The sequence below is a fragment of the Curtobacterium sp. ISL-83 genome (assembly GCF_018613895.1).
Classification (GTDB): Bacteria; Actinomycetota; Actinomycetes; order Actinomycetales; family Microbacteriaceae; genus Curtobacterium.
Map to the genome: position 1 here is coordinate 621,023 of NZ_JAGGPH010000007.1, position 57,671 is coordinate 678,693.

The following is a 57,671-nucleotide window of genomic DNA, read 5'->3' on the forward strand; positions in this document are numbered from 1 at the left end:
GTAGCCATTGCCACCAATCGCGGAGAAGTGAGCGAAGACGTCAGCGCTGCCGTCGTCCGGGGCGATGAACCCGAAGCCCTTTTCGTTGTTGAACCACTTCACGGTACCAGTTGCCATAACGGCGTTTCCTTACTTCAAATGCAGTCGAAATGCGCCACGCGGGACAGTGCCGGCGAGGCGGGTGCAGGGCCATCCAGCCCGAAGACCAACGACCAAGTGGGTTCCCAACGCGCTGATCGGCGCAGAGAACGTGGACTCCCGCCGAAGCGGTTGACACCACCGTAGCGTGGATCGCGGCCGTTGGGGAACCCCATGTCGCTGATCGGCCAAGAATCTGGTGGACTAGGGGTGATGGCATACAAGGAACAGCGCTTCCGGAGCGAGCAGCTCGAGGAAGCGCTCGCGCAGCAGGACGTCGCCGCGGTCGCGTACGCACTGCGGAACGACATCGTGATCGTGCCCCGGCTCGTGACGGGCAAGAAGGACATGCAGGTGCGGGTGTTCGGCCGGGAGGGGACGGAGCAGCGCATCCTGCTCCTGTTCTCCTCTGCCGACACGTACACCGCGATGGTGCCCGACGAGAAGATCCGTCAGGTGATGGTCTACGACGGGCCGAGGCTCGAGGAGTTCCTCGCCGCACACCTGGAGACGCTCGAGGCGGTGTTCTTCGACATCGCGGGACCCCACACCATGCAGTCGACGCCCCAGGACCTGCTCGCCGCGCTCCGCGCCTGAGCGCGGAAGCGCGTCAGAACGCGTTGTCGAGTTCGCGTTCCCGGGGCGACTTCGCCAGCGAGAACGCGACACGCAGGGCTTCGCGGAGGTGCTCCGAGTCCGACCCCAACACGGTCGTGAACCCGAGTCGAGCGGCTTCGCTCCGGCGTTGCTTGGTCCCGGTCGCGGGTCGGATCTCGCCGGCCAGGCTGATCTCGCCCACCGCCGCCAACGTGTGGGGGTACGGGCGATCGCGAGCGGCGCTGGCGAGTGCGAGCGCGATCGCCAGGTCGGCCCCGGGCTCGGTGAGCTTCATGCCGCCGACCGTGGAGACGTAGACGTCGGCGTCGGACAGCTTCAAGCCCGCGCGTCGTTCGAGCACCGCGAGGAGCATCGCCACGCGGGAGGCGTCGACCCCGTTCACGACCCGGCGCGGTTGCGGTGCCGAACTCGGCACGACGAGGGCCTGCACCTCGACCGGGAGGGCCCGCCGGCCCTCGAGCGCGACCGTCACGCACGTGCCGGAGACCGGCGTGCTGTTGCGGGACATGAACAGGCCACTCGGATCGGGGACTTCGCGGATGCCGTCGCCGGTCATGTCGAAGCACCCGACCTCGTCCGTCGGGCCGAAGCGGTTCTTGAGCGCCCGCACGAAGCGGAGCGCCGTCTGCCGGTCGCCCTCGAAGTGGCAGACGACGTCGACGAGGTGCTCGAGCAGCCGTGGACCGGCGATCGTGCCGTCCTTCGTGACGTGTCCGACGATCAGGACGGGCAGCGCGCGGTCCTTCGCGACGCGGATCAGGGTCGACGCGACCTCGCGCACCTGGGACGTGCCGCCGGCGATGCCGTCGATCGTGCTCGACGAGATCGTCTGCACCGAGTCGGCGATGAGCAGGTCCGGCTTGACCTGGTCGATCTGCCCGAGGATGACGCCGAGGTCGACCTCGCTCGCCAGGTACAGGTCGTCGTGCATGGCGCCGGTCCGCTCGGCGCGGAGACGGACCTGGTCCACGGATTCCTCGGCGCTGACGTACAGGACCCGCTTGCCCTCTGCGGCAGCGCGGGAGGCGACCTCGAGCAACAGGGTCGACTTGCCCACGCCCGGCTCGCCGGACAGGAGCACGGCTGCGCCGGGGACGATCCCGCCGCCGAGCACGCGGTCGAACTCGCCGATGCCGGACCGCCACCGCTGGACGGACGTGCCACGGGCCTCCGTGATCGGACGCGCGATGCGGGCGCCGGTGACGGCGACCGCCGTCGTGCCGCGGGAACTGGCGGACGCGGCGGAGGTGTCCTCCACCGAACCCCACGTCTGGCACTCGCCACAGCGGCCGACCCACTTCACGCTGGTCCAGCCGCACTCGGTGCAACGGTAGAGGGATTGCGGGCGGGCCATGGCTCGAGGTTAGGCGGCTCCGCCGACATCCCCGGCGTCAGGAGCGGCGTGGTCCGGCAGCGAGACCGACCCCGTCACGCGCTGCCGCAGCCGTTCGACGGCACCGGGACGGCCGAGGTGCTCGATGCCGTCCGCGCCGTCGAGGTCCTGCTCGGCGCGGGCCGTCGCCACCGACCCGGCTTCGCTCCCGAGCTCTTCCGCTTCGCGCGCGGACAGGTAGTGCCGGATCGCGGCGACGGTGTCCACCCGGGCGTCGACCGCCGGCTCGAACGCGCTCGCCCAGATCTCGTACCCGCGGTCGTTCGGGTGGAACAGGTCCCCGTAGCTGTTGAAGAAGGTGCGCCGGACGCCGACCCGCTTCGTGATGACGTGCAGTGGCGCGACCGTGAGGCCGAGTTCGTCCGCAACGCGGTGCACGATCTCGTTCGCGACCGCGACCTTGCGCTCGCGATCCGGCACGAACATGCACGGCAGCTCCGCCACGATTGCGTGCGACGGCACCGCGCTGTAGATCTCGCGGAGGTTGCGCTCGAACTTGTCCGGGTCGAAGTCGGCGATGTCGTTCGCACCGATCGACACCGTGCAGATGTCGGGCGTGTAGTTGCGGAGCTTCGGGAGCTGGTCCTTCTTCGCGCCCCACGTCGTCGAGCCCGAGACGCTCAGGTTCACCACCCGCACGGACATCTGCGACCGGTGCCGGATCCGTCGGGCCAGCAGCCCAACGTAGCCGCGAGCGGGTGCCGTCGCGCCGACCCCCTGGGCAGCGGAGTCACCGATCGCCAGGTAGGTGATCTGCCCCTCGTGCTGCAGGTGCTCACGCCACCAGTCGGCGTGCACGGGGAGCATGTCGACCACGCGCTGCGATGCCGCTCGTTGCCCGCGGATGCCGGCACGTGCGCCGAACAGGCCGGCACCGACGACGGCGAGGCTGCCGGCGATCGATGTGGTCAGGGCGACGATGGTGCGGGTTCTCATGCAGCCGACGGTACGCGCGCCAGATCGTGCCGACCTCACGCTCCGCTGGGCTGTGGATGAAGGGTTCCGAGGCCCCTCCTGTGGAGGGTGGGCCGAGGTCGGGCGGTGCGTCGGGCCTCCTGGATCGTGTAAACTCTCTCCCGGTACCGTGTCCGAGCGGCCGAAGGATCATGTCTCGAAAACATGTGTGGGGGCAACTCCACCGTGGGTTCAAATCCCACCGGTACCGCCACGGGGTAGGTCGTGGATCGTCTCGCCACGATGCATGACCACCTCGAGAAGAAGAGCCCCTGACCTCGGTCGGGGGCTCTTCTCGTTTACGGGTACGGGTGCGGGTTCGCGGCTCCATGGAGGTTGATCGGGGCTCCCAGCCTTCCGTCGGTGCCGGACTCTGGATCGCGTGGTGTCCGTCTTCGAGTGCGTCGTCACATGGTGGACGGACCGCGGTGTGCGTGGGCGGAGCGCTTTGAAGCGTCGGTGCGACGAGCTATCAGGAGAGGGTTCGGGGGGCCCTTGGGCCTGGCGCTCGCGTCGCGGTAAACGACCGTCCCGCTTGACGTGCCCCAGATCTTGAGCGCTGACGCACCGACCCGTGCGCGACGAGACGGGAAGAGCCCCAGGCATGGGCCCGGGGCTCTTCCCGTGGGTGTGTCAGAAGCCCCCGGTGAGGTTGCCGCTCGACGAAAGGTTGGTCATCTGCGTGCTGGAGACGATGCCCGGGAACACGACTGGGTCGAGGACCTGACCGGCGAAGAGATCCCCGGTTTCGCCGTTGACCATTGCGGAGCCGACCATGAACGGTCCCGTCGGTGCAGTGTCCGACGTCGGGAGGCTGAAGGGGGCCACCGCGTTGGAGTTCGTTCCCGTCGCGAGGGCGCCGTTCACGTACAGGCGGAGTTGATGGTTCACGGCGTCCCATTGGAGGGCGACGTAGTTCCAGTTCTCTCCGGGTCCATCGCTGAGTGCGAACGAAGACGTTGCGCATGCCGATGAGGAGGCAGTCTGCGCTTTGATGCATCCTTCGAGGAGCGTTCCGTCGACCTTGATCAGGAACGTGTACGTCGAATCGCTGTTCTGTGACACGGCGGTGTAGGCGTGGTGAGCTGCGCTCGCTTCGGCAGGGTCGATCCACGCCGCCGCCGTGAAGCTCTTCGTCGTGTCGACAACGGGGCCCGTTGTGGCCGTGACGGTTTGCTCGGCGAAGTAACCGAGCAGCGATTCAACGGTTCGGCCTTCACAGTTCGCCGAGTGGGAGTCGAAATGGTCCGCGCCGCTGTAGCAGCGGTACACGGCCACAGGCTTCAGGGGTGCGGGGACGGCGCTGGCGGTCTTCCACGCGTAGCCGAGCGCGGAACCAGTTGCACCGGTGCCTTCGCAGGTGCTGGAGCTGGACGTCATGTTGCCGTTCGAGACAGCGCACGAATACAGCGCCGTCAGCCCGGTCCCCGTCTGTCCGGGGGAGAGGAGGTCTCCGAGACTCATCTCGAAGTGCGACCCGGAGGGCGCGCTGCCGTTGATGACTGCGGAGTGGTAGTCGCCGTTGAACCGGTTGATGCTGACCAGTGGAACGGACGAGTTGAAGTCCAACCCTCGTGTGGCGTGCGGTCCGTTGAACGTTCCCCCCGGAAGCCCGGTCGTGGTGTTCCCACCGACGGTGAGAGGTACGGGTGAGACGGTGTTGCCGTCGTCGAGGGTGGTCGGTGCCGTCTGGCTGCCCACAGTCCACGCGTGACCGGTGTCGATCGCTACTGCTGGGTCGTTGGCAGCATTGTCGAACTCGAGTCCCGTCGATGCCGAGTGTCCTGCTGCATCGACGGACACGTTGCCGGCCTTGTCGTAGGTGGCCACCCAAAGTGTCGACGTGGTATCGGTGGGCGCGAGGGTCAATGTCGCAGAGGTGCTCGACGTGGCGCAGATGCCGGTGACCGGGCCGTTGGCGAAGGTGCAGGTCGTGTCCGACTGTGGCGTGATGGTGGCCGGCGGTAGCGGTGCAGGTGACGTCAGGGCAGTTGAGGTCCACCAGTAGGCCACGGTCCTGATCGCATCGGTGGCAGCGTAATTGATCGTGACGCTGACGGGCTTCCCGATCGTGGAGGAGGACAGATCGGGGCTCGTCACCTGAGGCAGCGATGGGCCGGCGTTCTTCACCGTGAAGTAGCACCACGGCGACCAAGGGCTGGAGTCGTGCCCGTCGTTGCTCATCGCACGGTAGGCAAGGGCCGTGGGCGTGTTCGAATCGAACGTTCCCTTCGGAAGTACTGCGGACTGTGTCCCTTGCGCAGCAGACTGCACGGTGAGGGCCTTCAGGCGGGTGCTGAGGGCGTTCGTTGCAGCGATTTCGAACGTCGACGTCAACGTTCCGGGGTCCGGGTCGGACGCGTTCATCTGCAATGTGATCGACTGCGCATGGTTGTTCACAAAGGACGGCGCGCTTGGGCTGGTGGCGCAGCTCCGCTCCGGCGACGTCATCTGCAGTGCGGTGGGAGTCCGCGGCGGGTTGTTGTAGGTGACGGTGAGGCGGGCGTTGTTGTTGAAATGCTTCCGAGAGATGCTTCCCTCGTCGGTCGATCGCAGGCCGATCTGGAAGGTGGAGCTCTTCGCGGCGGCGATGTCGGTCATACCGTTTGTGACGTCCCAGCCGACGCTCGTCGGGGAGATCCCGCACCCGCCGGTGGAGGTGAAGTTCTGGGTGTCGAGCTTCTCGCGCCAGAGGTTCGGGTCGCCGTTCCAGGTGAACCCTGCCGTTCCGGGCCCGTAGCGCCACGCTTCGACGGGGACCGCGCTGCAGCTGTACGTTGCGACTGCGCCGAATTGTGCGGTGAGGATGTGCTTGCCGGCGAGTGCCGCCGTGTTGAACTCCCAGAAGGCACGGGACAGGTAGGTCGTGCCGTCCTGCTGGGCGTAGCCGACGCTCTGGTAGCCCGCGGGGGAGCCGTCAAGGTAGGACTGGGTCGGGTAAGCGCGGTCGGTGAACCAGAAGTGCTGCTGTCCTGCGGACCAGTCCGGGTCGATGTAGAGGGGGTAGTCAGCGTTCGCAGTCGGCGCCTGTGCAACGTCGAGCGTGATCGAGTCGCCGCTGGCGGTGTGGGGAAGCGGCTTCGGGATCGCGGCGCCTCCCGGCCCGTCCTCGTCGCCAGCGTGGGAGGAGTCCCACCAGGTCGGCTTGGACGCGGTCAGCGCGGAGCCGTCCGCTGCGGTTGCCGTTGCCGCTGTGGAGGATTCCTTCACGTCGGCCCCGTGCAGGGCCAGCTCGACCGCCTGCAAGTCCGGGTTCGCCGCCGCTTGTTCGTCCTTGACGACGAAGACCTCGCTCATCCCCGTCGCGGTTGCCTCCAGGCGGAGGTCGACGCCAGGCAGGACATCACCGTACGTCGCGTCGGCGCCGTCGAGCGTCGGCGTCGGAAGGTCTCCGCCGTCCGGCCAGGCTTCGGAAACCCATTGGCCGGTAGGAGTCTGTACGCGGGCGAGGACGTCGCTTCCGCCATCGGAGAACTGGACGGGTGAGAGCGTCGCGGCGGGCTCGACCCAGTCACCGTTCTGCTGCAGATCAGTGTCGATCTTTACCCACTCGCCGTCCTGCTGCACCCGCGTGGGCTCGGTGGTCTGTGTGAGCTGCAGCGTGCCATCGGGTTCAGCGGTGACCTGTGAGGTCGGTGTTGTGGTGCCTTCAACGACAACCTCGTTGCCAGAGGCTTGCGCATCAGCGGAGGCCGCCTGCTCCGGTGTTTCGGAGGCCGAAGAGGCAGCGGTGGTGGCCGTTTCTGTTTCCGCGTGCGCTGCTAGCGGTTGTACGGCGAATGCGATCGCAGCGATCGCGGTGATGACGGATACGGAAAGCGAACGCCGCAAGAGGACCCCAACCTTTAAAACGGTGGTCCGGAAGTTTCCGGACGTCGAAACCGTAGCGATTCCAGGGAAATCTCCGTGGCCCACTTACGGGGGGTCTACGGAGTGCTTGCAGCCGCACTTCCGCGTCAGTTCGCCTCACGCCGTCTGGAAAGTTTGAATATGAACGTGCTTAAAGGATTGTTGGGTGGAGCGGCGGAATCCTGCGGAATCCGGCAGGTCCACCCCTGTTTGGGGGGTGGATTCCTGTGACGAGTCTCTCGCTAACATTCAACTGCGCTGAACACGCGTTTTTGCGCACAGATGGAAAAAGGGGAAGCTGTGCGAACTCGTCGCGTGCGCAAGTATTCACATCGGAGCGCGGTCGGGCGGGGAGCTTGGTTCAAGCTTCCCGCGATTCCCGCAATCGCGATCGCAGCGCTCGCGGGCTCGCTGCTGACGCCCGTGGCGAGCGATGCTGCAACATTCCCGCTCATCGCCGATCTCGGGAAGCCCGTTCCCGGGCATACAGCGGCCGCGGTTCCTTCCTCCAGCAGGGGCGCGTCCTCGACCTCGCCAGCGACAGTCGAATCGAATGTTCCCGCTGTCGCGCCTGTGACAGTGACCACTCCGCCAACGCGGGTGGAGTCGCTTCGACTCCACGCGTTGACCGGGAAGACTGAGACGGTCGGCCGAGGCCGGTGGATCGACGTCGACGATTCCGGTATCAAGGTGGCTTCTGCGCAGTCGGAACGGACCGCCGACAAGCCTTCGAAGGTGACCGTCGGGGTGCTCGGCAAGACAGAGCTTCGGAAGCAGCACCTGAGCGGTCTCGTCGTGAGCGTCAAGCGAGCCGATTCACGGTCCGGAAATGGCTCGGTCGCAGTGCAGATCCCGCGGAAGCTGCTGGTCGAGGCGGGTGGCGCCGACTTCGCGAGCCGGGCACACTTCGTCGAACTACCGGCGGACGGCAAGAAGACCGTCACCGCCGTTCCCATGACGACGTCATCAACGTCAGCGACTCTCGCGCCCACCGTGAGCAACCGAACCATGTTGCTCGCCGCGACTGGAAGCGCGACATCCTCGAGTGGCACCGGGTCCTTTGCTGCGACCCCGCTCAAGGCATCCAGCACCTGGGACGTTTCGGCGCAGACCGGGGACTTCTCGTGGCAGTATCCGCTCGCCGCCCCACCAGCAGCAGCGGGGCCGGCACCAGATCTCGCGCTCTCCTACGACTCGCAGGCAATCGACGGGGAAACCGGATCGACGAACAACCAGCCGTCCGCGGTCGGTGACGGATGGGACCTCGCCGGCGGCGGGTTCATCGAACGCCAGTACGTCTCCTGCTCCCAGGACGACGGAGCTTCAGGCGCGATCGCCACCTCTGGCGACCTGTGCTGGAAGGTCGACAACGCGACGCTCTCGCTCGGCGGTCACAGTGCACCGCTCGTGCGTGACAAGAGCACCGGTACCTGGAAGCTGCTCTCCGATGACGGGTCCCGCATCGAACACCTCGTCGGGACAGCGCAGGGCTGCCAAGCGAACGGCACCTACGACACGGACTGCTGGCGGGTGACCACCGGCGACGGCACTCAGTACTACTTCGGCCTCAACCGGCTTCCTGGCTGGGCGTCCGGCAACGCGACCACGAACTCAGCGTGGACTGTGCCGGTGTACGGCAATGACGCCGGCGAACCGTGCCACTCAACCACCTTCGCAGCGTCCTCCTGCGTGCAGGCATGGCGATGGAACCTCGACTACGTCGTCGACGTCCACCAGAACGCTGAGGCTCTCTACTACAACGCAGAGACAAACAGCTACGGGCAGAACGGTGCCGGCGCGACCTCCTACGTCCGCGGAGGCCAGCTCAACCACATCGACTACGGACTCACCGCGTCGAACGTGTACGTGGCCAACGCCGCATCCGACCGAGTGACCTTCGGGTACGACGCATACGGCCGATGCGACGACACCACCCACACAAACTGCACCAAGGAGACTGTCACCGGCGCCGCCGTGAAGCCGGCCACACCAGCCGCCTACCCGGACGTCCCGTTCGATCAGCTCTGCGCCTCGAGCTGCACCGCGAACCCGGTCCCCACGTTCTGGACCGACGCGATGCTCGACACCGTCACCACGGCAGCACGCACCGCTACGTCCACTTACACGACAGTCGACAGCTGGACGCTCTCACACTCGTTCCCGGCGCCTGGCGACGGCACAAATGCAGCACTCTGGCTCACCCAAGTGCAGCACACCGGTTCCGGCGGGCAGACCGCGATCACGGAACCGGCCACGAAGTTCTCAGGTGTCACCATGCAGAACCGTGTGTGGGCCGTCGACGGCCTGGCACCGCTCGACAAGTGGCGGATCTCCTCGATCGTCGACACCACCGGCTCCGTCACGACAGTCAACTACTCCGCCCAGGACTGCCAACCTTCCGAGGCCGCAGCAATCGAAGCAGGCGCAGCGACGAACACCAGGCGTTGCTTCCCACAATGGTGGACTCCGCAGATCACCCCCGCGGTCGCGCCGAAGATCGACCTGTTCCACAAGTACGTCGTGACCAGCGTCGTCGCGGACCCGAAGACGGGCGGCGGTGCAGACCGGCCGCAGGTCACCTCGTACCTGTACACCGGAACGCCCGCCTGGCGGTACAACACGTCCCCGTTCACCCCGGACAAGAACCGCACCTGGTCGGTCTACGCCGGGTACAACACCGTCGAAGTCCGAGAAGGTGATACCAGCAAGCCCGCCACCGAGAAGACGACTGACTACGTCTTCTACCAAGGCATGGACGGCGACCGTGCGTCCACAAGTGGGGGCACCAAGACGGTGACGGTCACCGGCGACGCCTCCACCCCCGACTCGGCATGGCTGGCAGGCAGCACCCGCGAGACGAAAACCCTCAACGGGGTGGGCGGGGCCGTCATCGACGACGCCGTCAACACGCCATGGGCATCCGCCCCGACAGCAAACGACGGCACCAACAGTGCCCGGCAGCTGGGCGACGGCAGCAGCGTCGACACACAGCCGACCAGCAGCGGCGTGACCCGCAGCGAGCGGATCACCACCACCCATGACAGCGACGGCAATCCCATCACCGTCAGTACCGTCTCCTCCGACGCCGGCAGCACCTGCGAGACCACCGACTACGCCCCCGACAACACCACCGCATGGATTCGAGGACTTCCGCAAGAACAACGCACCGTCTCCGTCCCCTGCGACCAAACACCGTCGCTCCCCGATGACGCCGTGTCAGACGTCCGAACCAGCTACGACGGCAACACCTTCGGCGCCACGCCCACCAAGGGCGACGAGACCAGCACTCAAGAGGTCGACAAGTACGCCGGGTCGACTCCGCATTGGGTCACCAGCGCCTCATCGGGCTATGACGCGCTCGGCCGCGTCACGTCGACCACGGACGCGCTCGGCCGGACCGCCACCACCGCGTACACGCCGGCGACCTCCGGACCGCTGACGAAAACCGTCACCACGAACCCGTCCCCGTTCAACTGGGCGTCGACGACCACGATCGACCCGACCCGCGGATCGGTCCTGTCCGAAACCGCGGCCGACGGCAGCGTCACGACCGCGACCTACGACGGGCTCGGCCGGCGGAGCAACGTGTGGCTCCCGCAGCGACCACAGGCGTCGAATACAACATCTCCGTCCATCGCCTACGCCTACTCGGAGACCCAGGCGGCTCCGCTTTCCGTCGCCACGACGACGGTCATGGCGCACACCACCGCCACCACCTACCAGCTGTACGACGGGCTCGGACGTCCCGTCCAGACGCAGTCGTCGTCGCCGTCCGGCGGGACCGTCGTCACCGACACGCAGTACGACCCCGCCGGGAACGTCTCGCTGACGAACAACCCGTACTGGACCGTCTCCGTGAACCCGTCTGGGAAGCTGTTCGTCCCCGAGAGCCAGCAACAGATCGGCTCGAGCACACAGAACATCTACGACGGTGCCGGTAGGCAGACCGCAACCGTGACGAACTCGCTCGGAAACGAGCGGTTCCGAACCTCAACCGCGTACCAGGGTGTCGACGAAACGGACATCACCCCGCCGTCCGGCGGGACGCCGACGAGCACGTGGACGAACTCCCTCGGTCAGAAGACCAAACTCGTGCAGTACCTCGCGTCAACCCCCAGCAGCAGCGCCGTCAAGCAGGCGACGACGTACGGGTACGACAACCGAGGGAACATGACCTCGACCGTCGACCCTGCCGGCAACACTTGGACGTGGACGTATGACCTCCTCGGGAACAAGGTCCAGTCGGTCGACCCCGACACCGGCACCACGACGTCGACCTACGACCTGGCCGGTCGGCAGCTGACGACCACCGACGCGCGCGGGCAGACGACGGCGTTCGTCTATGACGCGCTCGACCGGAAGACCGCCGAGTACGCCGACGCCACAACCGTCGGGGCGCTCCTCGACAGTTGGACCTGGGACACCGTCAAGAAGGGACAGCTGACCTCCTCCAGCAGCTACACCGGTTCCATCGCCGGGACTCCCGGCGCCGCCTACACAGAGGCCGTCACCGGCTATGACGCCGGCAACCAACCGACCGGCGCGACGACAACGCTGCCCGCGTCCACTCCTGGCTTCGGCGCGTACAGCTACAACGTCACGTACACCTACAACCAAGACGAATCCCTCAACAACGAGAACCACCCCGCGGTCGGCGGTCTCGACGCCGAACGCGTCGGCTACAGCTACGACGGACTGGGCAACATGTCCAGCGTCACCGGTACCGCCGCCTACGCCTCCGCGATCTACACCAGCCTCGGACAGCTCGCGCAGATCAACCGCGGCGGGAACCTCACGAACTCCTCCGCCTATGGCTACGACCCCGCGACCGGCGCTGTGACTGAGATCAAGGACATCTCCGGAACCGGATCCGCAACCGCCGTGCAAGCCGATCGCACCTACACGCGGAACAACGCTGGCACGATCACCTCAGCTGCCGTCACCGGAGCGGCCGGCACGGAGACGCAGTGCTACTCCTACGACCAACTCCAGGAGCTCACCGAAGCGTGGACACCGAACACGAGTAGCTGCGCGACTGCCCCGTCCAAGGCGGCGCTCGGCGGACCCGCCGCTTACTGGAACAGCTACACGTACGACACCGCAACCGGCAACCGCGCCGCCGTCACACAGCACGGGGTCGGCACTGCTGCGGACCAGAGCAGCACGTACTCGTACGCAGCCGCTGGATCGACGAATCCCCATGGGGTGCAATCGGTAGCGGATGGCGCGTCCGGAACAGTCGACGCCTACGGTTACGACGCCGCCGGGGACACGACGACGATGCCTGGCCAGACGTTGACGTACGACGCTGACGGGCGAATCGCCACCATCACAAACAACGGTAAGACCCAATCCGACGTATACGACGCCAACGGCACGCTCCTCGTGCAGACCGACCCGGACGCAGGGACGACGCTGTACCTCGGGAACACCGAAGTGCACAAAGCAGCCGATGGCACCGTCACCGCCACCCGCACCTACTCCCTCGGCAGCACCGCCGTCGACGAACGCACCACCGAAGGTGGCAGCAACAAAGTCTTCTCGCTCGACACCGACATCGACGGAACCGCGGACCTCGAAGTCGGGGCCAGCGACCAGTCGATCACTCGACGATGGGTCGACCCGTTCGGCAACGAACGCGGCACCGCAACGGCATGGTCGTCACCGCACGGGTTCCTCAACAAGAGCGAATCCGCACTGACTGGACTCGCGCAGCTCGGAGCACGCGCCTACGACGCGACCCTCGGCCGGTTCCTCTCCGTCGACCCAATCTTCGCGCCAGACAATCCCCAGCAAGACAACGGATACAGCTATAGCGCGAACAACCCCATCACCAACGCGGATCCCAGCGGCGCGTGCTACCAGGCCGGCTCCGACTCCATCGACTTCCACACCAACTGCTCCACCGGGCCCGGCCACAAGACAACGCACGGCAACATCGCGGCGCCTGGAACGTCAGGCGGCCACTACCACGCGCCGGCAGCAGGGTGGGCTTCCCGCCCCCGACCGACCCCGTCACACTCCGGCGGGGGATGCTCGTACGACGGCGGGACGCTCTACTGCGCGCCGACGCACAAGCACAATGCGCTCGCGCCCTACAGCCAGGCGAGCAACGCGGCGAAGGATGCCGAGGAGAAGCGCCAACAGCGGATGGCCGACATCCAGCTTGCAATGAGCCTCGACTTCACGGCGACGGCTTCGGACGACTTCTTTGCAGCCTGTATGGGCATCGATTCTGATGACCCATACTGCGGTTTCTTTACATCCACAGAAGCCGGCGCGGAGGCAGCGTCGCTCGCACTCCGCGATGCTGCCGAGGCCAAGCGCATTGTGATCGACTCGAGTAAGTATCCGGAGAGTGCGGCCCACGTCAGAGCTGCCCAGGAATCTGGACACGCGAAGACGCTTACAATTGACCGCGGCGGCGCAAAGGTTCGCAGGCAGGCCGCTCTCAGAGGAACCCCGACCAAGTCCGGTTACGATCGCGATGAATATCCGCCGGCGATGTTTGCAGAGGGAGGGTCCGGAGCGAGTGTGCGATATGTGGACCCAGCGGACAACCGGGGAGCCGGTTCGAGCATGGGGCGCCAATGCACCGGCTTGCCAGATGGGAGCGTCGTCTCCGTCACGGTCTGCTAGGTTACCTTCATGTCGACCTGGGTAGAACAGCTGGCTTCCATTGGTGGTCCGGAGATAGGATCGCGGGAGTCAATACCGGTAGGGCATCCTGTATTGCTCGCGAAAGACGGATTCGTAGCATTCGAGTCGGCCTTGCGGGTGTTCCCGAGCGCGATGCTGGCAGGCTGGAACTCTGAAGAAGGTTGGCGCGCACGCTATCCTTCTATCCCGTCCGACGCGGTCTGCTTCGCCTCAGATCTGTTCGGGAATCAGTTCGCAACCGCGCCGAACGGCGTGCTTCGAATCGATGTCGAATCTGCTGAGGTGGAAGTATTCGCGGACTCTCTCGAGGAGTGGGCTCAGATCCTCCTTGAGGACTATTCGGTACATACCGGGTACGCGCTGGCGCACGCTTGGCAGGCGACGGAGCGTCCCCTGAAGCCCGGAGAGCGGCTGGCACCGCTGCTCCCCTTCGTTCTCGGCGGCGAGTACAGCACAGCCAACCTCTCCGCCCTCGACGAGGCTGCGGTCATGGAACGATTTGGTCGCTTCGCTCAGTCGCTCGAGGAACTCCCGGATGGGGCCGAGGTCACCTTTGACGAATCGCTGTACATCGTTCGTGCGCTTTGAGAGAGAGCGCTAATTGAAAGTAAGCATGTTTTGCGGGATAGCTGCCGTGGGCCGTATAGGCGAGTAGGAGAGTTCACAGTTGTTGGCTGATGCCCGTTCGGAGGAGCGTCTCTAGGCGGGCAGTGGTGCCGACACGGTGCTACGTGTCTGACGCGGCTCCTCGCCCCGGAAATGGAACGACCGAGCCGCGCCCCCTCTGTGTCAGGGGCGGCGATACCCGCCTTCGTCGACTGATCGTCTCGATCTGATCCCGACAGGCGCAGACTTGGAACCGGGACCCCACTCGCCGGCGCCGCCGGCCACGACCTGAAGTGATTGCTGCCATGAGCACGAAAGCGCTTCCCCCCGGAGCCGCGACTAACAAGTTCGCTGACCTAGCAGGATGCTGGGCAGACCTCCGTCTCACGACCGCGCTACTCACTGCCGCACGAGACGTCGACCGTGCAGCAGACGATGCCGCGACCGTCATCTCGGGCCTGGGCGAAGCGGCGATCATGAGCTACGCCCGATGCTTCGGCAAGGGCCGTCGAGTGCACCTCACCGAGCGGGTGGTGCCCGAGGAGTCCCGGATCGTCCACCGGATCGTTCTCGCGCTGCGGGACAAGTTCACTGGCCACGCCGTCAACGCAATGAGCCAAGCAGTGGTCACCGGGCAGACAGAGAACTGGCCCGACCGTACAAGTATTCGAGGCCTCGCCTTCCGGGCCCACGTGCAACGCAGCCTCGTGATCGACATGATGCTGCTTGTAGCCACCGTGCGAGACGCACTGGCCGATGAGATCGAGGCGGCGAGACTCGAGGTGCAAATCGCCCACGAGCAGATCGCAACATCAGACCTTCTCCGGCTAGGCGACATCCGTGTGCTCGCCACGGCTGCACCAGGCTTCGACTTCGTGGCAGCCCGACGGGCAGGGCAATCCAGTGGGCAGATTCAGATCCCCGTGATCGACACCGGGCAACAGGGAGGAGAACCTGCCGCGACCATCACCATCGTCTAGCACGGAGAAGCTCAGATGGATCCGCGACGGCCCCCGCTGCCACCGCCGACCTCCTCAAACGCACGATCCGAGGTTTGGGCGCACGCCAGTGCCGACGAAGCCGTCGAGGTGCTCCTTCAACGGGGCAACCCCACCCCGTCGCAACGGGGCGTCGAGGGAGCAGAGGAACCCTCCCCTGAGCAGGGCTTTCTGCGGAAAGGGGAAAATGGGGGCGGACCCAGGGGGGAACCCAGGGCACAAGCTCGATAGCCGGCCCTCCGATCGGCATGACAGCAGGGGCCACCGAGACCTGCAAATGACCCGCCACGGGGTAGGTCGTGGATCGTCTCGCCACGATGGATGACCGCCTCGAGAAGAAGAGCCCCTGACCTCGGTCGGGGGCTCTTCTCGTTTACGGGTACGGGTGCGGCATTATCAGATCGAAGACCCATCCAGTAACCGTAGTCACCGATATGAGGCACCCCATTGATTGACGAAGTAGGCAAGCTTGAGCGAACGCCGTTGCATGACGCCGCGTTGCAGAACAATTCAACGGGTGCTCTCCAGCTCATTGCGGCTGGAGCCGTCGTTGACGCTCCCGACTATCTACAATTCACGCCTCTTCACTTTGCTGCGCAGGAATTCTCTGTAGAGGTCGCAACGATCCTGCTCGATGCCGGGGCGCAAGTGAACGCGCGCAACGTATATGGGAACAACCCGCTGTTCACCGCCGTGTTCAACTCTCGAGGCCGCGGTGAGCTAGTGCAGCTGCTTTTGAGCCGCGGAGCGGATGCGGCCGCGGTTAATAATGCCGGACAGTCACCTATCGGTCTTGCGCGTCTAATTGGCAACTACGACGTCTTGCAGTTTTTTGAGGATGAACGCTAAACGACCGCGTTCGCCGGGTCAGTGCGGTCACGAGTATTCGTCGCCGATAACGGCTCAACGCGCGGTGCGCCACGCTCCGCCGCCATCGCGTATACGTAAAAGCACCCCGCCGGTGGCGAGACCGTCGGGTTCACGGCCACGGGGCTTCGAGAAGCTTCGCGACCAGATCAAGAATACGCGATCAACCCGTACCTCGAAAAGGCAACGACGCGAGGGCGCCGTGTCGGGGTCGACGAACAGACGCTCGTCGTCATCATGCCCGTCGTCGCAGCGACGCGTCGGAGGTGGCTTTTGGGACCACGTGGCCGCACCGACGTGCACCCGACCTCCGTTACGACACACGTCCCGTCGTCGTAACGCTCCGGCTGGGTACCGGGCGGACGCGCTAACCGGGTGCGAGGTTTCGATGGGTGCGGCCGCTGTGGCAGTTAGGGCGCCTGCCGGGGCACGCGTTCCGCTTCGTCATACGGGGCGATGGAGCGCCATTGCCGTTCCTGATCCATCCATGCGGTGCGTCGTAGGCGGCGGACGTGGAACGCGAGCGTCCTGGCGAGGAGGAGCGCGATCGCAGCGCCGTATGCCACCCGCGTTCCGACGGCCCTCGACCCCAACAACGCCGACCGGTACGCGTACCCTGGCGACGACCCGATCAACTCGAGCGATCCCGCCGGACGCAGCGTCGGATCCGATTCGGTCGACCTCGGATACCAAGCGTTCGACGCCTTCGGGATCGGCCACGCGGCCGCTCAAGGCGACGGTGAAGGCGTCGCCAAAGGCGCCGCGGGACTCCTCGTCGGTACGCTAGTTGTGATGTCCAGGCAGGTTGTTGAGTCTGCTGATGGGTGGGCCTCCGATGGCGGAGTGGGTCCTGTGGTGATTGTAGAAGTGCAGCCAGCCCGGGAGCGCCCTTCGGCGTTCGGTCTCTGATCCGTAGAACCGCGCGTATGCCGAACCCTCACCGAGGGTGCGTTTGAACCGCTCGATCTTTCCGTTCGTCTGCGGCCGGTAAGGGCGGGTCTTCTTCGGTGTGATCCGGAGTCGATCGCAGGCGTCAGCCCAGGCGTCAGCCCAGGCGTCAGCCCAGGCGTGGGACTTGTAAGCGGAGCCGTTGTCGGAGAGCACGCGCTCGACTGTGACACCGCGATCGGCGAACCAGGCAACCGCTCGTTCCAGGACGCCGATCGCGGTGATCGCCTTCTCGTCGGCGTGGATCTCTGCCTAGGCGATGCGGGAGTCGTCATCGATGACGGTGTGCACGAATGCCAGACCCATCAGAGGGTCTCTGGTCGCCGATCGTGGTTTGTCTGGTGCCGCTGCCCGCTTCTTGTCGCCCTGCTGCTTCCCCACGAACCGCCAGCCACCACCGTCAGGAATGTTGCCGAACTTCGTCACGTCCACGTGGATCATCGCGCCGGGAGCGTTGTGTTCGTAACGCCGGATCGGTTCACCGGTGATCCGGTCGATGTGCGAGAGCCGGTTGATGCGACACCTCACCAGGACGGCGTGCACTGTTGACGCCGGCAGGCCGAGCTCGCCGCTGATTTGCACCGGCCCGAGGCGGCGCCGCCACCTCGCTTTCACGATCAGTTTCACCAGTTCAGGCGGCGCTCGGCTTAACGTATCGAACCCAGCAACGAGCAAGCGTCTATCAAGCGCTCGGCGCCTTCGCCGCTCGAGACCTTGCGCAGGCGAGAGATACCCTCGCCGCATTCGCCTCTCTGCCAAGACGGTTGCAGCGCCGCAGACAGGACCCAGCACGGCACAACGTCTTCGTTCTCCTATGGGCGGTAGAGCGGCTTTCGCTCATCCGCGGCGCAGCGAGCACAGCGCTTGCTACCCAAGAAACTGGCGCGCCCTCTACGCACACGTCGACTTGATCATCGCTACGGTGAACGCTGCGATGCTGTACTTAACTGGCAACTTCACCGATAGCGTCGACCGGGCAAAGGTGTGCTGGCATCTCTCCCCGATGCGAAGACGCCGTGGAACCGCGTGCATCGGCGGAAACCTGCCGCTCGTTCTCAGGCCTGAAATCACCGCCGCGGACAGAGTCCCAGGAACCGGCGCCGAAGTCTGCATAAGGGCGGGCGTACGATCGACATCAACATCCCGAACAAGCCCCCACAGAAAGTGCATATCAAATGAGCCTCGAAGCTACAGAGCTCTACATACTGCGGGAGGCGAAAGGGGACTGGATATACGCTCGATACTTTTATGGTCCTTTTGTCTCACTTCCGCTCGCGACTCGGCACCTTGCCGCGCTCGGACTCGCGCAGAGCATGCTCGCGAGGAGGCTCCTAAGCGTCGGAGACCTGAATGAGGCAGGCTTCAATGCTTGGCCCATTTCTGTCGATGCAAGTTTGTTCAGGCTTGCCCGCACGTGGCCCAATGGCGCGGCCCAAGAACCCGGGCTTGGGGAAATTGGGTGGTTCGACATCACACCTGAAGGTGCAGCGATGCTCGAGCGCGAGATGCTGGCAGGTTGACCTACCCAGTCTGGTACAACCCGAGCGCGTCGTCATCACCCCGCCCTCAAAGGGCAGCTTCACCTCCTATGACCCCAGGTGCGAACGAACTTTGCCTTCTTGCCGTCTTTCTGGGGTCGGGTGAGGCGCGCCGCTAGGACGGCGCCGCTCGTGCTCACCGAGTAGGGCGGTCACATGTCTAACGACTACGCCACCGCGTGGGACTTGCTCTTGGCAAGGCGATCGGCGCAGCACAGACTCGCTCTACCGGGAGCATTCACACATCGACCGCATGACGTTGACCAACGGCTGATGGCCGTCCAAATTACTGCGCTGCTGTCGATCGCGCAGGAGCTCTCCGACTTCCACCCTCAGAACGCCACGGTCATGGTCGACGGACAAGAGACGAACGGCTGGAGGCTGCCCGCAGTCTGAACGAGGGACGGGGTCGCGTCCAACGACAGCGTCAGTCAGGCGGAACCGCAGGTGGCGAGAGCGGCAACGCGACGACGACGTAGGCCGCCGCTATCACTCGCGGCACTTTGACCGCGGACGCGCAGTGTGTCCTGCGGTCTGACGAGCATCCCCCGGAACCGGGTCCGCAACCGCCGTGCAAGCCGATCGCACCTACACGCGGAACAACGCTGGCACGATCACCTCAGCTGCCGTCACCGGAGCGGCCGGCACGGAGACGCAGTGCTACTCCTACGACCAGCTTCAAGAGCTCACCGAAGCGTGGACACCGAACAGCAGCAGCTGCGCGACCGCCCCCTCCAAGACAGCGCTCGGCGGCCCCGCCGCTTACTGGAACAGCTACACGTACGACACCGCAACCGGCAACCGCGCCGCCGTCACACAGCACGGGGTCGGCACTGCTGCGGACCAGAGCAGCACGTACTCGTACCCAGCCGCTGCGTCCACGAACCCGCACGGCGTGCAATCGGTAACCGACAGCGCCTCCGGAACAGTCGACGCCTACGGGTACGACGCCGACGGAGACACGACCACGATGCCCGGCCAGACGTTGACCTATGACGCCGACGGACGAATCGCCACCGTCACGAAAAATGGCAAGACCCAGTCTGACGTGTACGACGCCGACGGCACGCTCCTCGTGCAGACCGACCCGGACGCAGGGACGACGCTGTACCTCGGGAACACCGAAGTGCACAAAGCAGCCGATGGCACCGTCACCGCCACCCGCACCTACTCCCTCGGCAGCACCGCCGTCGACGAACGCACCACCGAAGGTGGCAGCAACAAAGTCTTCTCGCTCGACACCGACATCGACGGAACCGCGGACCTCGAAGTCGGGGCCAGCGACCAGTCGATCACTCGACGATGGGTCGACCCGTTCGGCAGCGAACGCGGCACCGCAACGGCATGGTCGTCACCGCACGGGTTCCTCAACAAGAGCGAATCCGCACTGACTGGACTCGCGCAGCTCGGAGCACGCGCCTACGACGCGACCCTCGGCCGGTTCCTCTCCGTCGACCCAATCTTCGCGCCAGACAATCCCCAGCAAGACAACGGATACAGCTATAGCGCGAACAACCCGATCACGAACGCAGACCCGTCGGGCGCTTGCTATCTTGCAGTCGGGGACTCGATTGACTTCCACACCAACTGCTCCGGCGGTACGCAGCACATCACTTCGCACGGGAACATCTCCGCGCCTGGCGTGTATGGAGGTCCTCCTAAGGCAGCAGCATCAGGAGGTAAAGCACACAGCGCGCCGTGGGCATATGTTTCGCCGCATGTACGGATCGGCAAGGCCAATCCCTACTGGAAGCAACTTCGCTCACTATACAACAGTGAAGCAAAATATAACAACGAAGGCAAGGGTGGGGTCACTTCTTTCGAACAGGAACTTGCGACGCTGCAAGATGTGTGCGTCTCCCACCGAAAGCAATGCGGGGCACTGGCAGGCCAGCTCGGGGATGCAATGGTCCCTCTCAAGGAATTGAACCACGGGAACGAAATTGATGGCGCTCTTTCCGCCGGCGGCCTGTGGTACATCTACAAGAGCGGTGCAGCTCAGGTAGAGGCTGACAGGGAAGGCGTTACCAACATCTACCGAGTTGTGGACGACGGGGAGGCTGCTGATATCGCGAGGCAGAACGGTTTCCGGAATGACTATGAGAAGGGATCGGCGGAGTCGAAGTATTTCACAACCGCTGAGGGTGCTCAGAGCTACTTGGGCAAGGTTCAGCAGTGGAATGATGCTATGATCGTCAGGACAACGATCCCGAACTCGTTGTTGAGCCGAAGTGTAGGGCCCGCTGTTGACGGCGGAATTCCAACCATCATGGTAAGCGAAAGCGACCTATGGATGCTCGGCGCACCAGAATTCATGGAGCACGAATGAACGAGCCCGAAGTGTCTGCGGTTGCGCGAGTGCAAATCGCTTTCCGTCCTTTCCGAGGGACGAACCTGCCGCGGCCGACCGCACCCCGTGGGACAGAAGAACATCCGTGGGTGCGGTGCATCTATCGGTCCGAAGGGGGCGCGACCGATGTGCAGTTGATGACGGGGGCGGCTCAGCTTGATCCGTATGTGCTGTACGAGGTCGATGCGGTCTTTTTAAACTCGGAGTTCGCGCTTGCCCATATTCGCGAGGGTGAGAGCTTTGATGTTCCATCATCGGGATCCCCGCTTGGCCTCGGCAAAATGCTGCGTTGGGTGAGGGGCTATGCAACCGGGGTTCAGGCTGTCGGCGATGCCCGTGCGCTCTTCGGTGATCGCTGAGGGCCACAGGGGCATGCGTCGATTCCAAGCCATCAGCATCGCCGGCTGCGCGAATTGTCGCATTGGACACGCGGGCAGCGAGCGTCCTCGATCGGGTGCGTCCACTCTTCGGCCCACGGCGTCGCAGCAGGGCACTAGCGGTTCGGCAGCCATCATCGATAGCAACCCATGGATTTGACTACCATTTATTCATCCTCGACGGTGGCGCGACCGGGAATCTCCGGCAAACGTTTCTCGGGGCGTACAGCGCCACTGCGCGCGTCGCAAAGGTCGACGCCAAGACGCGACAGGCGACAGGCGACAATCCACTTCTCCGGCCACAACGCTTCAACAATCCAGTCCGCGACCCGCCCACCGATTATCGAGTGCACTCCGTTTTGGGAGCACTACATCGGTGAGCAGGTGAATGGTGTTTCCACAAGTGGTCCGCTGTCGGAAACGGATCAAACCTTCGAATGGGATGAGAAGGTGTCATATTGAAGCGGCGAGTTGCCGTGATGGCACTTCTTGCTGCGGCTGCACTAACACTGTCGGGGTGCTCGTCAAAGGTACAGCCGCCAAGCCTGTCGACCGTAACGGGGAAGTGGACCGGAGACGGTGGCGCTAGTTTACAAGTTGAATCGGACGGCACGATCAGTGCGGGGCGGCTCCCTCGCAATGTTGTTGACGCCTCTCAGCGCACTTCGAGAGGCACGGAAGAAGTGGAGGGCAAGCTCATCGTACCGAACGGCGACAACGCCTCGAGTTCGTACTATCCGACCGTCCTCGTGATCATCAACGAGGCTCCCAATCATCCGAGGGGCCTGTCTCTCAGTGCGGAATATCATCCAGGCAGTCCCGCAGGGCTCATTTTCCCGCAGGGAGATATTGAATCTGGCAGCACGTTCACCATGAAGAACGTGAACGGCTGATCCGGAGATCCCCCGATCCTTGGCGCGGGCACAACGATCGAAGGCAATGCGGGTGACTCGCTACAGCAAAAGAACTTTTACCGTAGCCCCGGGCCACTGAACGGAGCGTATCGTCGCCGCAAGATACTTACACGCGCGCGGTCTCCGGGTGCGTCGCCGGGGACCTACCCGCCGGCGTCACGACCACGTTCCCGCTTCGACGCAGGGGTTCGGCGCGACGACAGTACGACCGGCAACCGCACGGCGGTGACGGAGCACGGCATCGGCGGTGCTGACGACGTGACCTCGACCTCCTCGTACCCGGAAGCAGGGACACCGAACCCGCACGCCGTGCAGTCCGTCACCGACAGCGCCGTGGGGAGGGTCGGCGCCTTCGGGTACGACGCCGACGGGAACACCACGACCACGCCGGGGCGGACGCTCACCTACGACGCCCTGGGGAGGGTCGCGACCGTCACGAAGGACGGGGCGACGGAGACGGACGTCCACGACGCCGACGGCGCGCTCCTCGTGCAGGCGGACCCGAACACCGGCACCACCCTGTTCCTCGGGAACACCGAGGTCCACAAGGCCACGGACGGCACCGTCACCGCGACGCGCACGTACGTGCTCGACGGAATCGTCGTCGACGAGCGGACCACGACCGGTGGGAGCAACAAGGTGTTCGCGCTCGACACCGACGTGGACGGTACGGCGGACCTGGAGATCGGAGCGACCGACAAGTCGGTCACGCGTCGGTGGTTCGATCCGTTCGGGAACGCTCGGGGGACGGTGCCGGTCTGGTCGTCCCCGCACGGGTTCCGGAACGCCGGCGGGTCGGCGGGGACCGGGCTCGTGCAGCTCGGTGGGCGGGAGTACGACCCGACACTCGGTCGGTTCCTGTCCGCTGTGGCCTGTCCGGCTGGCGGCCCGCTGCTCGCCAACGGCTACAGCTTCCGCGCGAACGACCCCGTCACCGACACGGACCCGGAGGGCGCGTGCACCGACGGCCAGGTCGACCGCGCCACGACGCCGGACCACGAGGCGCCGCTCGGCAGCGTCTCAGCGGCTCAACCGTCAGGCGTCCCGCACCAGCCCCTTCCCTGAGCGGGACGGCGACGTCGTTCGGCTGGCGGGGAACGACGTCGCGAGCAGGTCGAACGCGGCGGAGATGCACGTGGAGAGGTCAGCGACCGGCGATGCGATCCACCGGCCGGCGGCGTGGTGGAACGCGGTCCAGCACACGGAGCCGATGAGGTCAGCTGCGTCCCGTGATTCCCCCCGCTCGTGGAGCGCGTTCGCCAGCGCGCTCGCCATGGCCGCGCCCTTGGCCAGGTCCCGCTCGAGCAGTGCGGGTGTGTGCGCGATGATCCGCAGCCGTGTCACTCCTGCGTCGCGGTTGTCCTCCAGGAGGTGAGCGGAGTCGAGGAACGCGTGCTGGAGCGCCTCCACCGGTGCGGTGCCGTCCGGCTGAGCCAGGACTGAGGCCACGAGCGCGTCGCGGAGGGTTTCCTGGCCGTCGAACAGCACTTCCCGCTTGTCGGGGAAGTGCCGGAAGAAGGTCCGGTCGTTCACCCCGGCCCGCTCCGCGATGTCCGCCGTGGTCGTCGCGTCGTACCCGCGCTCCGTGTAGAGCTCGAGCGCGGCCTGCTGTAATCGCTGCCGCGCTGCGGCTCCACTCCTCGGCACGTGCCCAGGGTACGGGTACCTCGCACTGTTGCGCCCGGATCTGGCACAACGTAGTGTCAGTTTCTGGCGCAACGGCGTCGGTCACCGAAGGAGCAACCTGTCATGCACGTGTTCGTCACCGGGGGGACCGGCCAGACTGGTCCCGCGATCATCCGCGAGCTGCTCGCCGCGGGCCACACCATCAGCGCACTGGCTCGATCCGACCGCGCGACAGGGACCCTGGAGGGCCTCGGTGCCGTCGCGGTACCCGGGTCGTTGGAGGACCTGGACGCGCTCGCCTCGGCCGCGCACGCGGCCGACGGTGTCGTGCACATGGCGTACGGCGGTGACTACGCCGACCCAGAGGGGATGATCCGCCGTGAGGTGAACGCGATCACCGCGATGGGTACGGCGCTCGAGGGCTCGCAGAAGCCGTTCGTGGTCACGTCGGGCACCCTGGTCCTGCCGCACGGTCGAACGGCGTCCGAGGACGGCGAACCGGACCGGGCCGGGCCGGCCGCCGCTCGACTCGCGGGTGAGGACGCCTGCCTCGCCTTCGCCGAACGGGGTGTGTGCGCCGTGGTCCTGCGCCTCGCACCGACCGTGCACGGCCCGCGCGACCACGGCTTCATCCCCATGCTCATCGCGACGGCGCGGGAGAAGGGCGTCTCGGCTTACGTCGGCGACGGCGCCAACCGATGGCCCGCGGTGCACCGCGACGACGCCGCACAGCTGTACCGGCTCGCCGTCGAGGGCGCGCCGGCCGGGAGCATCCTGCACGCGGTCGCCGAGAACGTCAGGTTCGTCGACATCGCCACGACCATCGCAGAGCGCCTCGGGGTCCGCACGACGTCCGTGACGCCGGAGCAGGCGTCGACGCACTTCGTGAGTCCGTTCATGGGACTGCTCTACGGCGCGGACGCCCCCGCGTCGAGCAACCGCACGCAGGGACTCCTGGGTTGGACCCCCACCCACAACGGGCTGCTCGACGACCTAGCGAACGGCGACTACCTCCGGTGACCGACCGTCGCCAGCTCGAGACGGTAGCGTGACCGCTCCGCTCATCCAGCCGCGGTCAGCGCCCCCTTGTCCGTCCCCAGCGCGAACACGTGCAGCAGCCCCTGATCGGCCCGGGTCGGGAGCGTCACCGACGCCACCGTCTTGCCGGCCTGCAGCGCGATCGTGGTCGTGTACAGGTGCGTCCCGAGCCCCTGCGACGACCCGCCCGTGCTGTTCCGGTACTGCGTGGAGGCGGCGACCCCGTTGCCGAGTGACGGGCTGCCGGCGGTCCAGTCGGTGAACCCGAGCGTGGCCTGCTGGGTGGTGCCGTCGGTGTAGGTGATCGTCATCGTCCCGCTGGACGGACCGTTCGTCGCCGACCCCATGACGCCGAGCTCGGTGGCTCCGGTGATCGCTGGGACGGCGAGCACCTGTCCGGCGGCCACCACGTTGTCCGCTTGCCCGGCGGCGCCCGACCAGCCGTACTGGACGCCGTCGCTCGTGACGGTCGCGCCCGGGGTGAGACCACTGGCGGCCAGGGCCTCGGCCGAGTAGCTGAACCCGTAGCCGTCCAGGTTCGCCGTCGCCTGGTTCGCGTCGTCGGAGATGCCGGTGTTGTCGAAGTACGGGGCGAGGTCACCCGGCCGGGCAACGAGGACCGAGGTGGTGACCGACGGAACCGCACCGGCCGTGCTCGAGAACGCGAAGGTGACCGGGAACGTGCCGTCGGTGGCGCTCCCGGTGATCGCGACCCGGGTGCTCGCCGAACCGCCAGCGCGGACGACGAGGGTGCCGGACGCCGGACGCACCGTCAGGCCGGCCGGGGCACTCGCCGTCCAGTGCACGATCTGCGTGCGGCCCTCGACGGACTGGACGCTGAGCGTTGTCGTGCCCGACGTGCCCGGTTGCACGGCCACCGAGGAGGGACTGGTCGATCCGGTGGCGGCGTAGACGGGCGCGCTCTTCGCGAGCAGTGCGTAGATCTCGACCATCGGCGCCGTCTGGTTCACCGGCGACTCCCCGCCCGAGGCGTCCGGGTCGTTGAACAGCCCGTTCGGTTGGCGGTCGGTCACCCAGGCGGTGTCGGCGTAGGCCGCCGCCATCCGCGCGTAGCTCGGGTCGTGGTTGATCGCGGCGAGCCCGAACAGGTTCCGGAAGAAGATCGCGTTGAACACGTCGGGCTGGTGGTACAGGTTGCCGCCGGTGCCGTAGTACCTGACCGAGGCGGTCGCTGTCTGCTCTGCCTGCTGCAGGTACGTGCGGTTGCCGGTGCTCCGGTAGAGCAGCGTGCCCGCGCCGATCATCGTCCCCTGGTTGTAGCTCCACAGGGTCTGGTCCACGCTGCCGTCGGGGTTGAGGTGGTCGTAGTACATCCCGTTCGCGTTCATCGTGCAGCTGCGGACCCAGTCGTACATCCGGGTCGCCCACGTCAGGTAGTACGGGTCACGGGTGACCTGGTAGATCTCGAGGCCGACCTCGGCGTTCGGGGCGTTCGAGATGGTGTTCCGCGACGAGTTCGCCGTGTCCTCCCAGAAGACCCCGCCGGAGCACGTGGCGGTGGAGTCCGTGTCCCACCCGTTGACCGCGAACCGGAAGGTGGCTTCCGCCTGCGCCAGGTCTGTCTTCCGGTGGTCGATCGCGTACTGCTGCAGGAAGTCCAGGCCGACCCAGGCGTTGTCGTCGTAGTAGGTGGGCTGGTCCGGTCCGAGGGGCGGCATCACGCCCGACGCGTAGGCCGGCGGCTGCGCCGCACCGGTGGGGCTGGTCTCGTGGGTGTTGTAGTAGTCCTGGATCCCACGGTCGCGGGCCTGGAGGTCGCGGTCGAAGTGGTGCCCGACGCCGGGGAGGGAGGCCACCGCGTTCGTCGCCGCGAATCCGTTGACGAAGTCCCAGAGGTACCCGTACGGCTCACGCGCATCGCTGCTCTTGTACAGCTCGTGCGCGGGGTCGTAGAGGTTGTCCTGCAGCGCCCGGTAGGTGTCGAGTGCGCGCTGCGTGTCGACGGGGTTCTGTCTGTTCGCGGCGACCGGTGGCTGTCGATGGTCGGCGGCGGCGGCCGCGGAGGCGGCCGGGGCCCCTCCCAGGAGGGCGAGGACTGCGACCGTGGCCGTGCCGGCCACCACCGCCCCTGCTCGAGTACGTGCGCTTCGCTTCACGATGGCTCCCTCGCTCCGGTCATCGTCGACACGGAGATCGTTCCAGACGCTAACCGCCTGCCCAGGGACACGTCAAGGACGAGACGCGACCAGATGGCGGACGGGAGGATCGTGGCACTGTGCCCCGCTCCTCCCGTCCAGCGCGCCGGACCGGGGGCACTGCCGCTCGGCAGGTGCTCGCCGATCAGCCCTTCACGGCACCCCCGAGCCCGGCGTTCCGCAGGAACATCCCCTGGAACGCCAGGAACAGCACGATCGGGATGAGCGTCGAGATGGCGAGTGCGGCCAGGTAGACGTCGAGCTGGATCGCGCTCTGCAGTTGAGGGAGGCGCACCGACAGCGGCTGCACACCGGGATCGCGGAGCACGAGCATCGGCCAGAGGTAGTCCTTCCAGGCGTTGATGACCGCGAAGACCGACACCACGCCGAGGATCGGCTTCGACATCGGGAGCACGATCGACCAGAACAGCCGGACCGGCCCGGCGCCGTCGGTCCGAGCCGCCTCGAACACCTCGCGCGGCAGGTTGTCGAAGAACCGCTTGACGAGCAGCACGTTGAACGCGTTCGCGCCGGCCGGCAACCACACCGCCCAGTACGTGTTCATCATCGAGGTGCCGATGACCGGCGGGTGCAGGATCGTCAGGTAGAGGGGGACGAGCAGCACCACGGCGGGGACGAACAGCGTGCCGAGGACGAGCGCGTTCAGGACGGGTGCGTACCTCGGGCGGAGGACGGACAGCACGTACCCTGCGGTCGTCGCGACGAGCAGCTGCACCGCCCACGACCCGAGCGCGACCCAGAGCGTGTTCGCGAACTGGGCCCCGATGCCGACCGTGCTCCACGCGGTGACGATGTTCTGCCAGTCGATGCCGTGCGGGAACAACGCCATCGGCGTGCGCAGGGTGTCCTGCGTGTCGGTGAGCGCCGCCTTCCCCAACCAGAGCAGCGGCAGCAGCCCCGCGATGACCACCGCGATCAGCAGGACGCCGTGCAGCGAGTTCGTCGTCCACCGGATGCGGCGGCGGGAGCGGTCCGCCCAGGACAGGATTCCGCGGTCGGTGGCGTCGTCACCGCGTTCGCGGCGGGTCGGACGGGAGGCTCGTGGTGCAGCCGTCCTGCCGGCTGCGGATCCGGACGGCGACAGTGGGGCAGCGCCCTCGGGCGAGCGGCTCGCGGTGTCGGACGGTGCGGTGGCGGTCAACTGTCGCTCCATGCCTTGGTGATGCGGAAGTACACGATCGAGAGCACGGCGAGGAACGCGGCGAGCATGATGCTGAGCGCGGTCGCCGCCCCGTAGTCGCCGCCGAGGGAGTTCTGGAACGCGTACTGGTAGATGAGCTGCAGGATCGTGATCGTCGAGTTCGCCGGGCCGCCGCCGGTGAACAGGAACGGCTCGAGGAACACCTGCGACGTGCCGATGATCTGCAGGATGAGCGTGACCAGCAGGACGCCGCGCAGCTGGGGGAGCGTGACGTGCCAGATCTTCCGCCAGATGCCGGCACCGTCCAGCTCGGCCGCGTCGTACAGCTCGGCGGGGACGCCGGACAGCGCGGCGAGGTAGATGATCATCGTCGCACCGGCCCCGGCCCAGGTGGCCTCGAGGACCAGGGACGGCATCGCGGACGACGCCGACTGGATCCACGGCTGCGGCGCGATGCCGACCCAGCCGAGGATCGTGTTGAAGACCCCGGTGGGCGAGGCGTCGTAGAAGAACTTCCAGAGCAGGACGGCGACGACCGGCGGGACCACGACGGGCAGGTAGGCCAGGGCGGTGAACAGCCCGCGGAAGCGCTTGACCTCGCTCATCAGGACGGCGAGCACGAGCGGCAGGGGGTACCCGAACAGGAGCGCGAGCAGGGCGAACCACCCGGTGTTCCGCACGGCCGTGAGGAAGAGCGGGTCCTGGAACACGGCGGTGAAGTTCGCCAGGCCGACCCAGGTCGCCGGCGTCACGAGGTTCGTGTGCTGGACGCTCATCACGATCGCCTGGACGATCGGCGACCAGGAGAACACCCCGAACACCACGAGCGTGGGCACCAGGAAGAGCAGGGTCGTGAGGCCGCCGCCGCGCACCCAGGTGCGGACGGAGCGGGGGCGGCGACCGGACGCCGAGCCGGGCCGGCCCGGGGACGCGGGGTGCGCCTCCAGACCGGCCCCACGGTGGGAGGTGACGGTCACTTCGCCGCGTCGACCTTCGCCTGGATCTTCGTGTCCACGTCGGTGAGGAGCGTGTCGATGTCCGCGTTCTCGTCGGTCAGGACGGACTGCACGACCGAGTCGAGCGCACCGTAGAGGTCCTGGGTGGCCTTGGCGGGCTCCGGGACGATGTCCTGGTCGAAGATCTTGTCCGTGAACGGCGCCACGTTCCGCAGTGGGATGTTCACCTTCGACTTGATCCAGGACTGCTGCTCGTCGTAGGTCTTCTTGTCGAAGACCGGCAGCGAGGGGACCCCGACCGGCTGCTTCGAATCAGCGAGGACCGTCGCATCGGCGAGCGCGTCCTTCTGGTTGGTCAGCTTGGAGACGTAGTAGAACGAGATCCACTTGACCGCCGCCGCCTTCTGCGCGGCATCGGCCTTCGGGCTCACCGCCGCCACGTTGCCGCCGGAGAGGACCCCGGCGTTCGCGCTGTCGGTGAGGGGGATCGTGGCGAGGCCGTAGTCCTTCGGGTCGAAGCCGTTCTGCTGGACCAGGCTGGTCAGCACGTCGGACCCCGACGGGTACATCGCGACCTGACCGGCGGCGAACGCCTGGTTGATGCCCGACCAGTCGTAGATGAAGTTGCTGCCCATCGAGTGGTCCTTCCACCGGAGGTCGTGCAGGTACTGCAGCGCTGCCTTCGTCTCGGGGTTCGCGGTCTTCACGACGGTCTTGCCGCCCTTCGGGACCTCGACTCGGCCGCCACGCGCGTAGGTGGTGGTGGTGAGTTCCCACCCGCCGGTGTTCCCCGAGGTCATCTGCATGTAGCCGGCGGTGCCTGGCACCTTCTCCGAGATGGTCTTCGCGTCGGCCCGCACCTCGTCCCACGTGGTCGGTGGCTTGTCCGGGTCGAGGCCGGCCTTGGTGAAGATCGCCCGGTTGTACGAGATGCCCATGCCGTACGGACCGTAGGGCACGCCGTACAGGTGTCCGCTGCTGTCCTTCGCGACGTCGAGCACCTTCGGGTTGAACTTGCTCGTGTAGTCCTGCTGCTTCAGTTCGGTCGTCAGGTCAGCCAGCTGGCCGTTCTGCAGCAGGGTCTTCGAGTCGGTGAACGGCACGTTGAAGACGTCCGGGAGCGTGCCACCAGCGAGCTGCGAGGCGAACGTCGCGCCCGTCCACTGGTACTCCTCGGTCTTCACCGTGATCTTCGGGTTCGCCTTCTCGAACGCCTTCACGCGGTCGTCGAAGGCCGTGAACGCAGCCTTCGTGCTGCCCGGGATGAGGCTCGCGACCGTGATGGTGGTCTTGCCGTTGGTGTCGGCGGCGGTGCCGGTGGACGAGCAGCCGGCGAGGAGGCCGACGCCGGCGATCGTGGCTGCGGCGAGGGCGAGTGCCCTGGAGGGTGACTTCATCGTCAGTTCCTTTGCTGGGTGGTGTGGACGGGCTGGTGCTGGGTGGGTCGATCGTGCTGGGCGGGTTGATCGTGCTGGTTCGGGGCGAGCCAGACCGCCGCGTCACTCGGGAGCGTGCCCCCGGACGTGTCGGCACTGGCGAGGAGGGTCGTGTGGTCTGCGGGGAGGGCGACGGGGTGTCGGCTCAGGTTCACGACGCAGACGAACCCGTCGCCGCGCGCGAAGGCGAGGACCTCCTCCTCGCTCGACAGCCACGCGAACGACTCGTCGTGGTGCAGGCGCTCGCGGCGGATCCGGATCGCTTCGCGGTACAGCGCGAGCATCGAGTCGGGGTCGTGCTCCTGCGCCTCGACCGTGTGGGTCGCCCAGTCCGCGGGTTGCGGGAGCCAGGTGCGGGCGGTCGCGCGCACCTGGGCGGTCGCGGTCGCGTCGCGCCGCGCGCCACCGCTGAAACCGTAGGGAGGCTCGGTGCCGGACCACGGGAGCGGCACCCGGCAGCCGTCGCGGCCGGGGTCCACCCCGCCGGATCGCCGGTGCATCGGGTCCTGCAGCGCGTCGAGGGGGAGCCCCTCGACCTCGGGCAGGCCGAGCTCGTCGCCCTGGTACAGGTAGAGGCTCCCGGGCAGCGCGGCGGTGAGCAGTGCAGCCGCGCGAGCACGGCGGGTGCCGAGCGCGAGGTCGGTCGGCGTCCCGAACCGCTTCGCGGCGAACGAGAACCCGCTCTCCGCGCGGCCGTAGCGCGTGACCGGGCGCGTGACGTCGTGGTTGCTGAGGACCCAGGTCGCGGGTGCGCCGACCGGGGCGTGCGCCGCGAGCGTGGTCGTGATCGATTCGCGGAACGCTGCCGCGTCCCAGGGGCGCGACATGAAGTCGAAGTTGAAGGCGGTGTGGAGCTCGTCCGGGCGCAGGTAGGCGGTGAACCGGTCGGTGTCCTCGAGCCAGATCTCCCCGACGAGCGCGCGGGTGCCCGGCGCCGCGGTGGTGCCCGCACGGCTGCCGTCGACCGCGCCGATCGCGCCCGAGTAGGCGTCGGCAACGCGGCGCCATCCGCGGTAGATCGCGTGGAGCTCGTCCCGGTCGGTGTTCGGGTGTTCGCCGGGGGCCGGGCGCTCCGGGACCTCGGGCAGCTCGCGGTCCTTCACGAGCAGGGCGGCGGAGTCGATTCGGACCCCCGCGACGCCGCGGTCCAGCCAGAACCGCAGGATGCTCTCGTGCTCGCGCCGGACGTCCGGGTGGTCCCAGTTCAGGTCGGGCTGCGCCTGGTCGAAGAGGTGGAGGTACCACTGGCCGTCGCCCGTCTGTGTCCAGGTCGGGCCGCCGAAGTTCGACGTCCAGTCCGTCGGGCGGCTGTCAGGGTGTGCCGGATCGACGTCACGGAACCAGAACCGTTCCCGCTCCGGACTGCCCGGGCCGGCGGCGATGGCCTGTCGGAACCACTCGTGGTCCCGGGAGACGTGGTTGGGGACGACGTCGACGATGGTCCGGATGCCGAGCGCGAGGGCGTTGGCGATGACCGACTCGGCGTCCTCGAGCGTGCCGAAGTCGGGGTGGACCCTGCGGTAGTCGGCGACGTCGTACCCGCCGTCGGCGAGCGGTGACGCGTACCACGGGGTGAACCAGATCGCGTCGACGCCGAGCGCGGCGAGGTACGGCAGACGCTGGCGCACGCCTTCGAGGTCACCGGTCCCGTCACCGTTGCCGTCGGCGAAGCTGCGCGGGTAGATCTCGTAGATCACCGCGTCCCGCCACCAGAGGGGGTCTGTGAGCCGGTCGGTCGAACGGGCGGTCCCCGTGTCGAGCAGGTCGGTCATCGTCGTCTCGTTCCCGCCGACCTCGGTGTCGGCGGGCATCAACGTACAGCGGACGACAGATTCACGCAAGAACTGAACAACATCGTCGGACAAACTCGTGCGCCGGGCAGGGAGTGCCCGTTCAGCGCTGGCGCGGGGCCGTGCTCGCGCGGACGACGAGCTCGGGCTCGAAGAGGTACTCGTCCGGAGCCGCGGCCGAGTCGCCCATCTGCGACACGAGGAGTTCGATGACCATCCGGGCCATCGGGTCGATCGGCTGGCGCACCGTGGTCAGCGGCGGGTCGACGGAGTTCATGAGTGCGGAGTCGTCGTACCCGATGACGGAGACGTCCTCCGGGACGCGGAGTCCCGCCCGCCGGACCGCCCGCACCGCGCCGAGGGCCATCAGGTCGCTCGCGCAGACGATCGCCGTCGCACCCGCTGCCACGACGCGGGTGGCGGCCGCCTGCCCCGCTTCGAGCGAGTAGTGCGCGTGGACGACCAGGTCCTCGTGAATCGGGACGCCGGTCCGGACCGCCGCCCGGGCTGCGCCCGCTGCCTTCCGTTGCGAGGGGATGTGCTCACCCGGGCCGAGCAGGAGGGCGATGCGCTCGTGTCCCAGCTGCGCCAGGTGGGCGTAGGCCTGTTCGGCAGCACTCTCGTCGTCGGAGGAGACGGTGGCGAAGCCCGAGGACGGGTACGCGCCGTTCACCAGGACGCCGGGGATGCCGAGACCGCGCAGGCGCTCGAAGTGCTCGTGGTCGGCGTTCGTCACCGCGTGGCTGCCGGACATGAACACGACGCCGGCGACCTGTTGCTGGAGGAGCAGGTCGACGTACTCCGCCTCGGAGATGCCCCCGGCGGTCTGCGTGCAGAGCACCGGCGTGAAGCCGTTCTGGGCGAGCGCCGCGGCGACGACCTCCCCGAACGCCGGGAAGATCGGGTTCTGCAGCTCCGGCAGGAAGAGCCCGACGAGTCGAGCACGGTCACCCCGCAGCTTCGTGGGTCGCTCGTACCCCAGGACGTCGAGCGCGCTGAGGATCGCCTGCCGGGTCTGGTCGGACACACCTGGTCGGCCGTTGAGGACACGGCTGACGGTGGCTTCGCTGACGCCCACCTTCTTGGCGACATCGGCGAGGCGGCGGGACATGGAGCAAGTCTAGGGAGTCGTTTCACGCAAGAACTTGACAGGGTATTGCAAATTGACACGCACTCGGTCTAGTTTGAGCGCGCCGTCCCCGATCGAGGGTGATCGGAGGGCTCCCGAACGGTCACGCACGGCGCTCGTCGTGCGTGCCGCACGTCGAAAGGAACAACGATGTTCAAAACGACCACGGCCCTTGCGCTCTGCGCAGCGGCAGCCGTGCTCTCCGCGTTCGGGGCCATCGCTCCCGTCCAGACCGCGGAGGCGGCGTCCACCGCCACCGGCGGTGCCGGGGCGTCGCTGCCGTACCAGGAGGTCCAGGCCGAGGCCGCGACCACCAACGGCACGGTCATCGGACCGAGCTACACCCAGGGGCAGCTCGCCGACGAGGCCTCCGGCCGCAAGGCGGTCACGCTCTCCGGCGTCGGGAAGTACGTGCAGCTCACCCTGCCGCAAGCCGCCAACTCGGTCGACGTCCGGTACTCGGTGCCGGACACAGCCGACGGGTCGGTGTACTCGGCTCCGCTCGGGCTGTCCGTCGGGGGGACGAAGCAGGCCGACCTGTCCCTGACGAACGCCTACTCCTGGTACTACGGCGGCTACCCGTTCTCGAACCAGCCGTCGCAGGGCAGCCCGCACCACTTCTACGACGAGGTGCACCGGCTGCTCGACAAGACCTACCCCGCGGGCACCACGATCACCCTGCAGGTCGATGCGGCGTCCGCAGCGTCGTCCATCACCGTCGACCTCGCCGACTTCGAGGCCGTGGCCCCGGCGTCGACGCAACCCAGCGGCTCGAAGTCGGTGACGGACTACGGCGCCGACGCGACCGGGGCGAAGGACTCGAGCGCCGCGTTCACCCAGGCGATCGCGGCGGCCGGTGCCGGCGGGACCGTGTGGATCCCGGCCGGGACCTTCCAGGTGAACCAGCACGTGATGGTGAACAACGTCACGGTGGCCGGCGCCGGGATCTGGCGGTCGACCGTGACCGGCAACGGGGTCGGGTTCTACGGGAACTCCGCGCCGAACCCGTCCACGAACGTCAAGCTCCACGACTTCGCCATCGTCGGCAACGTCCAGGAGCGGAACGACTCGGCGCAGGTCAACGGCGTCGGCGGCGCGATGTCGAACTCGACGGTGTCGAACCTGTGGATCGAGCACACCAAGGTGGGCGCGTGGATGGACGGCCCGATGGACGGGACGACGTTCTCCGGTCTGCGGATCCGTGACACCACGGCGGACGGGATCAACTTCCACGACGGCGTGACGAACTCGACCGTGACGAACTCGGACCTCCGGAACCTCGGTGACGACGGACTCGCGACGTGGGCGGACACGAACGCCGACGCGAACGACACGTTCTCGAACAACACCGTGCAGCTGCCCATCCTGGCGAACGGGATCGCGATCTACGGCGGTCACGACAACACGGTCTCGGGCAACCGGGTCGTGGACGCCGGCATCAACCAGGGCGGCGGCATCCACGTCGCGCAGCGGTTCAACTCGACGCCCCTCGGCAAGACGACCGTCTCCGGCAACACCATCGTCCGTTCGGGCGACCTCGACCCGAACTGGCAGTTCGGCGTCGGCGCGCTCTGGTTCGATGCCCGCGACGCGGCCGTCAACGCGCAGATCGCGGTCTCGAACCTCGTCATCCAGGACAGCCCGTACGAGGCAGTGCAGTTCGTCTCGGGGAGCTCGATCCAAGGGGTGAGCCTGTCGAACGTGACGATCCAGAACGTCGGGACCTTCGCCGTCCAGAAGCAGGTCGCGGGCGCGGCGACGTTCACGAACGTGACGGCAACCGGCATCGGCGGACCGGCGGGGACGTACGACTGCGGGGTCGGGTTCACGATCACCGACGGCGGCGGCAACTCCGGGTACGGCACCCAGTACTGCGGGCCGTGGCCGGCGTCGAACCTCGGCGGATCGGGCGGTGGCGGGTCGAACCCCGCGGCGCTCGCGCTGAGCCCGTCGTCGCTGTCCTTCGGTTCGACGAACGTCGGGTCGTCGTCGGCGGCGCAGACCATCACGGTCAAGAACACCGGTGGGGCGACCGCCTCGATCTCCGGTGTCTCGGCGAGTGGTGACTTCGCGCAGACGAACACCTGCGGTTCGTCGCTGCCCGCAGGGGCGTCCTGCTCCGTCTCGGTCACGTTCAAGCCGACCGCCGCCGGGTCCCGCACGGGCACCCTCGCGGTGAGCGGATCGGCCAGCACGAGCGCCGCGCTCTCGGGCGCCGGCGTCGCGACCTCCGGGACGAACCTGGCGCTCGGCAAGCCGGCCTCGGCGTCGTCCTCGACGGACGTCTACGGTGCGGGCAACGTGACCGACGGCAACACGTCGTCGTACTGGGAGTCGCAGAACAACGCGTTCCCGCAGTGGGTCCAGGTCGACCTCGGATCGGCACAGTCGGTGTCGACCGTGACCCTGAACCTGCCGCCGAGTTCAGCCTGGGGCGCCCGCACCGAGACGCTGAGCGTGCAGGGGTCGACGGACGGTTCGTCATTCTCGACGCTCAAGGCCTCGGCCGGGTACACCTTCGACCCGTCGACGGGCAACGCCGTCCGGATCTCGGTGCCCACGACGTCGGTGCGGTACGTGCGCATCGCGATCACGGGCAACACCGGCTGGGCAGCCGGTCAGGTGTCCGAGCTCGGCGTCTTCGGGTAGGCGTCGGGGACGGGAGGCGCGTTGCGGCCCCCGCAACGCGCCTCCCGTCCGCCCGTGGGAGGGATTCGGATCTCGACTTGCCCCAACAAGGTGAGTGAGTGTACAGTCACTGATATGCGCCACCACGGCGGCGGGCTCGCCGCCGGAGGAAGGCGGGGGTCGATCACCAAGTGAGTGAGTAATCACTCTCAACGAGAGGAAGCGCCATGAAGAACGACATCACGATGCGATGGGTCGCACTCATCCCGTTCGCCGTCCTGGTCGTCGGCCTGTTCTCCGCCTGGGACTGACCGGCCGGCGAGCACCACACCACCACCCGCACACCGAATCAACGAGGAGTACGCACATGAGCACCAACACCGCAGGAACCGCCATCTGGACCCGCAAGAAGATCGCCTGGTGGGTGACCTTCGGGGTCCTCTGCCTCAGTACCATCGCGATGCTCGGCGCCTGGGACTGATGCGTCGACCCAACGGGGCGGACTGGCGATCGCCAGTCCGCCCCGTTGTCGTTCCCGGACCGTCCGCTGTCGAGCCGGCCCGTTCGCGGGTGCGGACGGTCGGTGAGTACCCGGTCGGAAATCGATCGGGAAAAAGACTTGCGGGAGCGTGGAGAGTGACTGTACAGTCACTGCCATGAACACGAACACACTCTCCACCGCCGAGGTCCGGCGGCCGGTGGTTGCCGAAGCGGCGCTCCGCGAATTCGCTCCCGGCGGCTACCACGGGGCAACCGTCGCCGACGTGGCCCGGGAATCCCGGATCTCGCCGGCCTACGTCTTCAAGCTCTTCCCGAGCAAGGAGTCGCTGTTCGTCGCCGCACTCGAGACGTGCTTCGCGAAGGTGCTGGTGGCCCTCGCGGACGGCGCCGACCGGGCCGAGGGAGCCACACCGCAGGCAGTCCTGGACGAGATGGGGATCGCGTACGCGGAACTCATCCGAGACCGCACCCTGCTCATGCTGCAGGTGCACGCCCAGTCCGTCGCCGAGGTCCCCGAGATCGGCACGGCCCTCCGCGCCGGGCTCGCGTCCGTGACCGAGTTCGCCCAGCGTCGTTCCGGCGCCGACGACGTGGCCGTCCAGCGGTTCATGGCGTACGGGCAGCTCTGCCACCTCATCGTCACCGCACAGATCGACGACCTCCCCACGGAGTGGGCGCGGTTGCTCGCAACCGGTATCCGCCACCCCGCCTAACCATCCTCTTCTTTTTGCCCGCAAGTGAGTGATCAACCACTCTTCACCGTCAGGAGTTCATCATGAGTACGGCCACCCGCTCCACCGCCACGTCGCCCTCGACGTCCTCGTCCGCCGCCCCGTCCACGCAGCCCCGGAGTTCCCGCAAGTGGCTCGCCCTGACGGTCCTGGCGCTCGCCCAGTTCCTCGTCGTCCTCGACGCGTCGATCGTCAACATCGCGCTCCCCGTCCTCGGCGACAAGCTGCACATGACGACGGCGGCGCTCGCCTGGGTGATCACCGCCTACGTCCTGGCGTTCGGCGGGCTGCTGCTCCTGGGCGGCCGGCTCGCTGACCGGTACGGACACCGTCGCGTGTTCCTCATCGGTGTCGCCGGCTTCATCGGTGCCTCGGCGCTCGCCGGGTTCTCGGTCAGCAGCGGGATGCTCCTGACTGCCCGCGCCGTGCAGGGTGTGTCCGCCGCCCTGCTCGCCCCGGCCGCGCTCGCACTGCTCACCCACCTGTTCCCGGACAGCGGGGAGCGCACGAAGGCCCTCGGGGTCTGGGGCGGTGTCGCCGGCATCGGGTCGGCTGCCGGTGTGCTGCTCGGTGGTGTGCTGACCGCCGCGCTCGGATGGCAGTCGGTGTTCTTCGTCAACGTGCCGATCGGGCTGCTCGTCCTGATCGCCATCCCGTTCCTCATCACGCCGGACGTCGCCGGAGCCCGCACGAAGCTCGACATGCCGGGTGCTGCCACCATCACCGGGGCGCTCGTCGCAGCCGTCGGGGCGCTCAGCGCCGTCGACCAGGTCGGCTTCGTGCACCCGCTGACCATCGGCCTCGCGGTCGCCGCCGTCGTGCTCGGTGTCGCCTTCATCGTGATCGAGCGCCGGACCGCCGAGCCCCTCGTCCCGCTGTCCGTGTTCCGGAACCGCAACCTGTCCGTCGGCAACATCGTGATGCTGCTGGTCGGTGCCGCGATGGTCGCCCTGTTCTTCGCCCTCTCGGTCTACATGCAGGCCGTGCTCGGCTACGACGCCCTCACCACGGGGCTGACGCAGCTGCCGCTCGCCGGTGCCCTGGTCGTCGTCGCCGGTCTCGCTCCGGCCCTGATCGGCCGACTCGGCACGAAGGCCACGCTCGTCGGGTCCCTCGTCGTCCTGGCCGCCGGCCTGGTCTGGCTCTCGTTCGCACCGTCCGACGCCACGTTCGTGGGGCAGCTGCTCGGCCCGAGCCTGCTCATCGGGATCGGCATGGGCGGCGCGTTCGTCACGACGACCCAGCTGTCGGTGGACGGCGTCGAGGGTGGCGAGTCCGGCCTGGCCGGTGGCCTCGTCAACACCAGCCAGCAGATCGGCGGCGCGCTCGGTCTGGCGGTCCTGTCGACGGTCGCGACCGTCCGGACCGAGGCCCTGGCCCACGCCGGAGCTGCCGCTCCGGTAGCGCTGACCGGCGGGTTCTCCTGGCTCTTCCTCGGAGCGGCCGGCATCGCCCTCGCCGGTGCGGTCGTCGCCTCCTTCAGCGCGGGAGACCGGCGCTGACACCCCGATCGCGCTGACACCACACCCCGGAATGCCCGGACGAGCCTCGGCCGTCCGGGCATTCCGGCGTCCGGCGTCCCGCCGTCCGTCTTTCCGGCGTCTGACTTTCCGGCGCTCCGGCGCGGGTTCAGTGCGCGGTGGCCTCGGCTCGACGGCGCCGGTAGGCCGCAGCGTTCACCCGGTTGCCGCACTCCTCCATGCCGCACCACGCACGACGGCGGCCCCGCGACCGGTCCACGAAGACCCGGGTGCACTCGTCTCGTCCGCACTCCTTCACCAGCTCGAGCACGCCGGGGGAAACGACGTCGATGCCCGCCCGCGCGACCGTCGAGAGCACGGCGGACAGCTCACCGACGACCCGGATCCCGGTGCTGCCGACCACCGGCGTCAGCGGGGTGGCTGCGGCTGCCCGGTTCACGACGTCGAGGTCGTCCTGATCGCCCGGGGAACCGGCGGTGCGGGCCGTGACCAGGCGGTACAGCGCCTCCCGCAGGTCGAGTGCCGTGCGGAGGCCTGCGTCATCGACCGGGACGGGCTCGGCCGTCAGGTCCGCGGCGTCGATCCACTCCCGGAGGTCGTCGGCGGTCAGCAGGAGTTCCTCCGGCTCGGACCGGCGCCACTTCCGGGAGCCGAGGAGGTCGAGGGCGATGTTGCCGCTGACGAAGACGTGGTGCACGTCACCATCCTGAACAGTGACCCCCCGGAGCGCAACCGCCGTTCGTCCGCGACGTCACGTGCTTGACCGGTGACGCGGTGTCTGTCACGATCATCACCAGTTCAACCAGTGACGGGAATGGGAGCGACCGGATGATCGATCGAGATGACTACTGGTACTTCGTCGACCGGGCGCTCGGCGGGATGCGCACCATCGTCGCCGAGCTCGGTGACGACCTGGCGAACCGCCCGACGCCACTGCCCGGTGGCAACTCGCCGTACGCGTTGTTGCACCACTGCGTCGGTGTCGTCGACGCGTGGGTCGGCGGCTTCGTCTCCGGACGCCCGATCCAGCGGGACCGGGCGGCGGAGTTCACCGCGTCGGGAGCGGTGGGACCGTTGCTCGACCGGGTCGACGCGGCATCCGCCCGCTTCCGGGCGGACCTGGCCGTCGCCGATCCCAGTGCACCACTCGCACAGGAGCCCCCGGCCGACTTCGAGGGGCCGGAGCGCTCGTTGACCGTCGGCGGTGCCCTGCAGCACGTGTACGAGGAGCTCGCTCAGCACCACGGACAGATGGAGCAGATGCGCGACCTGATCGTCGCGGTCGATCGGCGGACGGTGGTGGTCGCATCATGAACGACATCGTGCGGGTGCAGCACGACCAGATCCGGGTGCAGCACGACCAGATCCGGGTGCAGCACGACCAGGTGCGGGTGCAGTCGGAGCACACGCTCCGGTCCGGCGGCGGCGTGAAGTGGGGCGCGGTGCCGGCCGGTGTCACGCCGTCCTGGGTGGCCGACATGGACTTCGGGATCCCGGAGGTCGTCCGCGAGGCGATGGAGCGCGTGATCCGCGACGGGCAGCTCGGCTACCCGTTCATGCCGGACGGCGACCCGCTCGCCCCCGCGTTCGAAGGACGGATGCGGGACCGGTACGGGTGGGCGCCGGCACCGGATCGGGTGCGGGTGTTCACCGACCTGATCCAGGTCCTGCAGGTCGTGATCGAGCACACGACCCGTCCCGGTGACGCCGTGGCGATCCACGTCCCGACCTACCCGCCGTTCGTCGCGACCATCCAGCGATCGGGTCGGGTGCTCGTGCCGCTCGGCGTCGAGGACGGGCCCGACGGGTGGGAGCTCGAGTCCGACGGCCTGGAGGAACGGCTCCGGGCCGCCGGTTGTCGGCTGATCGTCGTGGTGAACCCCCACAACCCGACGGGCCGGGTCCTCCGGCGGCCGGAACTCGAGCGTCTGGCGGAGGTCGCCCGTGCCCTCGACATCCCGGTGCTGAGCGACGAGATCCACGCCGACCTGACGTACGAGCCGCACACGCACATCCCGTTCGCCTCGCTGGACGACGACGCGGCGAACCGGACCATCACGGCGACGTCGGCGACGAAGGCGTTCAACATCGCGGGGCTCCGCTGCGCGGTGACGCACATCGGGTACGAGCCGCTCCGCCGAGCCCTCACCGCGGCGCCGCTCGACTACTTCGGGCAGCCGAGCACGCTGGGGCGGGTCGCGACCGTGGCGGCGTGGCGCGACGGTGACGCCTGGCTGGAGAACGTCCGCGCGGTGCTGGCGGACAACCGGGCCCGGGTCGCGGTGTGGGCGTCCGGGTACCCGGAGCTCGTGCACCACGCTCCGGAAGCGACCTACCTGTCGTGGATCGGCTTCGGGCAGACGGCGATCGCCGACCGTCCCGTTGAGGCCGTGCTCGAGCGTGGACGGGTCCTGCTGAGCAACGGCGCGGAGTTCGCCGCCGGCACGTCCGTGGACACCGGCGCGTTCGGTCGCATCAACTTCGCGACGTCACCAGCGCGACTCGAGCGCATCCTGGAGGGGGTGCACCGGGCGCTGTCGTGAGCAGCGTCGTGCTGGTCGGGCCGGCGGGCGACGGCGGGGCCGGTTCGGTCCCGAGACCGGACCCGAGGTCAGTCGGGGTGGCGGATGCCGTGGCTCAGGATCGCGGCCCAGTCGCCGGCCTGCTCGTCGATGCCGGCGGTCACGATGAGGTGGCAGAGCTGCCCGTAGGCCATGAAGCGCTGCACGGCGTCGTCGTCGGCGCCCGTCCGTCGCTTCGCGAACTGCGTCACCTCGGCCAGGCCGGCGCGGAGTGCCGCGCCGATGTCCGGGATCTCGGCGACGGACTGGGCGTGGACCTGCAGCATCAGCAGCGTGCGGTCGCGGACCAGCTCGGCGTACGCGCCGCCCATCGCGTCGAGCAGCCCGTCGGGCGAGCGGTCGGAGGCACCGTCCGCTCCGGCTGCGAGGGCCTCGACGATCTGCTCGAAGCACCGTTCGAGCGCCGTCACGAACAGGGCGTCCTTGCCCGGGAACAGCTTGAACACGTAGGCGGGGGAGATGCCCGCTGCCTGCGCGACGTCCGCGATGGTGGCTCCGTGGTAGCCGCCCTTCGCGAAGGTCTCGAGAGCGGCGGCGGTCACGAGGGGCCGTCGACGCTCGGCGGTCGACAGGACCGGTGTTTGCGAAGTCATGCGAGTGATCATACACTCACTACCCCCGGTGCGTTCACGGAGCGCGACCGAGCCGCCGCCTGAACGAACGGGGTCACCATGGGAGCACCACAGCACTTCGACGCGGTCGTGGTCGGCAGCGGGTTCGGCGGTGCCGTGACGGCGGCGCGCCTCGCCCAGGCCGGACTGTCGGTCGCCGTCCTCGAGCGCGGTCGGCGGTGGGAGCCGGGATCGTTCCCGCGCGACGACTCCAGCTTCGACCACGGGTGGCTCTGGTCCAAGAGCCGCGGGCTCTACGACGTCCGGTGGCTCGGCAAGATGATCGGGGTGCAGGCCGCCGGGTGGGGAGGCGGGTCGCTGGTGTACGCCAACGTGTTCGCCCGTCCGCCGCACGAGGTCTTCGACGCGTGGCCCGCGGGTTTCGACCGCGCGGCGCTCGATCCCTACTACGACCTGGTCGCGCACATGCTCGGCGTCAGCCCCGTCGGCACGGATCCCGTCACGGGTGACGTGCCGGCGCGCACGATCGCGATGGAGCAGGCCGCATCGCGGATGCACCGGCCCACAGGGACCGTGCGGCCGCTCCTCGCGGTGACCTTCGCGCAGGACGGCGCCGCGCCCACCGCGGGCACGTGCACCTTCGTCGGCGAGTGCATGTTCGGGTGCAACCAGGGTGCGAAGAACAGCGTCGACCGGAACTACCTGGGCGTCGCGGAGCGGTCCGGCGCCACGGCGTTCACGCTCACCGAGGTCGACCGCATCGAGCCCACGGGGACCGGGTACCGCGTGCACGCAACCGACCTCGCGGCGGGCGAGCACTCCGTGATCACGGCCGACAACGTGTTCCTGGCCGCGGGTGCCGTCGCGACCACGGAGCTGCTGCTGCGGAACCGTGACCTGCACCAGAGCCTCCCGGCACTGTCCGCGACGCTCGGACACGGGTTCTCCGGCAACGGCGACTTCCTGGCCTTCGTCTCCCGCCCCCGCACCCAGCTCCAGCCGGGTCGCGGGCCCACGATCACGACCACCACGATCGTGGACTGCCACATCGGCGACGAGAAGGTCTGGTTCCAGGTGCAGGACGGCGCCTACCCGGAGCAGATCCGCAACCTCGTCCGGTCGCTGAACCCCCTCGGCCAGCGGCGCAGTGTCCTCCGACAGCTCGTCGAGCGCATCGGCGGGACCGGCCGGGGACCGGCGGCCCGGCCTGGTCGTCGACGGGACCAGACGATGTCGCTGCTCATGATGGGGCGTGACTCGTCGGACGGTGTCCTGTCGCTCAAGAACAACGGCGAGGCCGCGCTGGAGTGGCGGAACCGACCGAACGCCGCGCTGTACCGGACCCAGATGCGGGCTGCGCGCCAGACCGCCCGTCAGCTCGGGGGACGGGTGCGGGTCCTGCCGTCGTGGATGTTCCTGCGGACCGGGATCACGGTCCACAACCTCGGCGGTGTCCCGATGGGGACGACCGCCAGCACCGGGGTCGTCGACCACCACGGGCGGGTGCACGGGTACCCCGGGTTGTACGTGGTCGACGGGAGCGCCGTGCCCGCGGCGACCGGGGTGAACCCGTCCGCGACCATCGCGGCCGTCGCCGAGCGTGCGGTGGAGGCCGCGATCCGGGACATCACCGCGGACCCCGAGTGGACGGCCCCGGAACGCAGCGAGGTCCGTCCGACAGTGGTCCCCGAGGACGCTGCCATGGTCGCGGTGCAGCGCTGGCGAGACGTCCGCGAGCCCGGTCGCGAAGCACGCCCGCTCCCGGTCCACTTCCGCGAGGTCGTGACGGGGGACGCCACGATGACGGCCCCTGACGGGTCGACGAGCACGCAACGGCTGCGGTTGGGACTCGAGGTCGAAGTGCCCGACACGGCGACCCCCGCCGGTGTGCCCGCGCCGCCGGCACGGGTCACGGGCGTCGCGGTCTTCGGCGCGACCCGCGTCCAGGTGCGCGGCACGCTCGAGCTCTTCCCCGACGAGCGCGGCACCCTGATGCAGTACCGGCTCCGGTACACGGACGGTCGCGCGTGCTGGGGGAGTCTGACGGGAGCGAAGACCCACGTCCCTGGCACGCGCCCGACCATCGGGGACCTGACACGCCTGCCGGTCGTGATCGACCACCACAAGGACGGCATGGCCCTGACCGGGGGCGGGACGGTGCGCATCTCGTCGTCGGCGCTCACGCAGTTGCTGCTCTCGGTGCGTGGTGCGGGCGGTTCCTGGCTCGCCTCGGCGGCCACGGTCCTCCGCTTCGGGCGGTACTTCGCGACCTCGGCACTCCGGAGTGGCCGCTGAGGCGAGGCGGCTCAGGCCGACGAGGTGGAGGCCGTCGGCACGCTGGCAGGACGGACTCCGGCAGGAAGAACGCCGGCATGGAGGGCACCGGCACGACGGACACCGGCAGGGTGGCCGCCGGCCACCCCACCACCGGCCCCGGACGGGAACGGCCGGCGGAGTTCGCGGGTGAGTCGCAGCCCGTACTCGCGGACGGCGTGGTCGAGCAGGGCACCGGACGGTCCGACCGCGCCGACGACGAGCCGGTGTCCACGCCCGTGGATCGTCCACCGGCTGACCCCATCTGTGCCGATCGTGGCCGGCGCGCCCAGGACGGACCGCCGGATCGCGTCGTCGGTGTCCCGCGACAGCGGAGCGGTCGTCTCGTGCACGCGGACGTCGTGCACACCCGCCGGTCCGACGGGAACCGACACGAGGAAGGCGAGCCCGTTCGTCGCCGCAGCGAGCGGGGCCAGGCGATCGCGCACGAGGGTCCCGATGGTGGTCGAGAAGTGCTGTGGGAGGAGGGCGTCCGGGTTCGCGAGGGTCGGTCCCAGCCCGACGCCGAAGCGGTTCGTCACCGTGATCGTGCCGGCGGCCTCCAGCGTGGCGAGCCCGTGCCGGAAGGCCGCGTCCGTCCCACCGACCTGCTCGGCGAGCACGCGGCGGTCGATCGGCCGGTCCGATCCGGCCAGGACCCGGAGCACGGTGCCGGCAGCGGGCGTCCGGCCCGAGTCGCCGGTCGCGCCGCTCCAGTCGGTCGCTCCGTTTGTCACGTCACCATTCTGACCAGTGACGTGAACGGGTGCAAGGGGCGTGCCTCCAGGCCATCAGGCGCACGACGGACGGCCCACGGCCGACGGGGGAGCCGTCGGCCGTCGGCCGTGTTCATCGGGGGTGTCAGCGCCACAGGTAGAGGTGCCCGTCGGTGAGGACGGCCCGCCACTCCCCGCAGGCGCGGATCGGCGTGTGCGTGAACTCCGGCCAGGTCCCGCCGCCGTCCCACGCCTGCGAGTAGCGCGCCGCCGTGCACGTGACGGGGAGCGCGGTACCGGCCGGGACGCGGGCGTCGATCTTGAGCCCGTCCACGTCGCTGTTCTCGCCCGGCTGCTTCACCGTGATGTCGGTGGCGGTCGCGGGGAACCACGACGGCCGGTCCGATGCCGGCACGGCGTCAGGGCGTGCGTAGTGCTCGGTGAGCGTCTTGCCCTGCGCCTCGGCGAGCATCGCTCCCGGCGACATCTGGAAGGCGCGGCCGAGTCCGAGGACGCTGCCGAGGACGATCAGGACCGCGAGGCCCATCGCGATGACGAAGAAGAGCGTCCGGCGCCGTGAGCGTCGGCGGGGGCGCGGGAGCGGGGGCGGTTTCGTGGTTCACGGGGTCTCCTGGAGGGATCGGGTGAGGAAGGCCGACGACGAGGAGCGTCGGGCATGGACGACGGGCGCGCGGCTGACGGCGAAGGTCAGCGCGGCGACCGCGATGAGCACGACCGGGACGAACCAGATCGGTGCGAGTGGGACCGTGACCCTGCTGTTCAGGGTCGACGCCAGCAGCGTCTGCACCCCGCTCCAGCCGAGGACCGCGCCCAGGCCGAGTCCGGCGACGGTCGCGGACCCGACCAGGAGCGCGGCCTCGACGAGGAGCATGCGGCCGGCCCGGGTCACGGTGAGGCCGAGCACGCGGAGCACGGCGAGGTCACGCTGACGGAGGTGTGCGTCGAGCGCCACGTTCTGGGCGATGCCGACCGCGGAGATGACGGCGATGCTGATGGTGAGGGCGCTCAGCAGCGGGATGATGCCGCTCAGGACCTCGGCGGCGGCCGACGACTGCGAGGTCCCGGCGTACTCGGCGACCAGCGCACCGCGGAGGGTGGCGGACGCCACCGCGAACATCGTCAGGACGGTGACGCTCATGAGCACACCGACGGCAGCGCGACCGGTCCTGGCCGGGTACTGCAGCAGGTTGCTGCCCGCGACCCGGACCGACGGTGACCGCCTGCCCAGCCGGCGGCTGACACCGCGGATCACCGTCGTGATGATCGGCGTCGCGGCGCGGACGATGCCGAGCGCGGCGAGGACGCCACCGACCATCGCGAAGAGCACGGCGAAGGGCGTCACGAACCCCACCGCGAGACCGAGCGCGAGGAACACGCTCGCCCCGGTGAAGAGCAGCAGGTGGCGTCCGGAGAAGCGCGCGGCATCGTGCTCCGTGTCGCCGTCGCGCTGGTGCTCGGCGGCACTGAAGGCCTGCGCCGGTGCCACCGAGAGGACGCCCCGGAACCCGACCCGTGCCGCGGAACGGGCGCCGAGCACGAGCACCACGAGCGGGACCACGGCGAGCGGCTGGAGGACCGCGGAGGGGGACATCCCCTCGAGGAGACCGCCGCGGCCCGACGACAGCGCCACGATCCCGATCCCGACGCCCAGACCGACGAGCGCCCCGGCGAGCGCGCTCCACACCGCGCGACGGGTGGCCGAACCGACGAGTCGGCCGTACTCGGCGGTCGCGGTCGACCCGAGGAGTCGTCGGAGTGCGACCTCGCGGACCTGCATCGCCGCCATCAGGATGAAGGCGTTGGTCACCGAGCTGGTCGACACGACGGCGGCGATCGCCACGAAGGCGACCGTGAGCAGCGCGAGGATCACGATGGTCATCGGGTTCGCGCCGAAGCCGGAACCCGCGACGCCCTGCGTGATCACCGAGGTCAGCCCGACGACGACCGTCACGAACGCCCCGCCGAGTGCGACCACCACGTTGTCGGCACCGAGGCGGCGACGGCTCGTCGGGCGGCGACCGGCCAGGCGACCGCCGGGGCTCCCGGCCAGCCGGCGGCTGAGGCCTCCTGCCAGGCGACCCCTGCGGGCATCAGCCCGGTGGACCCCGGTCAACGGACCGTCTCCACGAGCGTCTGGGCGATCGCGGCCGCGGAGGCGCGGGGGAGCTCCTGCACGACCGAGCCGTTCCGGAGGAACACCACACGGTCCGCAGCGCTCGCCGCGGTCGGGTCGTGGGTCACCATGACCACGCCGGCACCGCCGTCGTGCGCGGCCTCGGCGAGGATGTGCAGCACCGCACGCCCGGTCTCGACGTCCAGGTTCCCCGTCGGCTCGTCCGCGAAGACGACTGCCGGCCGGTGCACCAGGGCGCGGGCGATCGCGACGCGCTGCTGCTGCCCGCCGGACAGCGCGCCCGGCTTCCGCTGCAGGAGGTCCGTGATCCCCAGGCGGCGCAGCAGTTGCGCCCGGAACGCCGGGTCGACCGCGAGCGGGGTGTCACCGAGGGTCGCCGGGAGGTCGACGTTCTCCTCGACCGTCAACGAGCCCAGCAGGTTGAACGCCTGGAAGACGAACCCCATGCGGCTGTGGCGGATCCGGGTGATCTCGTCGTCGGACGAGCCGGTGATCCGGACGCCGTCGAGCGTGACGTGCCCGGCGTCCGGTTCGTCGAGGCCGGACAGCAGGTTCATCAGCGTCGACTTGCCGGACCCGCTGGGGCCCATCACGGCGACGAACTCACCGCGGGCGACGGTCAGGGTCACGTCGCGGACGGCCCGGACGGTGGACTCGCCGGAGGTGAAGGTGCGGGAGACGCCGAGGGCCTCGGCGACCGCAGGGGCGGGGGTGATCGTCATGGTGGTGTCTTCCGGTCGGGATGTTGCGGCGGAACGGTCCTGGGCGGTGCGCCCAGTGGAGTGACCAGCCATGCACCAGCCTCCCGGGCGGGCGCGCCGGTGCCCATCGGGCTGCCCTCCTTCCCCGCCCGGGGGTTAGCCCCCGCGCGGATCCGCCGGACGGGAGGCGCGGTGCCAGCCGACACCGCGCCTCCCGTCCGGTCGAGATCCCGTCCGACGCGTCCTGCGGATGATGCCGTCCGTGGTCGGGAGTACGCTCTCGCCATCCCAACCCAGCGGCCGACGACGCCCGCGCCGAGGACACCGACGTCCTCTCGCGGTGCGGGACGGCCGCACCTCTGCACGGAAGCAGGTCAACGGTGACACCCTTCGCTCCAGTACCCCTCGGGAGAGCACGGACGAGTCGACGCGTGATCGGCGCAGCGGTCGCGCTGAGCGCCGCAGCGCTCGGCGTCCTCGCGACGACGCAGACCGCCGTCGCTGCCCCGCCCGCCCCGTCCACGGACCTCGGCCCCAACGTGGTCGTCTTCTCGCCCGACATGCCGCAGGCCGACATCCAGGCGAAGGTCGACGCGATCTACAGCCAGCAGGTCGACAACGAGATGGGCACGGCCCGGTACGCGCTGTTCTTCAAGCCCGGGACGTACGGGTCGGCGGCAAACCCGCTCGACATCCGTGTGGGCTACTACACCGAGGTCGACGGCCTCGGGCAGGACCCGACGGGCGTGACGATCAACGGTGGCGTCACCGCGACGGGCAAGGACGGCAGCGGCGCACTCGACACGTTCTGGCGCTCCGTGTCGAACCTGACCATCCACGTGGTGCCGACGGCGGACGCGTGCCACACCGGCAACGAGATGTGGGCCGTGTCCCAGGCCGCGCCGATGCGACGCGTGGACGTCAAGGACTACACGACGTTCATGCCGTACTGCGAGAACCCGAACTACGCCAGTGGCGGGTTCGTCGCCGACTCGAAGCTCGAGGGCGGGGCGCTGAACGGCTCGCAGCAGCAGTTCTACGTGCGCAACACCGACCTCGGCACCGGCTGGTCGAACGGCGTGTGGAACCAGGTGTTCTCGGGTGACGTGAACGCCCCGGCGCAGGCGTTCCCGGCGCAGCCGTACACGACGCTGACGGCGACGCCGGCGTCCCGCGAGAAGCCGTACCTGTACGTCGACGCGAACGGCGCCTACCGCGTCTTCGTGCCGAGCGCGCAGACGAACTCCGTCGGCACGACCTGGGCGAACGGCCACACCCCCGGCACGTCGCTGCCGCTCAGCAGCTTCTTCGTCGCGCACCCGTCGGACTCGATCGCGAAGATCAACTCGGCCCTCGCGCAGGGCAAGAACCTGCTCGTCACGCCGGGCGTCTACGACGTCGCGCAGAGCATCGCCGTGAAGCGCGCCGACACGGTCGTGCTGGGCCTCGGCCTCGCGACCCTGACCGCGCAGAACGGCGCCGTCCCGATGACGGTCGCCGACGTCCGGGGAGTCGACGTCGCCGGCCTGACGTTCGACGCCGGCACGGTGAACTCGCCGACGCTGCTGCGCATCGGCACCGGGCACCACAAGGGCGGCCCCCACGTCGCGAGTGCTGCTGACCCGACGGCCCTGCAGGACGTGTTCTTCCGCATCGGTGGTCCGCACGTCGGCAAGGCCACGACGAGCCTCGAGGTCAACTCCGACCACACGATCCTCGACGACATCTGGGCGTGGCGCGCTGACCACGGCGTCGCCGGGTCCGTGGGGTGGACGGTCAACACCGCAGCCACGGGCGTCGTGGTGAACGGTGACGACGTCACCGCCACCGGCCTGTTCGTCGAGCACTACCAGCAGTACAACGTGGTGTGGAACGGGGAGCGCGGTCGGACCGTGTTCTTCCAGAACGAGCTGCCGTACGACGCTCCGAACCAGGCCGCGTGGCAGCACGACGGTCTGAACGGCTGGGCCGCGTACAAGGTCTCGGACCGCGTCCGCACCCACGAGGCATGGGGGCTCGGCAGCTACATCTTCACGAACGTCGACCCGACGCTGCACGCCACCCAGTCGTTCGAGGTCCCGAACACCCCGGGCGTCGTGATGCACGACATGACGACCGTCGCGCTCAACACGAACGCGGGGACGATCGACCACGTCGTCGACGGTGTGGGTCCGGCGGCCACGGGCGCGGTGTCCGGGAAGCCGCAGACGGTCACCACGTACTCGAACGGCGTCGCCCAGTACTGACCGGCGCTGGACGACCAGGAGGCCCCGGGCACGTGCCCGGGGCCTCCTGCGTTCGTCGGTCTCACCGGTGCGTCACCGTCGCCGGTACGCCGGCAGCGGCGTCGGCGGCGGCGGCGGCGGCGGCGGTGTCGGTGTCACACCGTGGCGGCGTCGCTCCGGTGCGGCAGCTTCCAGTTCGGCCGCACGAAGTGGCACGTGTAGCCGTACGGGTCCTTCTCCAGGTAGTCCTGGTGCTCCTCCTCGGCCTCCCAGAACGGGCCGGCTGCGGTGACCTCGGTGACGACCTTGCCGGGCCAGAGACCCGAGGCGTCCACGTCGTCGATGGTGTCGAAGGCGGTGGTCTTCTGCTCCTCGGAGGTGAAGAAGATCGCCGACCGGTAGCTGCGACCGATGTCGTTGCCCTGCCGGTTCTTCGTCGACGGGTCGTGGATCTGGAAGAAGAACTCGAGCAGGTCGCGGTACGAGATCACCGACGGGTCGAAGACGATCTCGACGGCCTCGGCGTGGTTCCCGTGGTTGCGGTACGTGGCGTTCGGGACGTCGCCGCCGGAGTAGCCGACGCGCGTGCTGATCACGCCCGGGCGACGACGGAGGAGCTGCTGTGCTCCCCAGAAGCAGCCGCCGGCGAGGATCGCGGTCTCGGTGGTGGGCATTGGTACCTCCATGGGTCCGTGCCGCTGGCTGCGGCACCAGGACCTACAACGGGGGAGGGCCCGCTTCTGTTCCACAGGAGGGGCGCAGAGCTATTGTTCAGTCCCGCGAACGAACGCCGCGAAGCCGGGGATCGTGAACTCGAGCATGGCGCGGTCGGCGGGTTGGATGAGGCCCTTGTCGATGAGCCGCGCGCGAGGAGTCGAGAGCTGATTACGACTGCGTCGACCTCGATGACGCCCCCGGGGTCAGGCCGGCCCGCGGCTGCCCACGCGGCGTCCGCGATGAGCTGGACGGAGTACGTCGACGTCAGCGATCTGCTGGGCGCGCCCGGGGACCACTCGGGCGATCTCGCCCGGGGTGTAGGGGCTTGGCTGCACCGATGTCCCAATCGTTTGTTATGAACCGCGACGTTCATAACAAACTATCGCAGCGCGTTCGATGCCGGGAGCGCCGTGCTGGAGTCAGCCGCTAGCCGACCCCGTACCCGGCCGACCGGGCGAACCGGTGCCAGCGGTCCCGGACCGCACCGGGTGGGCCGGCAGCGTCGACGGCCGCCGCCGCGCCGCGGAGGGCGACGACGTGCTCCGGCAGGAGGAGGTCCCAGGGCACCGGCAGCGCGCCCGGGAACGCAGCGGCAGCGTCCAGCGCGTCGAGGCCCACCCCGTCGACCCCGGCACCCCACTGCTCGAGCACGCCGGCGACCAGGACGTCGCGCTCCAGACGGAGCCGCTGCAGCCGGTCGAGCACCACCGTCGCGTCGTCGGGTCGGTCGACGACGCCAGCGAGCTCGGCGAGTGCCGCGCGCTCGTCCCAGAGCCGGGCGGAGAGGTCCGCGACCGAGACGTCCACCGCCATCACCCCCGTCCCTCGTCACCGCGCACGGTACGCACCTCGCCTGCGCTGCGTCCGCACGGTGCCGGCACCACACCGACGCTGTGGAAGGATCCTGACATGATCGACGCCGTCCCGACCCCCGCAGAGCGACTCGGTGTGTTGGTCAAGTCGACGCAGGCCGTGCTCCACCAGCGCATGGACGAGGTCCTCCGCCCCCTCGGCCTGAGCGTCTCGCAGTACGCCTGCCTGAACGCCCTGCAGGACAGCCCCGGGATCACGGGCTCCGAACTCGCCCGGCGCACCTTCGTCTCGCGGCAGTCGATGAACGTGCTGCTGCAGGGGTTGGAGAAGCAGGGCCTGATCGCCCGGGCGGAGGAACCGGGACCGCGACGAGAGCGCGCCACCGACCTGACGCCCGCCGCCGAGGCGCTCCTGGACCGTGCGAGGGTCGCGGTCGGCACGATCGCGGACCGCATGGCCGCGCCGCTGGCTCCGGCGCAGGTCGCCGAGCTCACGGAGCTGCTCGCCGCATGCCGGGACGCGTTGCTCGCCGTCGACTGAGGACGAGCCGGACGGGAGGCGCGTGGCGGGGCCGCCACGTGCCTCCCGTCCGGCCCGTCGTCACCACGCGGAAGGCACGACGGCCGGACCGGTCAGGCCGACTCGCGCCAGATCACCTCGGTCGGCAGGATGAGCCCACCCGTGCGCTCCGACTCGGACGCGATCTGCTCGAGCACCTGCCGGGCCGCCTGCTCACCGAGGGTGCGTGCGGGCTGCCGGACCGTCGAGAGCGGTGGGTCGCAGCGGATCGCCCAGGCACTGTCGTCGAACCCGACGATGCCGACGTCCTCCGGCACGCGTCGACCGCGACGGTGGAGGACGTCCATCGCGCCCGCCGCCACCGCATCGGATGCTGCGAAGACGCCGTCGATGTCCGGTGCGCGGTCGAGCAGACGCTGCATGCCCTCGGCGCCCGCCGCGTAGCTGAACAAGGGGTTCCGGATGACGAGGTCGGGGTCGAAGCGCTCGCCGAGGGCCGCGGTGAACCCGGCCAAGCGGTCCTGGCCGGAGTCGCGGTCCGTGCCGGAGGCGAGCATGCCGATGCGTCGGCGGCCCGTCGCCATCAGGCGTTCGGTGATCTGTTCCGCCGCGGCGCGGTTGTCGATGCCGATGAAGGACGCGGCGGTCGCCTCGGGCGGGTGCCCGACGAAGCACGCCGGTAGGCCCATCGCGACGATCGCGCGGGTGATCGGGTCGTCGTTGCGGGCGGACAGCACGATGGCGCCGTCGACGAAGCCCCCGCGCAGGTACTCGATGACGCGTTCGCTGTCCCGCGTGGAGTCGACCATGATCGTGACGAGCTGCTGGTCGGCCTCGGACAGCACGGCGTTCGTGCCGATCAGGATGTTGCCGATGTTCGGGTCGTCGAGCACCACGACCGAGGGTTCGTGCACGATCAGCGCGACGGCACCCGACCGGCGCGTGACCAGGCTGCGGGCGGCGGCGCTCCGGACGTAGCCGACACGGCGGACGGCGGCCTGCACGGCCTCGCGCGCCTCGGAGGAGACGTAGGGCTCGTCGTTCAGCACGCGTGAGACGGTGCCGCGGGACAGGCCGGCTTCGTCCGCGACGTCCTGGATCGTGGCGCGGGTGCGTGCGGATCGGACGTCGGACATGGGGCAACCATAGCGGCCCGGTGACGGCTGGCGGCGTGCCCTCGGACGGACCTCGGATGCGCCCCGTGTTGACAGGTCGCAGATTCTGGTGTTCACTCTGGGAGCGCTCCCAGACCGTTCCGAACCCGTTCGTTCCGGTCGTTCTGGGAGCGCTCCCAGAACACTGGGTGGCCTTCGCCGTCGAAGGGGTCGCACGCGACCGGGACGGCTCGGCCGCCCCGACCAGCGAGGACCACCACCAGTGACCACCACCCTCCCGGCGCCCGCCACCGGCGCACTCGGGCTCGGCTCCACCGGGCTCGCGTTCGGGTGCGACTACAACCCCGAACAGTGGGACCCCGAGGTCTGGGTCCAGGACGTCCGACTCATGCGCGAGGCCGGCGTGAACCTCGTCGCGATCAACGTCTTCGGCTGGTCCCACGTCGAGCCGCGCCAGGGCGAGTACGACTTCGCCGCGCTCGACCGGGTCATCGACCTGCTGCACGGCGCCGGCATCGGCGTCGACCTCGGCACCGGCACGGCGAGCACCCCGCCGTGGCTGACCACCCGACACCCCGAGGTCCTGCCGGTCGTCGCGGACGGCACCAGCCGCTGGCCCGGTGGCCGCCAGGCGTTCTGCCCGAGCTCACCGATCTACCGCGAGCACGCCCTCGCCCTGGTGCGGGCCACCGCCGAGCGCTACGGCGACCACCCCGCCGTGAAGCTCTGGCACGTCTCGAACGAGCTCGGCTGCCACAACGCGCACTGCTACTGCGACGTCTCGGCCGAGGCGTTCCGCGGCTGGCTCCGCGCCCGCTACGGCACGATCGAGGAACTGAACGCCGCATGGGGCACCTCGTTCTGGAGCCAGCGGTACGCGGACTTCGCGGAGGTCCTGCCGCCCCGCGCCACCCTGTCGTCCGGCAACCCGGGCCAGGCCATCGACTTCGACCGGTTCTCGTCCGACGAGCTCCTCGGCCACCACCGTGCCGAGGCCGAGGTCCTCCGCAGCCTCAGCGACAAGCCCGTCACGACGAACTTCATGGTCGCCGCGCACATCACCGCGCTCGACTACTGGTCGTGGACGGCCGACATGGACGTCATCGCCAACGACCACTACCTCGACCACCGCCTGCCCCGGCCGCACGTCGAGCTGGCGTTCGCCGCCGACACCACCCGCGGCCTGGCCGGTGGCGCGCCCTGGCTGCTCATGGAGCACTCGACCGGCGCCGTGAACTGGCAGCCGAACAACATCGCGAAGGCGCCGGGGGAGATGCTCCGGAACACCGCAGCACACATCGCCCGCGGTGCCGACGGGGTCTGCTTCTTCCAGTGGCGGGCCTCGGTGCAGGGCAGCGAGAAGTTCCACTCCGCGATGCTCCCGCACGCCGGAACCGAGTCCAGCACCTGGCACGAGGTCGTCGCGCTCGGCGGGCTCGTCGAACGGCTCGGCGAGCTCCGCGGTTCGCGGGTCACCGCCGACGTCGCGATCGTGTTCAGCTGGGAGAACCAGTGGGCCGCCGACCTGGAGGCGCACCCCACCACCGCGCTCAAGTACCTGGAGCAGGTCCACGCGTTCCACGGCGCGCTGTGGGACCTCGGGGTCACGGTCGACGTCGTCGCCCCCGGTGCCCCGCTCGACGGCTACGCCGTCGTCGTGGTCCCCGAGCTCTACCTGGTGCGTGACGAGCACGCCGCGGTCATCGCGGACCACGTCGCCGCCGGCGGGCGCGCGATCATCACCTTCTTCAGCGGCATCGTCGACGACCGGGACCGCGTGCGGACCGGCGGCTACCCCGGGGCCTTCCGCGAGCTGCTCGGCGTCCGGGTCGACGAGTTCCTGCCGCTGGCCGCCGGCGACGCGGTCGCGCTGTCCGACGGATCGACCGGCTCGGTCTGGTCCGAGCCCGTCGCGCTCCGCGGTGCCGAAGCCGTCGTCACCTACGCCTCGGGTCCCCTGGCCGGAGGCCCCGCGGTGACCCGGAACACGCACGGACAGGGGAGCGCCTGGTACGTCTCCACGGTGCTCGAGGACGACGCCCGTCGCGAGCTCCTCCGCCGCGTGCTCGACGAGGCCGGCGTCACCCCGGACCCCGCCGCGCAGCCGGGCCTCGAGGTCGTGCGGCGCCGGGACGAGCAGCACGAGTGGGTCTTCCTGCTCAACCACTCGGACCGCGCCGTCCAGCACACCGAGGCCGGTCACGACCTCGTCGCCGACCACCCCGTCACGGGCACCACCGTCATCGGACCCGGCGGGACCCAGATCATCCGCAAGGACAGGAAGCGCTCATGACCTCCACCGCACAGTCGCCCCGCGCGACCCGCCGCCGCGCGGGCGGCGGGTTCCGCTACCGCCGCGCGATCGCGATCTTCGTGACGCCCTTCGCGCTGCTCTTCACCGCGTTCTACCTCATCCCGATCCTCTACGCGGTGTGGGAGTCGCTGCAGAAGATCGAGCGGCAGGGCACGTTCGGCGCCCCGTCGCAGGTGTTCGGCGGCTTGAGCCAGTACGTGCTCGTGTTCCAGGACGACACGTTCTGGAGCTCGGTCGTGCGGGTGCTGCTGTTCGGCGTCGTGCAGGTGCCGGTGATGCTGGCACTGGCGCTGGTGTTCGCGCTGCTCCTCGACTCGCCGCTGCTCCGCGGCAAGCGGTTCTTCCGCCTGGCGTTCTTCGCGCCGTACGCGGTGCCCGGTGTGATCGCGGCGATCATGTGGGGCTACCTGTACGCCCCCGACCTGTCCCCGTTCAGCGCCATCACCTCGAAGGTCGACCTGCTCGGCTCCGGCACCGTCCTCTGGGCCGTCGCCAACGTCGTGACGTGGGTCTACGTCGGCTACAACATGCTGATCATCTACTCGTCGCTCCTCGCGATCCCGACCGAGATCTACGAGGCCGCGAAGCTCGACGGGGCCTCCCAGGTCCGCATCGCGATCTCGATCAAGATCCCGATGGTGGTGCCGGCGATCGTCCTGACCGCCGTGTTCAGCGTCATCGGCACCCTGCAGCTCCTCACCGAGCCGACCGTGTTCCGGCAGTTCACCTCGACGATCTCGTCGACGTTCACCCCGAACATGGTCGTCTACTCGACCTCGTCGGTGCCGAACTTCAACCTCGCGGCCGCGTTCTCGGTCGTCCTCGCCCTCGCCACGTTCATCCTGTCGATCGGGTTCCTCCGACTGACCCAGCGGAAGGCCTCCCAGTGACCGTCCACGTTCCGACCCCCGGTGACGTCGTCCGCGACGCAGGCCGACCGCTCGAGCCGGGACGCGCCTCCAGGCGGACCCCGTCCGGGGCCCGTGGACCGCGCGAGAGCGTCATCTCGCGGAGTGCCGCGATGCTCGTCATGGGCGTCTTCACGATCTACTTCCTGCTGCCGATCTTCTGGCTGCTGGTGTCGTCGACGAAGACCGCCGGGAACTTCAACACGACGTTCTCGCTCTGGTTCAGCGCCACGTCACTGCAGGACACCATCGCGAACCTCGGTGCCCTGTTCACGTACCAGGACGGCGTCTACCTGCGGTGGATGCTCAACAGCATCGCCTACGCCGGGGTCGCCGGGCTGATCGGCACCGTGCTCTCCGCGATGTGCGGGTACGCCCTGGCGAAGTACACGTTCCGCGGCCGCGAGGTCCTGTTCAACGTGTTCCTCGGTGGTGTCCTCGTGCCCGCCACCGCACTCGCGCTGCCGCTCTTCCTGATCTTCAGCCAGGTCGACCTGACCGACACGTTCTGGTCGGTGTTCCTGCCGAGCATCGTCAGCCCGTTCGGCGTGTACCTGTCCCGCCTGTTCGCGGCGTCGAGCGTGCCGGACGAGATCATCGAGGCCGCCCGCATCGACGGCTCCGGAGAGGTCCGCACGTTCTTCACCGTGGCGGTCCGACTGATGTCCCCGGCCCTCGTGACGATCTTCCTGTTCCAGTTCGTCGCCATCTGGAACAACTTCTTCCTGCCGCTCGTGATGCTCCGCAACTCCTCGTTGTTCCCCGTCACCCTCGGCCTCTACACGTGGAACTCGACCGTGAGCCAGCACCCGGACGTCCGCACCCTGGTGCTCATCGGTTCGTTCGTCTCGATCATCCCGCTCCTCGTCGCGTTCCTCAGCCTGCAGCGCTTCTGGCGTTCCGGCCTCGGCGCCGGCGGCGTCAAGTAGCCCCTGCACCGGGCTCGACCCTCCCCTCCTGACCAGCACCTCCTCCCCAATCCACATCCCGAACGGAAACAGCATGAAGACAACGAAGTTCCTCAGCGTCGCCGCCGTCGCGATCGCCGCGACCGTCGCGCTCGCCGGTTGCAGCACCGGCGGCAGCGGCAGCGGCTCCTCCGGTGGCTCCGCCTCCGCGAGCTGCAAGCCGTCGAGCGGCAAGGTCACGCTCGACTTCACGACCTGGGTCCCCAACA

General features: G+C 68.5%; 44 protein-coding genes, 1 tRNA gene and 1 pseudogene (2 of these 46 running past the window's edge). 25 read left to right on the forward strand and 21 right to left on the reverse strand.

Features of this window, described 5'->3' with window-relative positions; translation table 11 throughout:
* A protein-coding gene (locus tag J7E22_RS07480) for a cold-shock protein (RefSeq protein ID WP_214980318.1) crosses the window boundary here: on the reverse strand, positions 1 to 117 show its 5' portion. 90 nt of this gene lie to the left of the window's left edge; 117 of the gene's 207 nt are visible here — the first part of the coding sequence; the start codon lies at positions 115 to 117; its stop codon lies beyond the left edge, outside the window.
* A 234-nt stretch (positions 118 to 351) separates the two neighbouring features.
* Between J7E22_RS07480 and J7E22_RS07485 the strand changes: the two genes are divergently transcribed.
* A complete protein-coding gene (locus J7E22_RS07485) occupies positions 352 to 735 on the forward strand; it encodes an SseB family protein (protein ID WP_214980320.1) in 384 nt (127 codons plus the stop codon).
* A gap of 13 nt (positions 736 to 748) precedes the next feature.
* Here J7E22_RS07485 and radA read toward each other — a convergent pair whose 3' ends face one another.
* Positions 749 to 2,110, reverse strand: coding sequence for a DNA repair protein RadA (gene radA, locus J7E22_RS07490; protein ID WP_214980322.1), 1,362 nt, complete (start codon positions 2,108 to 2,110; stop codon positions 749 to 751).
* A gap of 9 nt (positions 2,111 to 2,119) precedes the next feature.
* The gene (locus J7E22_RS07495) at positions 2,120 to 3,085 is read right to left on the reverse strand and encodes an SGNH/GDSL hydrolase family protein (RefSeq protein ID WP_214980324.1); all 966 of its coding nucleotides are present in this window, start codon (positions 3,083 to 3,085) and stop codon (positions 2,120 to 2,122) included.
* A gap of 142 nt (positions 3,086 to 3,227) precedes the next feature.
* Between J7E22_RS07495 and J7E22_RS07500 the strand changes: the two genes are divergently transcribed.
* Positions 3,228 to 3,317: transfer RNA gene (locus tag J7E22_RS07500), tRNA-Ser, on the forward strand.
* 419 nt (positions 3,318 to 3,736) lie between these two features.
* Here the strand turns inward: J7E22_RS07500 and J7E22_RS07505 are convergent.
* A complete protein-coding gene (locus J7E22_RS07505) occupies positions 3,737 to 6,934 on the reverse strand; it encodes a LamG domain-containing protein (RefSeq protein ID WP_214980326.1) in 3,198 nt (1,065 codons plus the stop codon).
* Positions 6,935 to 7,687: 753 nt separating this feature from the next.
* Here J7E22_RS07505 and J7E22_RS18155 point away from each other — a divergent pair.
* From J7E22_RS18155 to J7E22_RS07530, 4 genes are all read left to right on the forward strand, one after another.
* Positions 7,688 to 13,591: an RHS repeat-associated core domain-containing protein gene (locus J7E22_RS18155; protein WP_214980328.1), complete on the forward strand. Its 5,904-nt coding sequence runs from the start codon at positions 7,688 to 7,690 to the stop codon at positions 13,589 to 13,591.
* A 9-nt stretch (positions 13,592 to 13,600) separates the two neighbouring features.
* Positions 13,601 to 14,200, forward strand: a complete 600-nt coding sequence (locus tag J7E22_RS07515; RefSeq protein WP_214980330.1) for a hypothetical protein — start codon at positions 13,601 to 13,603, stop codon at positions 14,198 to 14,200.
* Positions 14,201 to 14,523: 323 nt separating this feature from the next.
* Positions 14,524 to 15,198, forward strand: a complete 675-nt coding sequence (locus J7E22_RS07520) for a hypothetical protein (RefSeq protein ID WP_214980332.1) — start codon at positions 14,524 to 14,526, stop codon at positions 15,196 to 15,198.
* Between the two features lie 465 nt (positions 15,199 to 15,663).
* Complete coding sequence (locus J7E22_RS07530) at positions 15,664 to 16,065, forward strand: ankyrin repeat domain-containing protein (RefSeq protein WP_251008752.1); 402 nt, start codon at positions 15,664 to 15,666, stop codon at positions 16,063 to 16,065.
* Between the two features lie 801 nt (positions 16,066 to 16,866).
* Here the strand turns inward: J7E22_RS07530 and J7E22_RS07535 are convergent.
* A pseudogene (locus J7E22_RS07535) lies at positions 16,867 to 17,679 on the reverse strand (IS481 family transposase); the annotation flags it as partial.
* 527 nt (positions 17,680 to 18,206) lie between these two features.
* On the opposite strand from J7E22_RS07535, the gene J7E22_RS07540 reads away from it, so the two are divergent.
* The 6 genes from J7E22_RS07540 to J7E22_RS18160 all read left to right on the forward strand — a co-directional run bounded on the left by J7E22_RS07540 (position 18,207) and on the right by J7E22_RS18160 (position 23,275).
* Complete coding sequence (locus J7E22_RS07540; protein ID WP_214980334.1) at positions 18,207 to 18,551, forward strand: hypothetical protein; 345 nt, start codon at positions 18,207 to 18,209, stop codon at positions 18,549 to 18,551.
* Between the two features lie 291 nt (positions 18,552 to 18,842).
* A complete protein-coding gene (locus J7E22_RS17885; protein WP_285439847.1) occupies positions 18,843 to 18,965 on the forward strand; it encodes a hypothetical protein in 123 nt (40 codons plus the stop codon).
* A gap of 175 nt (positions 18,966 to 19,140) precedes the next feature.
* The gene (locus J7E22_RS07545; RefSeq protein WP_214980336.1) at positions 19,141 to 20,898 is read left to right on the forward strand and encodes an RHS repeat-associated core domain-containing protein; all 1,758 of its coding nucleotides are present in this window, start codon (positions 19,141 to 19,143) and stop codon (positions 20,896 to 20,898) included.
* Positions 20,895 to 21,278, forward strand: coding sequence for a hypothetical protein (locus J7E22_RS07550; protein WP_214980337.1), 384 nt, complete (start codon positions 20,895 to 20,897; stop codon positions 21,276 to 21,278). The genes J7E22_RS07545 and J7E22_RS07550 overlap by 4 nt, the downstream gene beginning before the upstream one ends.
* A 701-nt stretch (positions 21,279 to 21,979) precedes the next feature.
* The gene (locus tag J7E22_RS07555) at positions 21,980 to 22,189 is read left to right on the forward strand and encodes a hypothetical protein (protein ID WP_214980340.1); all 210 of its coding nucleotides are present in this window, start codon (positions 21,980 to 21,982) and stop codon (positions 22,187 to 22,189) included.
* A 246-nt stretch (positions 22,190 to 22,435) separates the two neighbouring features.
* Positions 22,436 to 23,275: an RHS repeat-associated core domain-containing protein gene (locus J7E22_RS18160; protein ID WP_214980342.1), complete on the forward strand. Its 840-nt coding sequence runs from the start codon at positions 22,436 to 22,438 to the stop codon at positions 23,273 to 23,275.
* Here J7E22_RS18160 and J7E22_RS07565 read toward each other — a convergent pair.
* Positions 23,246 to 23,857 carry a TetR/AcrR family transcriptional regulator gene (locus tag J7E22_RS07565; protein ID WP_214980343.1) on the reverse strand — a complete coding sequence of 204 codons (612 nt, stop codon included), beginning with the start codon at positions 23,855 to 23,857 and terminating at the stop codon, positions 23,246 to 23,248. The genes J7E22_RS18160 and J7E22_RS07565 overlap by 30 nt on opposite strands.
* 102 nt (positions 23,858 to 23,959) lie before the next feature.
* Between J7E22_RS07565 and J7E22_RS07570 the strand changes: the two genes are divergently transcribed.
* The gene (locus J7E22_RS07570) at positions 23,960 to 24,856 is read left to right on the forward strand and encodes an SDR family oxidoreductase (RefSeq protein WP_214980345.1); all 897 of its coding nucleotides are present in this window, start codon (positions 23,960 to 23,962) and stop codon (positions 24,854 to 24,856) included.
* Positions 24,857 to 24,897: 41 nt separating this feature from the next.
* Here J7E22_RS07570 and J7E22_RS07575 read toward each other — a convergent pair whose 3' ends face one another.
* From J7E22_RS07575 to J7E22_RS07600, 6 genes are all read right to left on the reverse strand, one after another.
* Positions 24,898 to 26,991 (reverse strand): glycoside hydrolase family 76 protein, encoded by a 2,094-nt coding sequence (locus J7E22_RS07575; protein ID WP_214980347.1) that lies wholly within the window; start codon positions 26,989 to 26,991, stop codon positions 24,898 to 24,900.
* A 184-nt stretch (positions 26,992 to 27,175) separates the two neighbouring features.
* Positions 27,176 to 28,192 carry a carbohydrate ABC transporter permease gene (locus J7E22_RS07580; protein WP_374193261.1) on the reverse strand — a complete coding sequence of 339 codons (1,017 nt, stop codon included), beginning with the start codon at positions 28,190 to 28,192 and terminating at the stop codon, positions 27,176 to 27,178.
* Positions 28,189 to 29,169 carry a carbohydrate ABC transporter permease gene (locus tag J7E22_RS07585; RefSeq protein WP_374193262.1) on the reverse strand — a complete coding sequence of 327 codons (981 nt, stop codon included), beginning with the start codon at positions 29,167 to 29,169 and terminating at the stop codon, positions 28,189 to 28,191. The genes J7E22_RS07580 and J7E22_RS07585 overlap by 4 nt, the downstream gene beginning before the upstream one ends.
* A complete protein-coding gene (locus J7E22_RS07590) occupies positions 29,166 to 30,545 on the reverse strand; it encodes an ABC transporter substrate-binding protein (protein ID WP_214980351.1) in 1,380 nt (459 codons plus the stop codon). The genes J7E22_RS07585 and J7E22_RS07590 overlap by 4 nt, the downstream gene beginning before the upstream one ends.
* Positions 30,546 to 30,547: 2 nt before the next feature.
* On the reverse strand, positions 30,548 to 32,356 hold the full coding sequence (locus tag J7E22_RS07595; protein WP_214980709.1) for a glycoside hydrolase family 13 protein: 1,809 nt from the start codon (positions 32,354 to 32,356) through the stop codon (positions 30,548 to 30,550).
* A 121-nt stretch (positions 32,357 to 32,477) separates the two neighbouring features.
* Positions 32,478 to 33,485 (reverse strand): LacI family DNA-binding transcriptional regulator, encoded by a 1,008-nt coding sequence (locus J7E22_RS07600; RefSeq protein WP_214980353.1) that lies wholly within the window; start codon positions 33,483 to 33,485, stop codon positions 32,478 to 32,480.
* 168 nt (positions 33,486 to 33,653) lie between these two features.
* Between J7E22_RS07600 and J7E22_RS07605 the strand changes: the two genes are divergently transcribed.
* The 3 genes from J7E22_RS07605 to J7E22_RS07615 all read left to right on the forward strand — a co-directional run bounded on the left by J7E22_RS07605 (position 33,654) and on the right by J7E22_RS07615 (position 38,865).
* Complete coding sequence (locus J7E22_RS07605; protein WP_214980355.1) at positions 33,654 to 36,152, forward strand: discoidin domain-containing protein; 2,499 nt, start codon at positions 33,654 to 33,656, stop codon at positions 36,150 to 36,152.
* A 635-nt stretch (positions 36,153 to 36,787) separates the two neighbouring features.
* Positions 36,788 to 37,345, forward strand: a complete 558-nt coding sequence (locus tag J7E22_RS07610; protein WP_214980357.1) for a TetR/AcrR family transcriptional regulator — start codon at positions 36,788 to 36,790, stop codon at positions 37,343 to 37,345.
* A gap of 62 nt (positions 37,346 to 37,407) precedes the next feature.
* The gene (locus J7E22_RS07615; RefSeq protein WP_214980360.1) at positions 37,408 to 38,865 is read left to right on the forward strand and encodes an MFS transporter; all 1,458 of its coding nucleotides are present in this window, start codon (positions 37,408 to 37,410) and stop codon (positions 38,863 to 38,865) included.
* Between the two features lie 127 nt (positions 38,866 to 38,992).
* On the opposite strand, the gene J7E22_RS18165 is transcribed toward J7E22_RS07615, so the two are convergent.
* Positions 38,993 to 39,541, reverse strand: a complete 549-nt coding sequence (locus tag J7E22_RS18165) for an ABATE domain-containing protein (RefSeq protein ID WP_214980362.1) — start codon at positions 39,539 to 39,541, stop codon at positions 38,993 to 38,995.
* 131 nt (positions 39,542 to 39,672) lie between these two features.
* Between J7E22_RS18165 and J7E22_RS07625 the strand changes: the two genes are divergently transcribed.
* Positions 39,673 to 40,158 (forward strand): DinB family protein, encoded by a 486-nt coding sequence (locus J7E22_RS07625; protein ID WP_214980364.1) that lies wholly within the window; start codon positions 39,673 to 39,675, stop codon positions 40,156 to 40,158.
* Positions 40,155 to 41,387, forward strand: coding sequence for a MalY/PatB family protein (locus tag J7E22_RS07630; protein ID WP_214980366.1), 1,233 nt, complete (start codon positions 40,155 to 40,157; stop codon positions 41,385 to 41,387). Before J7E22_RS07625 ends, J7E22_RS07630 begins: the two co-directional genes overlap by 4 nt.
* 68 nt (positions 41,388 to 41,455) lie before the next feature.
* Here the strand turns inward: J7E22_RS07630 and J7E22_RS07635 are convergent, their stop codons facing one another.
* Positions 41,456 to 42,019, reverse strand: coding sequence for a TetR/AcrR family transcriptional regulator (locus J7E22_RS07635; RefSeq protein ID WP_214980368.1), 564 nt, complete (start codon positions 42,017 to 42,019; stop codon positions 41,456 to 41,458).
* Between the two features lie 78 nt (positions 42,020 to 42,097).
* On the opposite strand from J7E22_RS07635, the gene J7E22_RS07640 reads away from it, so the two are divergent.
* Positions 42,098 to 44,293 carry a GMC oxidoreductase gene (locus J7E22_RS07640; protein ID WP_214980370.1) on the forward strand — a complete coding sequence of 732 codons (2,196 nt, stop codon included), beginning with the start codon at positions 42,098 to 42,100 and terminating at the stop codon, positions 44,291 to 44,293.
* An 11-nt stretch (positions 44,294 to 44,304) separates the two neighbouring features.
* Here the strand turns inward: J7E22_RS07640 and J7E22_RS07645 are convergent, their stop codons facing one another.
* The 4 genes from J7E22_RS07645 to J7E22_RS07660 all read right to left on the reverse strand — a co-directional run bounded on the left by J7E22_RS07645 (position 44,305) and on the right by J7E22_RS07660 (position 47,904).
* Positions 44,305 to 45,048, reverse strand: coding sequence for a hypothetical protein (locus J7E22_RS07645; protein WP_214980372.1), 744 nt, complete (start codon positions 45,046 to 45,048; stop codon positions 44,305 to 44,307).
* A 124-nt stretch (positions 45,049 to 45,172) separates the two neighbouring features.
* Positions 45,173 to 45,574 carry a hypothetical protein gene (locus tag J7E22_RS07650; protein ID WP_214980373.1) on the reverse strand — a complete coding sequence of 134 codons (402 nt, stop codon included), beginning with the start codon at positions 45,572 to 45,574 and terminating at the stop codon, positions 45,173 to 45,175.
* 72 nt (positions 45,575 to 45,646) lie between these two features.
* Positions 45,647 to 47,161 (reverse strand): ABC transporter permease, encoded by a 1,515-nt coding sequence (locus J7E22_RS07655; protein ID WP_214980375.1) that lies wholly within the window; start codon positions 47,159 to 47,161, stop codon positions 45,647 to 45,649.
* A complete protein-coding gene (locus tag J7E22_RS07660; protein ID WP_214980377.1) occupies positions 47,158 to 47,904 on the reverse strand; it encodes an ABC transporter ATP-binding protein in 747 nt (248 codons plus the stop codon). The genes J7E22_RS07655 and J7E22_RS07660 overlap by 4 nt, the downstream gene beginning before the upstream one ends.
* Before the next feature lie 410 nt (positions 47,905 to 48,314).
* On the opposite strand from J7E22_RS07660, the gene J7E22_RS07665 reads away from it, so the two are divergent.
* Positions 48,315 to 50,129: an adenylyl cyclase gene (locus J7E22_RS07665; protein WP_214980379.1), complete on the forward strand. Its 1,815-nt coding sequence runs from the start codon at positions 48,315 to 48,317 to the stop codon at positions 50,127 to 50,129.
* Positions 50,130 to 50,263: 134 nt separating this feature from the next.
* On the opposite strand, the gene msrA is transcribed toward J7E22_RS07665, so the two are convergent.
* Positions 50,264 to 50,782, reverse strand: coding sequence for a peptide-methionine (S)-S-oxide reductase MsrA (gene msrA / locus J7E22_RS07670; protein ID WP_214980381.1), 519 nt, complete (start codon positions 50,780 to 50,782; stop codon positions 50,264 to 50,266).
* Between the two features lie 469 nt (positions 50,783 to 51,251).
* Positions 51,252 to 51,638 carry a hypothetical protein gene (locus J7E22_RS07675; RefSeq protein ID WP_214980383.1) on the reverse strand — a complete coding sequence of 129 codons (387 nt, stop codon included), beginning with the start codon at positions 51,636 to 51,638 and terminating at the stop codon, positions 51,252 to 51,254.
* A gap of 96 nt (positions 51,639 to 51,734) precedes the next feature.
* On the opposite strand from J7E22_RS07675, the gene J7E22_RS07680 reads away from it, so the two are divergent.
* On the forward strand, positions 51,735 to 52,178 hold the full coding sequence (locus J7E22_RS07680; protein WP_214980385.1) for a MarR family winged helix-turn-helix transcriptional regulator: 444 nt from the start codon (positions 51,735 to 51,737) through the stop codon (positions 52,176 to 52,178).
* 92 nt (positions 52,179 to 52,270) lie between these two features.
* On the opposite strand, the gene J7E22_RS07685 is transcribed toward J7E22_RS07680, so the two are convergent.
* Positions 52,271 to 53,293 (reverse strand): LacI family DNA-binding transcriptional regulator, encoded by a 1,023-nt coding sequence (locus tag J7E22_RS07685; RefSeq protein ID WP_214980387.1) that lies wholly within the window; start codon positions 53,291 to 53,293, stop codon positions 52,271 to 52,273.
* A 241-nt stretch (positions 53,294 to 53,534) separates the two neighbouring features.
* On the opposite strand from J7E22_RS07685, the gene J7E22_RS07690 reads away from it, so the two are divergent.
* From J7E22_RS07690 to J7E22_RS07705, 4 genes are all read left to right on the forward strand, one after another.
* The gene (locus tag J7E22_RS07690; protein ID WP_214980388.1) at positions 53,535 to 55,565 is read left to right on the forward strand and encodes a beta-galactosidase; all 2,031 of its coding nucleotides are present in this window, start codon (positions 53,535 to 53,537) and stop codon (positions 55,563 to 55,565) included.
* Positions 55,562 to 56,476, forward strand: a complete 915-nt coding sequence (locus tag J7E22_RS07695; RefSeq protein ID WP_214980390.1) for a carbohydrate ABC transporter permease — start codon at positions 55,562 to 55,564, stop codon at positions 56,474 to 56,476. Before J7E22_RS07690 ends, J7E22_RS07695 begins: the two co-directional genes overlap by 4 nt.
* The gene (locus J7E22_RS07700) at positions 56,473 to 57,423 is read left to right on the forward strand and encodes a carbohydrate ABC transporter permease (RefSeq protein WP_308159175.1); all 951 of its coding nucleotides are present in this window, start codon (positions 56,473 to 56,475) and stop codon (positions 57,421 to 57,423) included. The genes J7E22_RS07695 and J7E22_RS07700 overlap by 4 nt, the downstream gene beginning before the upstream one ends.
* Before the next feature lie 73 nt (positions 57,424 to 57,496).
* Positions 57,497 to 57,671, forward strand: partial view of an ABC transporter substrate-binding protein gene (locus tag J7E22_RS07705; protein WP_214980391.1) — the 5' end (the start) only. 1,163 nt of this gene lie beyond the right edge of the window; 175 of the gene's 1,338 nt are visible here — the first part of the coding sequence; its start codon is at positions 57,497 to 57,499; the stop codon falls past the right edge of the window.

What these genes read in the sequence shown, in the direction of transcription:
- J7E22_RS07615 (WP_214980360.1), top strand. Translation starts at nt 37,408, where the DNA reads ATGAGTACGGCCACCCGCTCCACCGCCACGTCGCCCTCGACGTCCTCG.
- J7E22_RS07595 (WP_214980709.1), bottom strand. Translation starts at nt 32,356, where the DNA reads ATGACCGACCTGCTCGACACGGGGACCGCCCGTTCGACCGACCGGCTC.
- J7E22_RS07695 (WP_214980390.1), top strand. Translation starts at nt 55,562, where the DNA reads ATGACCTCCACCGCACAGTCGCCCCGCGCGACCCGCCGCCGCGCGGGC.
- J7E22_RS07650 (WP_214980373.1), bottom strand. Translation starts at nt 45,574, where the DNA reads ATGGGCCTCGCGGTCCTGATCGTCCTCGGCAGCGTCCTCGGACTCGGC.
- J7E22_RS07675 (WP_214980383.1), bottom strand. Translation starts at nt 51,638, where the DNA reads ATGGCGGTGGACGTCTCGGTCGCGGACCTCTCCGCCCGGCTCTGGGAC.
- J7E22_RS07520 (WP_214980332.1), top strand. Translation starts at nt 14,524, where the DNA reads ATGAGCACGAAAGCGCTTCCCCCCGGAGCCGCGACTAACAAGTTCGCT.
- J7E22_RS17885 (WP_285439847.1), top strand. Translation starts at nt 18,843, where the DNA reads ATGGCCGTCCAAATTACTGCGCTGCTGTCGATCGCGCAGGAGCTCTCC.
- J7E22_RS07685 (WP_214980387.1), bottom strand. Translation starts at nt 53,293, where the DNA reads ATGTCCGACGTCCGATCCGCACGCACCCGCGCCACGATCCAGGACGTC.
- J7E22_RS07590 (WP_214980351.1), bottom strand. Translation starts at nt 30,545, where the DNA reads ATGAAGTCACCCTCCAGGGCACTCGCCCTCGCCGCAGCCACGATCGCC.
- J7E22_RS07605 (WP_214980355.1), top strand. Translation starts at nt 33,654, where the DNA reads ATGTTCAAAACGACCACGGCCCTTGCGCTCTGCGCAGCGGCAGCCGTG.
- J7E22_RS07550 (WP_214980337.1), top strand. Translation starts at nt 20,895, where the DNA reads ATGAACGAGCCCGAAGTGTCTGCGGTTGCGCGAGTGCAAATCGCTTTC.
- radA (WP_214980322.1), bottom strand. Translation starts at nt 2,110, where the DNA reads ATGGCCCGCCCGCAATCCCTCTACCGTTGCACCGAGTGCGGCTGGACC.
- J7E22_RS07635 (WP_214980368.1), bottom strand. Translation starts at nt 42,019, where the DNA reads ATGACTTCGCAAACACCGGTCCTGTCGACCGCCGAGCGTCGACGGCCC.
- J7E22_RS07485 (WP_214980320.1), top strand. Translation starts at nt 352, where the DNA reads ATGGCATACAAGGAACAGCGCTTCCGGAGCGAGCAGCTCGAGGAAGCG.
- J7E22_RS07610 (WP_214980357.1), top strand. Translation starts at nt 36,788, where the DNA reads ATGAACACGAACACACTCTCCACCGCCGAGGTCCGGCGGCCGGTGGTT.
- J7E22_RS07630 (WP_214980366.1), top strand. Translation starts at nt 40,155, where the DNA reads ATGAACGACATCGTGCGGGTGCAGCACGACCAGATCCGGGTGCAGCAC.
- J7E22_RS07625 (WP_214980364.1), top strand. Translation starts at nt 39,673, where the DNA reads ATGATCGATCGAGATGACTACTGGTACTTCGTCGACCGGGCGCTCGGC.
- J7E22_RS07515 (WP_214980330.1), top strand. Translation starts at nt 13,601, where the DNA reads ATGTCGACCTGGGTAGAACAGCTGGCTTCCATTGGTGGTCCGGAGATA.
- J7E22_RS07660 (WP_214980377.1), bottom strand. Translation starts at nt 47,904, where the DNA reads ATGACGATCACCCCCGCCCCTGCGGTCGCCGAGGCCCTCGGCGTCTCC.
- J7E22_RS07540 (WP_214980334.1), top strand. Translation starts at nt 18,207, where the DNA reads ATGAGCCTCGAAGCTACAGAGCTCTACATACTGCGGGAGGCGAAAGGG.
- J7E22_RS07640 (WP_214980370.1), top strand. Translation starts at nt 42,098, where the DNA reads ATGGGAGCACCACAGCACTTCGACGCGGTCGTGGTCGGCAGCGGGTTC.
- J7E22_RS07570 (WP_214980345.1), top strand. Translation starts at nt 23,960, where the DNA reads ATGCACGTGTTCGTCACCGGGGGGACCGGCCAGACTGGTCCCGCGATC.
- J7E22_RS07495 (WP_214980324.1), bottom strand. Translation starts at nt 3,085, where the DNA reads ATGAGAACCCGCACCATCGTCGCCCTGACCACATCGATCGCCGGCAGC.
- J7E22_RS07680 (WP_214980385.1), top strand. Translation starts at nt 51,735, where the DNA reads ATGATCGACGCCGTCCCGACCCCCGCAGAGCGACTCGGTGTGTTGGTC.
- msrA (WP_214980381.1), bottom strand. Translation starts at nt 50,782, where the DNA reads ATGCCCACCACCGAGACCGCGATCCTCGCCGGCGGCTGCTTCTGGGGA.
- J7E22_RS07600 (WP_214980353.1), bottom strand. Translation starts at nt 33,485, where the DNA reads ATGTCCCGCCGCCTCGCCGATGTCGCCAAGAAGGTGGGCGTCAGCGAA.